Source organism: Paraburkholderia sp. GAS33, from assembly GCF_050436645.1.
Lineage (GTDB): Bacteria > Pseudomonadota > Gammaproteobacteria > Burkholderiales > Burkholderiaceae > Paraburkholderia > Paraburkholderia phenazinium_B.
Window position 1 is genome coordinate 287,474 of record NZ_JBNDMP010000003.1, and the last position, 56,981, is coordinate 344,454.

The following is a 56,981-nucleotide window of genomic DNA, read 5'->3' on the forward strand; positions in this document are numbered from 1 at the left end:
CCGGCCCGCGCGGCATCGTTTTCGTGCGCGATTCTGCCCCACAGGTCGGGCTCCCAGCTCGCATCGAGCGCAACGTCGTAGTCGCCGAATGTCCTGCCGGCCGTCTGCTGGTGGCCGATCACGTTGTCCGAATCGTGCAGGCTGCTCGCGCTTGTCCCCGCACCGATCGTCGGCAGGTAAGCAGCGTGAGCGGATTCGACCATCGCGCGTGCTTCCTGCAGTTGCGCGACGGCTTTCTGGATCGTCTGGTTCGACACGCTTACACGTGTTTCGAGTGTGTTCAATTGAGGATCGCTGAAGCGTGTCCACCATGCGCCGCGTGCCTCGTTATCGGCTGGCGTCGCTTGGGTCCAACCTGGAGTCGCTTGCGCCGGTGCTGTGGCGGTTTGGCTGGCACGAGTTGAGACCGCACCGCTGCTGGGGTCTGGCGTGCCGGCGTTTTCCTTATACGCTGCAGGAACGACCACCGAGGGACGCACGTAGTCCGGACCGATCGAGCAGCCTGCCATGCCCAGCACACTCGCCGCGCAGATAGCACCGAGCAGCCGCGAGCGAAGCCCACGCAGTCGCGTAAGGTCGAGCGATACCGGCATCATGACTGGCCCCCTGTGCCATGCGAGGGCGCCGCCGATGAGCCGGTACCGCTGCTGGAATTGGCGCTAGAAGAAACCCGCACGGCCTGGCCATTGGTAATCGAGTCGGACGGATTAAGGATCACCCGGTCGGTCGCTGCGAGCCCTGAGGCCACTTCTATACGCGTGCCAAAATCGCGACCGGGTTTGATGGTCTTCAGTAGTACGTGATGTTGCTCGTCGACGGTGGCCACCTGCAAACCCTCCGGCCGATACAGCAGCGTGTTCACCGGCAGCGACAAGCCCGGCTGGGCGGCCTTCAGCGACAGATGCACTTGCCCATACGAACCCGGCAGCACCGCGCCATTCGCGTTGGGCACGTCAACTTCGATACGCAGCGTGCGCGTGACGGCATTGATCGCCCCCGCATTGCGCGCCACCGTTCCGGGCAGGCAACGCCCAGGGATCTGCGAGACTTCGAGGCAGGCCGACGTGCCGTCGAGCGATGTGCCGGCGTCGTTCTGCGGCACATCGGCGTACACACGCAGCACGCCAGTTTGCGCCAGATCGAACATCTCTTTGGCGGGGCCGCCAGCGCTGCCCGCGTCGATCAACGCGCCGACATCGATATTGCGCGCCGTAATCACGCCGTCAAACGGCGCATAAACCTTCTCATAAGATTGCAACTGCGCGAGGCGGGCCACGTTCGATTGCGCCGCAAGCAGCGCCGCATGCTTCGCCTGTGCGTCGCTGTCTTTCATGTCCGTATCCTGTTGCGAGACCGCGTGTGTCTGCACCAGTTGCTGCCAGCGCGTCGCGCTCAACTGCGCAAACTGATCGTTCGCCTGCGCCTGTTGTTCATCGGCGCGTGCCTGGCGCAGCGCGGCGTCCACCTCGGGCGCATCGATCGTGGCCAGCAGTTGCCCGGCTTTCACATGGGTGCCGATATCTGCGTACCAGGCCTTCAGATAACCGTCGGTGCGCGCGAAAATCGGCGTCTGCTGATACGCCTCGATATCGCCCGGCAACACCAGCGTCTGGTCGGGCGGCGCGACGGTGGGCAGCGTAACCTGCACCGTGGGTACCGCGAGCGCGGCGGTCTGCGCTTGCAACGCGGCGCGCGCATTGAGCCGCGGCACGATGCCCACGGCAAGCGCAACGGCAAAGCCGGCTACGAGCAAAACGACACGCACGGCGCCGCGCCGGTGCTGAGGCGCACGCCGGCTGTCCGGTGCGGACTGGGGGGTTTGAGTGGACATGCGGCGTACTCCGGTCAATTCAAGTCAGATCAGGTTCTGGACATTCGGCAGCGGACCCAGGCAAGGTGCGGAGCCGTTCATTTGAGAAGATCTAGTTCGGCTTGCGTCATGCCGCGTGGCTCGCGTTTCGCGAGCCAGCCGTGCACCAGCGAAAAGACGACCGGCAGGAACATCAGCGTCGCGATCGTGCCGATCATCAGGCCGCCGATCACGGCGCGGCCGAGCGGCGCGTTCTGTTCACCACCGTCGCCCATGCCGAGCGCCATCGGCACCATGCCGATCATCATCGCGAGCGCCGTCATCAGCACTGGACGAAAGCGCCCCGCGCCCGCCGCCAGTGCCGCCTGCAACGGCGCCATGCCCTGCGCCAGCCGCTCGCGTGCAAAGCTCACCACCAGAATGCTGTTGGCCGTCGCCACGCCGATACACATCATGGCGCCCGTCAACGCGGGCACGCTCAGCGTGGTGTGCGTGAGGAACAGCATCCAGACGATGCCCGCCATCGCACCCGGCAAACCGCAGACGATCACGAGCGGATCGATCCACGACTGGAAATTGATCACCATCAGCAGATACACGAGCAGCACTGCGAAGGCGATGCCCGTTGCGAGGCCGCTGAACGAGCTCTCCATGGTCTGAACCTGACCGCGAATCACCACGCGCGCACCGCGCGGCAAGTTCGCTTTGGCGGCATCCACAATGCGCGTAACGTCCGATGCCACGCCACCCAGGTCGCGTCCCTGCACCGAGCCGTAGATATCGATCACCGGTTGCACGTTGTAGTGCGTCACCACGGCTTGCTGCGTCGCGCGCGAGAACGTGCCGAGTGTGCCCAGAATCCCGTTGACCTCGCCTGCGTTGCTGCCTGAGCCGCCGGTGCCCGGCGTGAACATCGAACTAAGCGGAATATTGGCCAACGCCTGCAGCGAATTGATGTCGTACTGCGGCACCTCCGTCGTTACCGGATAGCTCACACCGTTTTGCGGGTTGAGCCAGAAGTTCGGCGACGTTTGCGAACTGCCAGACAACGCAATCAACAGGCTGCGCGCGACGTCCTGCTGCTGCAGTCCCGCCTGCAGCGCCTTGGTGCGGTCCACATCCACGTTGATCGCGGGCTCGTCGTCCGGTTGCTGGATGCGCAAATCGACGAGTCCTTTAACGTTGCGAAGTTTGTTCAGCAACGTGTCGGCAAACGCGCGGTTGTCGTCGAGGTTGTTGCCCACCACCTGAATGTCGATCGGCGCCGGCAGTCCAAAGTTGAGGATCTGACTCACCATATCTGCCGGCAGAAACGAAAACGTCACTGAGGGAAACTGCTCACCAAGCGACTGCCGCAGCTTCGCCACATACTGCGCGGTCGGCTTGTGTTTCGCGTTCAGCGTGATCAGGATGTCGGCATCGGCGCTGCCGATCGGCGCGGAACTGCTATACGAGAGGTTGATGCCGCTGGTTGGCAGGCCAATGTTGTCGACGATGGTCATCAGCTCGTTTGCGGGAATCACCGTGCGGATGCTGTTCTCGATTTCGTCGGCAAGACGCGCGGTCTGTTCGATACGTGTGCCGGTCTTCGCGCGCATATGCAAGCGAATTTGCCCCGAGTCGATTTGCGGAAAGAAGTCGCGGCCAAGGAACGGCAGCAGCGCAAGCGAGCCGATACACACCATCAGAAAACCCGCGATAAAGCGGCGTGGGGCAGCAAGTGCTGCCTCCAGCAGCCGCTCGTAGCGGCCGCGCAGCGCTTCGAAGCGCCGTTCGAAGCTTTGCTGGAAGCGCACCAGGCGGTTCGCGGGTCGTCCGTGCTGCGTGTCCTCGTCACCCGGCTGATGCGCGCCGCGCAGCAGATACATCGCCAACGTCGGCACCAGCGTGCGCGACAGAAAGTACGATGCGAGCATCGCGAACACTACGGCTTCGGCGAGGGGCGTGAACAGATACCGGGCCACGCCGGATAAAAGCAGCATCGGCACGAAGACGATGCAGATCGACAACGTCGAGATCAAGGTCGGCACGGCGATCTCGCCTGATCCTTCCAGAATCGCCTGCAATAACGGCTGCCCCTGCTCAATGTGATGCGTCATGTTCTCGATTGCAACCGTCGCATCGTCGACCAGAATGCCCACCGCCAACGCCAGGCCGCCGAGCGTCATGATGTTGATGGTCTGGCCGAGCACCGACAACATGATCAGCGACGAGATCATCGCCAGCGGAATCGAGATCGCGATGATCAACGTGGCCCGCCAACTGCCGAGAAACAACAGGATCATCAGCGCCGTCAGGCCGGCAGCAATCAGACCTTCGCGTATCACACCCTGTACCGCCGACTTGACGAACACCGACTCGTCCGTGACGGTCTGGATATCGAGCGCCTTTGGCATCTGCGAGCGGATCCGCGGCAGCAGGCTCTTGATGTTGGCAATGATATCGAGCGTCGAGACACTGCCGCTCTTTTCCACCTCGAGCAACGCGGCGCGCTTGCCGTCATGACGCACGATATTGGTCTGCGGCGCATAACCATCGCGCACGGTTGCGACGTCGTGCACATACGTTACCGTACCATCGGGTTGCGTGCGGATGGGAATGTTGTTCAGTTGCGCTACCGAAAGCGCCGCACCGTTCATGTTCACGTTGTATTCGAACGTGCCGATCTTCGCCGTGCCACCCGGCAACGCCAGGTTCTGTGCGTTGACTGCATTGACCACGTCGGTGGGCGTCACGTGGTGGGACTGCATCGCCTGTGGATCGATATCCACCATGATCTGGCGCACCTTGCCGCCGTACGGAATCGGTACGGCGGCGCCCTGCACCGTCGCCAGTTGCGTGCGAATAAAATTGTTGCCGAGGTCATAAAGCGTCTGTTCCGGCAGGGTCTTGCTCGACAGTGCGAGTTCCATGATCGGCACAGTCGACGCGTTGAACGTCAGCACCATGGGCGGCAACGTGCCGGGCGGCATGACCTTCAGCAACGACTGCGCGCTCACCGACGCTTCCGTCTCTGCTCGCGTGATGTCGGCACCGGGATGGAAGAAGACCTTGACGACGGCCACGCCGTTGAGCGACTGCGATTCGATGTGCTCGATATCGCCGACGTCCGAGGTCAGCGCGCGTTCGTACGGCGCGACGATGCGGTGCGCCATATCCTCAGACGTCAACCCGCTGTAGCTCCACACGACGCTGATTACGGGGATGTCAATGTTCGGAAAAATATCGACGGGCGTACGCAGGATCATCAGTGGTCCGATGATCACGAGCAGCAGCGCCAGCACAATAAACGTGTACGGGCGGCGGAGAGCGATTTTGACGATCCACATGAGAAGACGACGCCTGAAGGGGAGCAATAGACGCAGTCTAGGGAGCAGGGTTTTGCGTCGGGATTGCGCCTGGATGACAAACTCGTAATGAACTTCGGGCCGCCGCGCGGGTATCATCGAAACCATCCGCTGGGCGCAACCTGGCGGCAAACCGCGAGCAACCCGATGGAAGGCGACTGCGATGAGAGTCCTCGTAATCGAAGACGAACCGAAGGCCGGCGACTACCTCAAGAAGGGCCTGGAGGAGTCGGGCTTTGTGGTGGACGTGGCACGTAACGGTGTCGACGGCCTGCATCTCGCGCTGGAAGAGTCTCATGACGTGATCGTGCTCGATGTGATGTTGCCGGGCATGGACGGCTGGCAAGTGCTGCAACAATTGCGCGGCCGCAAGGACACGCCGGTTCTGTTTCTGACGGCGCGCGACGAGATCGAAGACCGCGTGCGTGGCCTTGAGCTAGGCGCCGACGACTATCTGATCAAACCGTTCGCCTTCGTCGAGCTGCTCGCACGGGTACGCACGCTGGCACGGCGTGGCCAGGCTCGCGAGAGCGACACGCTGACGATCGGCGACCTCGAGATCAACGCGAGCCAGCGCAAGGTACGACGTGCGGGCCAGCGCATCGACCTGACGCCGCGCGAGTTTGCGTTGCTGCATCTGCTTGCGCGGCGCAGCGGCGAAGTATTAAGCCGCACGCAAATCGCTTCATATGTGTGGGACATGAACTTCGATAGCGACACGAATGTTGTCGATGTGGCGATCCGCCGCCTGCGTTCGAAGATCGACGATGACTATCCGGTCAAGCTGGTGCATACCGTGCGCGGCGTCGGTTACGTGCTCGAAGTGAAGGACGCATGATGCAACGGCTCTCGTTGACTGCGAGGCTGGCTGCCTGGTTTGCGCTGATCACCGTGCTGGTCTTCGGCGTCGGCGGTGGTGTGCTGTATCAGGCGCTAGCAAAGCAGATTCGCGCCCAGGACGACTTCGACCTGGTGCTGACGGCCCGGCATCTGCGGCGCCTTGCAGCCGAGCTGGATTCACCGCAGGGCATCAAACTGCATGAGTCCAGGCTCGATAGCCTAGTGCTCGGCAATCAGGCTTTCTTCCTCAGAATGCAGGACTCGAGTGGTCGCGTCCTGCTCGAACGTAATCCCTCGCACTTTGCGATCGACGATCTGAAGGAAGTGAAACCGTTGAACCGGATTCTCGAGCATGACGTGCAGGAATGGCATACCCCCGATGGCCTGACAATGCGCGGCGTTGCCACGGATATCGCGCTGGCCGACGGTTCGGTGGTCGATGCGGTAGTCGGACGCGAAATGAGCGATCGCGAAGCGTTACTTGCCCGCTACCGCAACACGGTCTACCTGACGACGCTGTGCGCACTCCTTGCCGCGGTTGTGCTCGGTTACGTCGCGGTACGCAACGCGTTGCGCCCGCTGCGTGACATTGCCGGCAGCGCTACCCACGTGACGGTGGGCAAACTCCATACGCGCCTGCCCTCCGGCAATGTGCCGCGCGAACTCGCGGCGCTGATCGATGCGCTGAATTCGATGCTCGCACGCCTCGAACTCGGCTTCCAGCGACTCTCGCAGTTCACGGCCGACCTCGCGCACGATCTGCGCACGCCGCTCGGCAACATGCGCGGTGCGAGCGAAGTAGCGCTTGCGCGCCCGCGCTCGACCGACGAATATCAGGCGTTGCTCGTATCGAATATCGAGGAATGCGAACGACTATCGCGAATGGTCGAAAACGTGCTGTTTCTCGCTCGCGCCGACAATCCGCAGTACGTGACGACGGCCGTGGATTTTCCGGTGCGCGACGAGCTGCTACGAGTGGCCGACTATTTCGAAGGCATAGCGGAGGATGCCGGCATTTCGATTGAGGTGACGGCGAGCGGCCAGTTGCATGCCGATGTCGATCTGTTTCGCCGCGCCGTCAGCAATCTGCTGGCGAACGCACTGCGTTATACGCCGCGTGGCGATACGTTAACGCTTTCGACAAGGGAGACCCCGGAGGGGATGATGGTCACGGTCGCCAATCCCGGCACGCCGATTCCTTCGGAACATCTTGGACGGCTGTTCGACCGCTTCTACCGCGTCGACGGATCGCGCAGCAATTCATCCGGCTCGACCGGACTAGGACTTGCAATCGTGCGGACCATCATGGAACTGCACGGCGGCAGTGCCACTGTCGAAAGCGACGCGGCGGCCACGCAGTTCCATTTGCACTTCCCGCGGCAGTGAGTGAGCGTTGCGCGCATTCTGGGTCAGTTAACCGCCATGTTGACGCGATTATCCAGATGACGGGCCTGATATTCGGCGCGATTTTGCGCGATCTCATGCGGCGTCGGCGGATAGTTGGTCTTCGACACGGGCATCGTTCCTTGCTGCTCGGCCTGGATCAGCTCCGCGCGGACCTCGGCGCGCGTCTTGCCAGTGTTGACTGAGGCCGCCGGTGGGGTCGTGGCGCCGGTGGCATACGTACTCTGCGCGAACGCTGATTGACCGAAAGGGATCAGCGACACAACGACTGCGGCAAGTGCGGCATATCGGGTAAGTTTCATGGAAGGCTCCTGAGGTGGGTTGTGCCGGATCGCGCCTGTATCGCTCCCGGCCCGTTTCACGTAGCAGCGAGGCTACGAACCCATTCTCGGGCGCCGCGGTTTGCGCCGAGGTGACGCGTTCATGACGGATTTGTAATTTCGCGCTCAGCCACGCGCATAAATCCGCTCACCGAAACTGTCAGGCCTCCGACCCCAACGTTGTTACGCAATGAGAGGGTCAGCTGTTGCCGTTGCGCAATGCGGGCGGCAATGGCGAGTCCCAGTCCGCTGCCCGTGCCCTTGGCATGCTCGCCGCGATAGAAGCGGTCAAGCACCCGCCCCAGGTCCTGCTCCGGAATGCCGGGGCCGTTGTCCACCACTTCAAGGCCGAGGCGCTCTGACGTGCGCGTGAGCACAACGTCGACCTTGCCCCCTTGAGGCGTGTAGCGGATGGCATTGTCGATCAGGTTATTCAGCAGTACACCCAACGCGTGCGGATCAGTTAGCACGTTGCACGCATCCTCGCGCGTGACCGGTTGCCGGAACTCGAGGCCCAGGTCAATCTGCTTTTCGTCGGCGAGCAGCGAGAAATCGCTGACCGCCTGTTCTCCAAGTCTGCGCAAACTGACGGATGCGCCAACGCTGGTAGACTGCGCGTCCTCGCGTGCGAGCGTCAGCAATTGCTGCACGAGCCGGATCATACGATTGAGTCGCCTATCGATTCGCTCGAGCGTTTGGCCATCGTCCTTCAACGTGCCGTTGTTCGAAGCGGCCTGCAACTGCAGTTTCAGCGCAGCAAGCGGGGAGCGAAGCTCGTGGGCAGCATCGGCGATAAACGCGCGCCGCGCCTCCGCCGCAACGTTCAGGCGGAGTAGCAAGTCGTTCAATGCCTCGACTAGCGGCCGGACTTCCACGGGTACCCTGCCGTCGAGACGCAGCGGTTCGAGTGAATCCAGCGAACGCGTTGCGAGAAGACGCGACAGTCCGCCGATTGGCGCAAGGCCCCACGCGACGACGAACAGCACCAACAGGATCGTCACGGGCACGAACACGCCCAGCGGCCACAACGTGTGCAGCGCAAGTTGCAATGCCAGCGCCTCCCGAACTGAGACCGGTTGCGCGACCTGGATGAAGCGATCGGCCTGTTGCAACCCGAATACGCGCCATTGACCTTCGCTGCGGTCGATGGTGCGAATACCGGCCGGCAGTCGCGTCAGGACAGCCGACTCTCGCGAGTGATAGACAAGCCTACCGTCCTTGTCCCATATCTCGATGAGAATACGGTCGTCCGAAATGCCTGCGGCCTCTTCGCCTTCCCTCTCGACCGTCTCCGCCGCTTCAACATTCGCGGGCAGCGACAACGCGACGGTACGCAGTTCATAGTCGAACAGTTCGCCGGCCTCGTCGCGGGCCGTATGAAAGATCGCCAATGCGGCAATCCCGGAAGCAGTGGCGAGACCGCAGATGAGCCAGCCGAGCAGCCAACGGCGGATCGACTTCATCCGAGCCTCTTCAGCCGATAGCCGACGCCGCGCACCGTCACGATCTGCTCTGTGCCAATCTTGCGCCGCAGGCTGTGCACGTGGACTTCGATCGTGTTGCTGCCCACTTCGTCGCCCCATCCATAGAGCTTGTCCTCGAGTTCCGCTCTGGTGAAGACGCGTGCAGGCTCTTCGATCAGCGCCTGCAGCAAGCCGAATTCGCGCGGCACCAGCGTCACTGGAGCGCCGCTTTTCCTCACTTCATGAGCGGCGGGGTCGAGAGTTAGATCACCGTGCGCATAGATCGGTTGCTTCTGTCCAGTGCGCCGGCGCAGCAACGCGCGTGCTCGCGCTGCCAGTTCGTCAAGATCGAAAGGCTTGATCAGGTAGTCGTCTGCGCCTGCGTCCAGACCGCGAATCCGGTCGGTCACCGCGTCGCGCGCGGTCAGGATGATGACGGGCGCCTCACCGCCTTGTCTGCGATAGCTGCTGAGTAAATCGATGCCGTTTTTCCCGGGCAAACCGAGGTCCAGCAGGACGAGGTCATATACGTCGTTACCTAGCGATAGCTCGGCGGCCCGTCCGTCCTGTGCCCAGTCGATTGCATAGCCCTCGCGCCGCATCGATTCGAGCACGGTCTCCGCAATCATTTCGTCGTCTTCCACCAGAAGCAGACGCATCGCGCCCCCTGCGTTGTCATCCTGGTGTCATTGTCGCGCATCTGGCCTTAGGTCTGCCTTAAGCCTTCGTTAAGCGTTCGTTCAATATCATCCACGTTCAACGGAGGAATGCGCGATGAAACCGGACGCTGTGAGTTTTGCGAGGCACGCTGTCAGCAAGGTTCCCGAAGTGACTTTGGGCTTCTGGGTGATCAAGGTCGCGGCCACCACGCTGGGAGAAACCGGCGGCGACTGGGTGTCGATGTCCCTGAATCTTGGCTACCTGATCGGCTCGGCAATCTTCCTCGTCCTGTTCATTGGCCTCGTTTGTGCGCAGGTAAAGGCGCAGGAATTTCGTCGCTTTCTGTACTGGGCGACCATCGTCGCTACGACGACGCTCGGCACGACCATGGCGGACTTCGCCGATCGCTCGCTCGGGGTCGGCTATCCAGGGGGCACCACAATCGTCGTGGTATTGCTGATTGCCAGTCTGGCGATATGGTATCGATCAGAGGGAACAGTCTCGGTCGAGAGCATCGTTACGGGCAAGGCAGAGTGGTTTTACTGGATCACGATCCTGTTCTCGCAGACCCTCGGAACGGCGCTTGGGGACTGGGTAGCGGGTGAAGACCGCGGTGGTCTCGGTATCGGATACGAATACGGAGCCATGCTCTTCGGCGCGGGACTGATCATCGTGATGGGCTTGTATTGCTGGACGCGTGTGTCCCGGACCGCGCTCTTCTGGGCCGCGTTTATCTTGACACGACCGCTAGGCGCAACGTTGGGGGACTTCCTCGATAAGCCTGTAGCGGAGGGTGGCCTTCACATTAGCCGGCTCTATGCGTCCGGGATTCTGCTGGCTTTTATCGTGGTGTGTATTGCGTTGATACCGCAGCGCTCGGCGAAGCGGAGTACGGCGGTGTAGGCATTCGTTCTCCTCAACCACACACTTGCTCGCAATCTCCTTTGCTGTGGACCGGACGCTCACAGCGAGATTTCAAGGTGAGGACTTACAGGATGGTGAGGAGTTCCAGGAGATAGCAGGGAGTGGTGAGGTTATACGGGATGGTATACCTATCGTCGCTTTGTCCAACACGGCGAGGTCGAAACTCGATCGTTCCGCAAACCCACCTCAAAACTTGTACTTCACCTGAAACCCAATGGTGAACGGCAGTTGATCGGATGGAATCGGTGGGATAAAAATCAGGTTCGCCCCTACCCGCTTGTAGTCGAACATTACGATCGGCGCCGCCACCGGTCCAACCGTGTGATTGCGGCCCAAGCCCCAGTTTCCATAGTTGTAGCCCGAGATAATGCCGCCGATCACCGCGAGTCTGACGAAGCCCCAATGCGCAAACTCCGGCGCCCACAGGCCGCCGCCATAGTACGAAGGGCGCCGCAGCGAGTTGCGAAAGCCACCTGCCGTTACCCCCCATTCGCCGTTGAACCAGCACTCGACGCCAAGGCCGGGATTGAACTCGTTGAAGTGGGTGCCGGGATCAGGATCGATGTGATACGAACCGAGCATCGCGTCAAACCATACTCCACCACCGCACCAGTCCGCCGCATGAGCGGTGGATGCCACCGCAAAACTGGCGACGAGCGCCACGAGCGAGCGCCGGATGTTGTTGCTGGTCTGCCGCAAATGCATATCTTCTCCGCCACCGGTCGAGCGCCGGCGTATTGAATGTGCTGGTAATTATCGGGTTGGCCGTCCGTCGCGCACTGTACCTCAACCCGTACGGTCAGTGTTGAGGCGACGCTCGGAAAGATAGGCACGCAGCCTGCGCAGCCGCGCCCAGTCAGCACAATAGCGGAAAGCAGTGGCAGATCGGTGAACGCCCTCAGGCGTTCACCTTTGGGTAGCGGGCCGCGCGCTCATGCGGCCTTTGTCTGAAATGTCGCTCGCGCTCACAGCCCCAGGTCCGAGAGTCCCGGATGATCGTCTGGACGGCGTCCCAGCGGCCAATGGTAGAGACGGTCCGCTTCGCGAATCGGCAGATCGTTGATGCTCGCGTGGCGACGCGCCATCAGGCCGTGCTCATCGAACTCCCAGTTTTCGTTGCCGTATGAGCGAAACCAGTTGCCGGCGTCGTCGTGCCACTCGTACGCAAAACGCACGGCGATGCGATTGTCCGTGAAAGCCCACAACTCTTTGATCAGGCGATAGTCGAGCTCCCGCGTCCATTTGCGGCGTAGCAGTCCGACAATCTCCGCGCGGCCCGTCACGAATTCGGCGCGATTGCGCCACACGCTCTGCGGCGTGTAAGCCAGCGATACGCGTTCAGGGTCGCGGGTATTCCAGCCATCTTCGGCACCACGCACTTTCTGGATCGCGGTTTCGCGCGTGAAAGGCGGCACAGGGGGGCGGGTTTCGATTGGGTCAGCCATGGTGATTGCTCCAAAGGTCAGGTGGGCGCACGTCGGGAAGGCGGTCGTGCGTGGGTGGATTCCGGGTTCTGCACGCTCGGCGCGTTTACCGCGTTGAGCAAGTGTTCTGCGGCCGCACGCGCATCCAATGCCGCGTCGGGTTCGCCGCTCACCAGCGCCACGCCAATGGCGCCGTCTATCAGGATCAGCCACTGACGCGCGAGGCGTGCCGCTTGATTACTGTCTGCGACGTTGCGCTCGGCCATGTATTCGTCGCACTGCGTTCGCACGAAAGCCAGCAGGCGTTCTTTGTGCTCGCGCGCGACGACGCGGATTGGATCCTCCGCACCGGCGATTTCGCCCGCCGCATTCAGAAACGCGCAACCGTGGAAATCCGCCGAGGCGAACCACTCGCGCAATACGTCGAACATGCCGAGCAGACGCGTGCGCGTGCTCTCTCCATGGCGCAACGTGCCCTGGATAAACCAGTTCATCCAGCGTTCGTCGCGTCGCTCGAGCGCTGCGGCGACCAGCGCATCCTTCGATCCAAAGTGCGTGTAGAAGCTTTTGCGAGCCGTGCCGGACTGCCGGACGATCGCGTCCACTCCGGTTGCGTGGATACCGCCGGCGTAGATCAGCGCCTCAGTAGCGTCGAGCAGGCGTTCACGTGCGCTGCCGGAGATGAGCGGTTCAGTTGAAGTAGCCATGGACGAAGGGTAGAACGATCATTCTCCTTCGTCAAGAAAAATTCGCCCCTGGGAATTTTTCTGCCGTCGGCAGCGTTAACCTGAAAGTGCACCGTAAGCGCCCGGTCGATGAACGAATGAACGCTTGGGCGTGGGCGTACGGTTTGCGTTATCCTGGCGTGGGCCGAATCAGGGAGCAAAACGATGAAGAAGGACGCTGTTCGCGCAGCTTTGGTGCGCGCGTTGTCGATTGCGGCGGTCGCTACGGCCGCCGCGTGTACGCCGTTGCAGGTCGTCACGCACTCGGTCACGCAGACCGAAGCGAGTGTGCCGACCGGCCAGTACACGCTCGACCCGCATCACTGGAGCGTCACGTTCGATGTCGAGCATCTGAAGTATTCGCGCTTCACGATGCGGTTCGACCGCGCCACCGCCCAGCTTGACTGGAACGCGGGCGGCCTCGACAAGAGTTCGGTGGACGTGAACATCGACGCTGCCAGCCTCGACACCAACGTGCCGCTACTCGACAAGCAGGTCAAAAGCGACAGCGTGCTCGACGTGACACAGTATCCGCAGATCCACTTCGTCAGCACCGGTTTTGAGCGGACCGGCGACGCGCGCGGCAAGCTCACCGGCAATCTGACGATCCACGGCGCGACGCAACCGGTGACGCTCGATGTGGTGTTCAACGGCTTCGGCCCGGATCCGCTCACCAAGCAGGACACGCTCGGCTTTTCCGCCGAGGGCACGTTCAACCGGTCGAAGTTCGGGCTAGCGACTTGGTATCCGGCCGTGGGCGACGACGTACACGTGCGGATTCAGGCGGAATTCGTCCGGCCGGCCGCGGGCGCCTGAGCGGCGCCGCGCGGAGCGGTGTGGTTTGGTGCAGTAGAAGTCAGGCGGTCCAGTCGAGAATCACCTTGCCGCTCTCTCCCGAGAGCATCGTGGCAAAGGCGCGCTGATAATCGCTGACAGGGAAGTGGTGCGTGAGGATCGGCGACAGGTCCAGCCCGCTTTGCAGCATCGCGACCATCTTGTACCAGGTCTCGAACATCTCGCGGCCGTAGATGCCCTTGATTTCCAGACCCTTGAAGATCACCTGGTTCCAGTCGATCGCCGTCTGCGCAGGAGGAATGCCGAGCAACGCAACCTTGCCGCCGTGATTCATGGCTTCGAGCATGCTGGTGAATGCACTTGGCACCCCTGACATTTCGAGGCCGACGTCGAAGCCTTCGGTCATGTGCAGATCGGCCATCACGTCGCGCAGCGATTCGCGCGAGACGTTCACCGCCCGCGTCGCGCCCATCTTGCGAGCGAGGTCGAGCCGGTAATCGTTGACGTCGGTAATCACGACGTTGCGCGCACCGACGTGTTTCGCAATCGCCACCGCCATGATGCCGATCGGCCCAGCACCCGTGATCAGCACGTCTTCACCAACCAGGTTGAACGATAGCGCTGTATGTGTGGCGTTGCCGAACGGATCGAAGATCGCGGCGAGGTCATCGGAGATTTCCGGCGGAATCTTGAAGGCATTGAACGCCGGAATCACCAGATACTCCGCGAATGCGCCTTCGCGATTCACGCCCACGCCAACGGTATTGCGGCACAGATGCCGGCGTCCCGCGCGGCAGTTACGGCAGAAACCGCAGGTGATATGGCCTTCGCCCGAAACGCGATCGCCGATCGCAAAGCCGCGGACTTCCTGGCCCATTTCGACGATCTCGCCGACATACTCGTGACCGACGTGCATCGGCACAGGGATCGTCTTTTGCGCCCAGTCGTCCCACTTCCAGATGTGAATATCCGTACCGCAGATGGCCGTGCGCTTGATGCGGATCATCACGTCGTTATGGCCGACTTCGGGCTTGGGCACATCCGTCATCGTCAGGCCGGGAGCGCGTTCGAGTTTTGCGAGTGCTTTCATATGCGGCTCCTGGTCAGATGATGCCGAGCGAACGGCCGACGCGTGCAAATGCATCCACGGCGCGGTCAATCTGTTCGGACGTGTGCGCGGCGCTCATCTGCGTGCGAATGCGCGCGCGGCCCTTCGGCACCACCGGGAATGAAAAGCCGATCACGTATACGCCTTCTTTAAGCAGTTCATCTGCCATGCGTGAGGCAAGTTGCGCGTCGCCGAGCATCACCGGGATGATCGGATGTTCGCCCGGAACCAGCGTGAAGCCGAGCGCGCTCATCTTGCTGCGGAAATGCGCGCCGTTCGCCCGCACGCGATCACGCAGTTCGGCGCCTTCCGCGCTCGCGAGCAGTTCAAGCACCTTGAGCGAAGCGGCAGCGATACTTGGCGTGAGCGTGTTGGAAAACAGATAGGGGCGCGAGCGTTGCCGCAACAGTTCGACGATCTCCTTGCGTGCCGCCACATAGCCACCCGATGCGCCGCCCAATGCCTTGCCGAGTGTGCCCGTGATGATGTCGACGCGCGACAGCACGCCGCAATGCTCCGGTGTGCCGCGGCCGTGTTCGCCGATGAATCCGACCGCATGCGAATCGTCCACCATCACCAGCGCGCCGTAACGGTCGGCCAGATCGCAGATGCCGGCGAGGTTGGCGATGATGCCGTCCATCGAGAACACGCCGTCTGTGGCGATCAGCTTGAAGCGCGCGCCGGCGGCATCGGCTTCTTTCAGCTTTGCTTCGAGATCGGCGAGATCGTTGTTCTTGTAGCGAAAGCGCTTGGCCTTCGACAGCCGCACACCGTCGATGATACTGGCGTGATTCAACTCGTCGCTAATGATCGCATCCGATTCGTCGAGCAACGTTTCGAACAGGCCACCGTTCGCATCGAAACAGCTCGAGTAGAGAATGCAGTCGTCAGTTTGCAGAAACGCGGCGAGCGCCTGCTCCAGTTCCTTGTGAACGGTCTGCGTGCCACAGATAAAACGCACCGACGCCATGCCGAAACCATCGCGATCGAGTCCGTCTTTGGCGGCTTCGATCAGGCGCGCATCGTCGGCAAGACCTAGATAGTTATTTGCGCAGAAGTTCAGGACGTCGGTGCCGTTTGCGAGCCGCACGTCAGCCGATTGCGGGCTGGCGATTACGCGCTCAGTCTTGTAAAAACCGTCGGAACGGATCTGCTCGAGCGTGCTGCGCAAATGGGCGAGGTAGGGTTCACGCATACATCGGGCTCCTGTAGGGGCGGTGGACCGCGTGGCCGTGATGTTCGGCACTGTGGCGGCCTGCTATAGTCGGATAATGGTTTTATCGAACAATTTCGATTTTCCGAACTTAAGTTCGGTATGTCGAACAACTTTAAACGATAGGTCAAAAAATGGCAAGTTCGGGAACCCGGCGCGCAGCAACCGGCGCTGCACCCACTTTAGCCCAAACTGTCGCGGCACCGCCGCGGGTAGGCGAACAGATCCAGCGGCTGCGAAGCGAACGCCGCATGACGCTCGATGACCTGTCGCGCGCGGCCGGCGTGTCGAAGTCGATGTTGTCGGAAATCGAGCGTGACAAGGCCAATCCCACCATCGCGGTGGCATGGCGGCTAACCAACGCTTTGGGCGTCAGTCTCGATTCGCTGTTCGCGCCGCAGAAGGCGCCCGAGGCGATCGCCGTTTCGGGTCCGCACGAAATTCCGACGTTGAGCGGGCACGACGCTAAATATCAGTTGCGCGTGTGGGGGCCGATCGAGCTGGCGGGCAAGTTCGAGTGGTACGAGTTGACGCTGCAGGCTGGCGGAGCGCTGGTCTCGAATGCGCATGAACCGGGCACGCGCGAACATTTGACTGTGCTGCATGGGTCGATCGAGATCGAGGCTGCCGGTACCACCAGGCGGTTAAAGGCGGCAGATACGGCACGCTACGTCGCAGACGAACCGCACGCTATCCGCAATGCCGGGAAAAGCGAGGCGAAGGCTTTACTCGTGGTGATTCATGGATAGTCGGCGGGCACGGCCGCGCTGTACCTCCTCCAGTCCTGATATGCGGGCGGAATGAACACACGCGCTTGAGTACTTGGCCGTTCGGCCGAGGTTGCTTTGGGTACTGTATGTTTGTACAGTATACGCAGACTGACCGGAGCCGAAATGAACGAACTCACATCTCATCATGCCGACCAAGGCCTGGCTGCGCTGCGTTTCCAGGCCGCGGCGCGCGATCTTGAACACATCGTCCGCAGCGTCGCTGCTCGCTATATCGTCCAGCAAGTACCGTTAACCTGGCGGCTACTGCACGCCATCGAGGCGGAAGCGCTCGCTGACCTTGGTTTCGCCGGCCGGCACGACGCGCTGATGCTTGGGTTGTTCCAGCGTCCTTCTGCGCTTCCTTATCCGGAAACTGACGAGCCTGTGGATTTCGGCGCGTCGAACGCTTTGCCGGCCGTGTTCGCGTTTGCGGTATGTGTATATGAAGAGGCCTATCGCAGGGCCGCGCAAGCGGCGCCCGTGCGCGGCGCGCCTCGCCGCGCGCGGGCGTGGGGTGGGTGAGTCCCAAGGATCGGGTGGGTCTGCCCTGGTTTGATCTGTTAGATAGGTTTGTTCTCGATCTGGAGTAGACTGACCTACAATGATACGCAACTAACAGTAGATCATTTCATGGCCTCTCCCCACTCGCCCGGCTCCGCCGACCGAGACATCCCAGCTACCGATCTCTTCGACCAGGAACGCGAAGACTGGCGTCGCGATCCTCGCATCGCCTTCGACGCATGGCTCGCCAAACAGCACTTTCGTCGATCTTCGGCCGAGGTGTACCAGGCACAGTGGGGACTCTTTCTTGACTGGCTAAAAGTTAGGCATGCCAATCTGATCACCGTCGACGGAAAAACCATTGCCGACTTTGTTGCCGGACTGGCAATCCGAAAACCGCAGCGTGTACGGTATTTACGTTTGATCGAACGGGTGCTCGACCACGTTCGTGAGATCGAATCCGCTTCAACGAACCCCGCGCGATTTATCGCGCAGGACGGCGAGGCCGCCTGGCGCAATGCACGCGACAACGAGCCCACGGGTTTTCTCACTACCCACGAGCGAGCACTACTGATCGCCCATCTGTTCTCGCCGGTGACCGACCTCACTGCGGCTCAGCGTTGGAGGGAACGTCGCGATCGGGCGTTGATTGCTGTGTTTCTTGGTGGAGGATTGAAAACCGGTGAAGCCCGAACGCTTACGGTTAGTTGCGTTGTAGTGGGGTCGCCTTGGGTCATAGTCGAGTCACCCAATCCAATGATGACCCGGCGCACACGGTTATCGCCATTTGCCATCGCTGCGCTCGACGCATGGCTCGCGGAGCGGCGCCTGTGTGAACTCGCCGGCAATCTCGTATTTCCGGCGTCTCCTTCTGGACGGCCAATGCACAAGGCAACGATGCTGCGTTCTATCGATGCATTGATCGACGCTGCTGGCTTCGCCGAGTCGCGCGAATCGCGGGCAAGTCCGCAAACCTTACGCAATACCTTCGCCGCCGATCTGTTTGAGACGGGCGTCGCGCCGGATCTGGTAGGTGAATGGCTAGGATTTATGCAGCCGGTTTCCGCGGCTCGACTCCATCGGGCATGGAAGGCATGGTCGGATCAGCAGAAAATTCCGACCTGCGACGAGGCAGATTCCACCGGGCCCTCTGGAAGGACAAGTCCGCGTGGCGGGCCTTCGACTGGTTAACAGTGTGAGAATCAGCCCGGAAAGGCTCACCTTTCCGGTCCCGAATTACCTCACCTTTCGCCGGATGCCGAGATGACCAGGAGGTGAAGTGAGTGCGGTTACGCTACGGAACTCACCGGCCTAACGGCCAAAAAACGCGTGACGGCCTCGAGCCGTGAATGTCCGAGCCCCGACGAGTGCTCACACTCGGGACACTGAAGTTCGAACCGGTGATCGACTTCAGAGAGCTCGGGTTCACCTTCCTCGCATTTTGGACAACGCAACGGCAGCGTGACGTGACCGTCGGCAACCGTGCCGATCGTCGCGAGGTCATCGGCACTCAAGCGGCCGGTATTGGCAAGCGTGCACAACAGGGCGGCGACTTCCGGATCTACGCCTTGCTGCGCGCGTAGCAGCGCAATTTCACCTGTTAGTGCATCGAGCTCGTCGGACTGTTCGCGCAGTTGAGCGTCCAGCCGGTCGCCTCGCGCTTTTGCCGCAGCGATTTGCTGAATGAACTCGAATTCTTTCCGGCTGGCATCGCGAACGCCGGACTGATAGGTCGCCGCCATGCTTCGTAACGAATCGAGCTCAACAAGCATGGGCTTGACGCGGCGCTCGGCCTCGGCCACGGCGTCCTTGATCTGTTGCGCGTAATGCTCGGTGCTTTGACGCAGTTCGATATGCAATGTATCGATGCGGTCGCGCAGCGCGGCGTTGGTGGACTGCTCCGCTTCGAGACGTTTGCGGAGAGCCTCGTTTTCGGCCTCGAGACGCCGGACGCTTGCCTGCAAACTGTCCTGATGAACACTGCCGTGGGTATTGGCTGTGGCCAGCTCCGCTTCGAGCATCCGAACCCGTTCCCAGGCGGCATCAGCACGTGCGTCACTTCGACGAATCGCATCTTCAGACGCCTGCCGGCGTATCTCAGCTTCTCTCGTTTCGCGTTCCGCGGCGGCGATCTGTGCCTGGATGTCCTCGCGTTCGCCGTCGAGGGTCGAGCGCGCGTGTTCGATGGCTTCCTCGAACAACGCCCCGAGTAATTCACCCGCGCGATCTTCAAGTGCTTTCGGGATAGTTCCAGCACCGATTCGAACACGGGATGCACCGCGAATCCGTTCCCAGAAGCTATCAATGTCTTTGGGGATATCGGTGGCACTTCCGGTTTGGGTCAGATCCCGGACCGCTGCCATGGACGGCCGAATGCCCAGATCAAAAAACAGACGCTTGCAGGCATGAAGCGATAATTCTTGCCGGCGTGCGCCGCTCTCACGCATCGATTCCAGCTCCCGGCGGATCGCCTGACGCTCTTCGTCCAGATTCATTTACACCTCGAGGTTGCCCGATTTCGATAAATCATAACAATTTACGTAGCATTTGCTACAAGTTTATCGGGGTGCGATGCATTCTTGCTGATCGGTGACTGATTTGGTGGAAGTGAACGCTGCGGTAGTTGCCTTTGGTGGAATTTCCGTGAAACAAAACTAAGAATAGCCAATAACCCATTGGATAGAAAAGAGTTTTTTACCTTTTCAGTCGTGCAGAGACTGTTTCACGAAGCGGAATGCGGGGCGGGTGTGCGATTCCGGTTTGTCCGAAGGACGCGCGGGGTGGAAATTCTTGAGAGTAATAAAAGTAAACACCCTTGAACCCTTATTAAAAACGTTAACGCCACGGCAGAGCCTTACTAGGCAAGGGTTTGCGGGCAGTCAGGTGAAGCTTTACGGGAGACTGGGTGAGGAGTTGCGGGATGGTCGGGTGATGGGGTTCAGGGACCGGGGTGAGGACCTGCGGGACAGTGAGTGAGCGGCTTCAGGAGACGCTTACAAGACGGCATCTAATGATAGGTGAGGTTTTGCGGGACCTGGCGGGCCGTGCAGGCCCACTGGACGTAAAAATGATCTCACAGACTCGAGATCGGTGCGGTGAGCGCTTTCGGGAGGGCTTTTTGTCCCTCTTTTTGGCGCAGATTTGGGGCGTCGGAAGCCCTCGGTGAGACAACGCAGGAGAAAACGCGTACCCAAGGTGAGGCTTTTCGGGGAATCGTCCGCTTTTATGCCCGAATTTTGTGCACTGATTACCCTAAGGTGAGGGTTTGCGGGAGCTACTCCATATTTTTAAGCCCTTGAGGTGCCGAAAGAACCAGGCGAGAGACTTCGAGGTGCCAAGGTGAGCCTATACGGGAGGCTGCCAAGGGGAGCTGGATGATGATCGGAAAACTCACCGCCTAGCCATAAGGTGAGTGTTTTCGGGATTCATCCGGATGCGAAAAATCCCTCCAGGTGAGGTTTTTCGGGAGGAAGTTTGTGGTTACTTCTGTGGAAAAGCCTACACAGCTTGATTGGTGAAGAAGGATCGCACGGCCTTGATTCGTCGATGGTGAGGTTTTCCGGGAGAGTGCTGCGATGCTGGAATCTGATGACGGTTGTTCGGACAGAACCGTTAAGGTGAGGTTTTGCGGGACCTGATTATTTCAAGCGTTACTCGACGTAGTTTCTCTAACTGTATGAAAGTATTATGTTTTTTACCGATATCGGGGATGGGTGAGACTTTTCGGGAGCCTGAAACGGTGCTGGTGCACGCTAGCCATCGAGCTGAAGGCAAAGGGTGATTGAGCTCAAAGGTGAGGACTTTCGGGAGTGTTTCGATGCCCTGCTCCTATGCGATTTGCTGTAAGCCGCGTGTTTTCGCGGGTTCACGAGAGGGCTAAGGTGAGGGTTTTCGGGGGCGGTTGGAAAAGGATTGCGTCCGCAGAGGCATCGCCGTTCTGTTCATAAGAGCGGCGACCCCGTCTGCATCTGGCGGGATGGCGTTGGATGCTGCTTCGATCCGGCTAGCAGCGGGCTTCGGTGCGATCGGGCGTCCTTCCTGTCCTGCTTACAGTGCCGGGGAGCGCGCCGTCTATGCACGGCCGGATGGCGGCCTTGGCGCCGCTCTCAGGTCTTTCCGTGGACGGGCGCGTGCGGGAGTGCCTAATATGGCCGCCCGGTTATGGTGCGCTTGCCACGATGTGTGCACTTCACCCTCGGACCACTCTTCCGGCGGGATGAAAACCTGGGACCAGGCGACCCCCCAGGAGTGCGAATCAAGTCGTGAATTTACGACTTTTTTTATGGTGAGCCGATACGGGAGCGAAACCCTCCCTTTCGCAACGCACCATGGAACAGGTGGCTTTTGCCTGGCCCGCGACGAGCAACGAACCCCGCGACCTGGCCTTAAACAGTAGAGGTGAGGGTTTTCAGGAGTGAATCGAGGTGAGTCGCGATCCGTAAACTCACTTCACCGGGAATGGTGAGATGGCCCCTATAGACGTGCTTCACCACAGCCGGTATGCTTCCGCCAAATCCCTCCTCGACCCGACGCATGGCCACGACGAAGCGCGCGAAGAAGACTGATGTGGTGAGCCCGAGCTCAGCCGAATTGCGCAAAGCCGTCGAGGCGATCGCGATTCAGCCCAAGAGCGGGAAGATCACCCTCCTCACCCGAAAGCTGTTCAATGTTCTGCTTGCTGTCGCCCAGCAGGCAGACGAGTCCGGCGACACCTACCGCGCTTTGCTTTCGGACATTGTCGCCAACTCGGCATTCGACTCGAACGATACCGCGCTGGTCAAAGAACACCTGCGGCGGATGGTGTCGGTGCAGGTGGAATGGAGCACCGGCACCTCCAGTCAGAAGCCCGGCCGCAAATGGGGCATCTCGACGCTAATCGCAGACGCGGAAATTCTCGAAGATCCGACTACCCGGCGCGTATGGGTGGAATTCTCGTTCGCACCCAAGATCAAGAAAAAGCTGCTCGACCCTGTCCAGTACGCGCGGTTGAGTCTGCAGTTCCAAAGCCAGTTGCGAAGTAGCGCGGGCTTGGCGCTATATGAGATCTGCGTGCGCTATCTGACCAATCCGAGTCACCTCACGATGCGCGAGTCGTGGGAATGGTGGCGCCCAATTCTCTCCGGCACGCCCGACACCGAAGCGGGAGACGAGGCAAAGCGCGAGTACAAGTACTTCAAGCGCGACTACCTGCGGCCGGCTATTGCCGAAGTCAACGCGGTCACCAACATCTTTGTCGAGCTGATCGAACATCGGGAAGGCCGTCGCGTCGCCGAGATCCAGTTCCGCGTGACGGAGCGTAAGCAGCCGATGCTGGCGCTCGACGAACATCCGAACGTCTTCGACAGTACGCTCGTCGACCGCATGGTCAAGATCGGAATTCCGCTCAAGGAAGCCCAGACGCTTTACGCGGATAGCGAGGAAAACCGGATTCGCGCCGCGTTGCAGATGACGGAACAGCGCATGCGCAGTACCTCGCTGCCACCGGTACGGAGCGCGCCGGCGCTTTTCAAGGATGCATTGAAGAAAGGCTATGCGCCGCCAGTCGAATCGCTGGTGTCGGGCAGCGCCGGCAAGGCGGCGGTGGCAGCGCCGGCGGACGATCTCAAGGCGCGCCTGCTTGGCGAATACTCGGGTTATCGTCGCAAGGAAGCGCGGGCGCTCTACGATGAACAGGGTGAAAACGAGCGGGAAATTGCGCGCCGGTCGTTCGAGGACGACGAGTTGCCGGGTCTTGGTTCGCACATGCGCGACGACTGGCGCCGTCGCGGACTCGACTCGAAGATTGTTGAAACCGCGTTCTTCGACTGGCTGGCCCGCAAGACCTGGGGTGAGCCAACCGATGGCGACCTGCTCGCGTTCACCTTGAGCCAGTCCCGCGCCGCGTGAAGCCTCCTAGCTGCTAATTGCCAGTGCGGCGTCGTTGCGACGCCGCACCAACAGGTTACTTCGGCAGCAACATCTGCTCGATCTGCCTGAGGATGCCGTCGCGTTTTTCCTTTGACAGACCCTTCAGTCGGAGTTCGATACGGTCGTCTCCATACGACTTCAGATCTCCCACCGACACGCCATCCAGCTTGATCTCAAGACGCTGCGCGTAGCGTTGTCGTCCCGCCGGTTTGGTGTTTTCCTGCGCGCTGGCCCGCCCTTTCACGATGTCGGCAACCTGGCGCGTGCTCAGATCATCAGAGAGGATCTTGTTGATCAGACGCAACGTGGCGTCCGAGCCGCGAGCACCGTGGTATCGGCCAACCTGATAGGCCATGTTCGATCCGAAGCGATCCGTTCTTGCGACCATCTCCTGCATCACTACCTCTGGCAACTTGGCAATGGACAAGGCCACTGCGACAGTCGACTCATCCAGTCCCAGATGCTCGGCCAGTTCTTTCTGACTCTGGAAGTACTTTTCGTCCAGAAAACGCTTCCAGACGACCGCGTTGTCGAACACTGTCTGCGAGGCGCGCTGAACGTTGAGATCGTAGCCGAGCTTGTAGCTCTCGAGACCGATCGGCAGATCGATGACGATTGCCTTCACCGACTCCTTGTTGGCTTCCTTGAGCGCACGCACCCGTCGTCCGCCATCGCTCACGAAATACGTGCCCGGGTTGTCGTAGTCGGGGATCACATGGATCGCCTGCTGCTGGCCCTGCTTTGCCAGATTGACCGCCAACTCGGCGATCGATGTCTTCAGATAAAAGTGGCGCGGATTGAACGGACTGGGCTTGATCGCCTTCAACGCGATCTCAATCACCTGCCCGGGACGATATCCATTCTCGACGCGCCACGCACGGTACGCGGCAGATTCATTCAGCGTTTCCGCCAATTCGGCTTCGGTAGCGGGCGGTGCGGAGACGGGCTGACTCGATCGGCCCGCGATGTTGCTCACCTTCGGAGCATTTTGCACCAGGCCATCAATGGCGTTGAGGCGGTCGAGGGCAGTCCGCTTCTCGCTGGTCGTCGTGTCCGGACGTGCTTGAAAGCCTTTGGCGAATTGGGAGGGTTTCATTCAGTGTCCTTTATGCGCATAAATTCAGGGGAGCAGGGCGGCGATCTCGTCGGCGAACGCACGTACTTCGGCGGCCGCGAGCTTGGCGCCGCGGTCATTCATCTGCAGCACAGTCTGCCCGAGCGCCATGGCCTGCTTATAGGCTTCGCGGGTAGGAATCTGGGTCTTGAGCAGCGGAAAACCTAGTTCTTCCAGCGCACGCTTGAGTTCGCGGGTCAGCATCCGCTTCTCTTCGGTCTTGTTGAGCAGAAAGACAGCGCGCAGGTCTTCGTTCATTGACTGGGCTTGCTGAATCAGCTTGACCAGTCCCACGCTCGACCAATAATCGGCCGGGGACGAAGAGGTCGGGATGATGGCTACGGTAGCGGCGAGCAGGACGACGCCGGAGACTTTCTCGGTGATGGATGGCGGGCAGTCCACGACGATGATGTCATAGTCGCCGACGAACTTCTTGATCTCGCGGTGGATCTGGCCACCGAACTCGGAGAGGTTGACGACCGGAAAAGGGATGCCCGATTCACTGTCTGATGATGCGCTCGTCCAGTGGACCAGAGTGTTTTGCCCGTCAGCGTCGACGACGAGGACCCGCTTACCTTTCTCATGGAAGGCAGCGCCGAGGTGCATCGCGATTGTGCTTTTCCCGACTCCACCCTTCTGTTGAGTTACCGCGATGATTTCTGCTGCCAATCTTCACCTCTCTTTTTAGACGCTGATGGATTTTACCTTGATGAATTTGTATTTCAATCTGTTTTGTCGTTAACGTGCGACGCGTTGGCCATTCGGCCAAGGTTTATGCGCATAAAGAGGCCGGTTGGTTGGCGAGTGGGTGGTGGAAGCGAGTCGCAACAGGAATAGGATGGATAGTTGCGAGGTCCGTTTGCGTGAATATGACGTTGTGCTGTGGCGGTTACGTGGCGGCGATCGGGGAAGTCGAGTGGGGCCGTGTCCTGGCCCAGCTCGGTCAATATGGAGAACGGTTGGAGGCGCCAGCGAATGACTGCCTCCGCGCTCGGTGATATCTAGGAGCAGATTGCTATGGCTTAGCGGCTGGCTTGGGCCTACTGCTCCTTGCCGGTGGGGAGGGGGTGATCGCGCAGGGCACGGACTTTATGCGCATAAACGGGTCGTTCCGGTCGGCCGCATGATGTCACGGCGACGGCCTCAGGCGTGAGTCAGGCCGCAGGCACACCACGGTTCGCAAAGAATGCGGTCCGATAGCCATGCCGAGCGACGCATCCTCACCGGGGTGAAAGCGCAGGACAATCGCTATGCCCTAACTGCTCACCCGAGCGTGTGGTCGTTCGCCAGCGGGGCCGAGGCCATTGAGCGACGGGCACCGACTTTATGCGCATAAACGCGATCCACCGCAGCCGGCTACGAGAATCTGGGGGCTGCCGTCGCAGACGTAAATCGCCCAGCGGACGGGAGGAGCACCCAGCCTCGTTGGACCATTGCTGGGGCAGTACGCCTCTCACTGTCAATGTCACCTCCCCGCTACGTAACAGCGAGGCTCTACCCACCCACGAGCCCTTCCACGGGGCGCATTCCCGACACCTCACCCATAAGCGGCCCAGAGCCAAACCAACATCGCACGACGGCCACTAAGCTAGCCACCAACATTTCACAAAAAACCGTATAAACAAAACTTCGCGATTGAATCTACACCTACCCCGCTAGCCAACCCCACCCATCCACAGCCTTAATTTCACCCCACAATCAACGCTAAAATCGCCACTGCTCTCCAGCCAGCCCGCATCCAACCAAAGCACCGCCATGATCACCATCTATCACAACCCCCGCTGCTCCAAGTCACGAGCTGCAGTCGACCTGATCACCAACAGCCTCAACGTCGCAAGCGAGCCCGTAGAGATCGTGGAATATCTGAAGCACCCGCTATCCTCCGCGCAACTGAAAACGCTGAACGCAATGCTCGGTTGCCCCGTCCGCGAAATGCTGCGGAACACCGAGAGCGTCTACGAAGAACTCGACCTTGACCGCACCGACCTCTCCGACGATCAGTTATACGAAGCGATTGAAAAACACCCCATCCTGATGCAGCGTCCCGTCGTCGTTCGCAATGGTCGAGCGATTATCGGACGGCCACCCGAGAACGTCGAATCGTTGTTCGTGTGAATCCCCCACTTACGCCCGGCTCCGCTACGCCGAACCGCTGACGCCCGCTACAATCGCCGTCATCCGCGCGTGGCCGCGGAGGCGTCAATCAACACAAAGGGACATCGTGCATTTACCGACAACACTCGCGCCGTGGTCGCCCCACGACACCCAACTGATCCTGTCGTGCGTACTAGGACTTGCGCTGATCATCGTTTTTATCAGCGCGCTCAAACTGGCACCGTTCCTGTCGATACTGGTCGGCACGTTCGCTGCCGGGTTTGCCGCCGGCCTGCCGCTCGAAGCGGTGGCAGGCGCTTTCAGCAAGGGAGCGGGCGCGCTGCTTGGAGATGTGGGGATCATCATCGCGCTGGGGGCGATGCTCGGCGCGTTGATGGCCGAGTCCGGCGCAGCGGACCGGCTCGTCTCGACCATCCTCAAGCACTCCACGCCGCGCTCACTGCCGTGGATGATGGCCCTGGTGGCGATCATCATCGGGATGCCGCTGTTTTTTGAAGTGGGCCTGGTGATGATGGTGCCGATCATCTTCGTGATGGCGCGGCGCTCCCAGCAGCCGATCCTGCGCATCGCAATTCCCGCCCTCGCCGGCATGACCACGTTGCACGCGTTGCTGCCGCCGCACCCGGGTCCGTTGATCGCCGTCAGCGCCCTGCACGCGGATCTCGGCCTGACACTTGGGTTGGGTCTGATCGTCGCCATTCCGGCGGTGATTTTGGCCGGACCGCTCTACGGCATCTGGTTGTCCGGGCGAATGGACGTGGCCGAGCCGGAGGAAATGGGCAAACTGTTCTCCGCGCAGACCGATACGGCCGAACCGCCCAGCTTCGCCATTTCGCTGATCACGATCCTGTTGCCCGTCATTTTGATGTTAGGGCGCACCGTCGCGAAACTCGCGCTGCAACCGGAAACGTTCCTCTTTAACGCGCTTAATTTCCTTGGCGAGCCGCTAATTGCCCTCGGGCTCACGGTGCTGTTCGCCATCGTGGCGCTCGGCTGGTCGCGAGGCATGCCGCGCGACCGCGTGAGCGGCATCCTGCGCAAAAGCTTGCCGCCGATCGCGGCACTGCTTCTGACCATCGGCGCAGGTGGAGGACTCAAGCAGGCGCTCGTGGTCGCGGGCATCAGCACGACTATCGGCAAGATCGCGGTCGGCGCGCACCTGCCTTTAATCCTGCTCGCCTGGCTGATCGCCGTCGCGTTGCGCCAGGCCACCGGTTCGGCCACCGTCGCCACGACGACGACGGCTGGTATCGTCGCGCCGGTCGTCATCGGCCTCAGCCCGACGCACAATTCGCTGCTGGCGCTCGCTATCGGCGCGGGTTCGGTGTTCTTCTGCCACGTGAACGACGCAGGTTTCTGGATGGTGCGTGAATACTTCGGATTGAAACTCAAGCAGACCGTTTTCGTCTGGTCGATCCTGCAGACTATTGTGTCGGTGGTTGGACTCGCGCTGACGCTCTTGATGTGGAGTGTCCTGACCTAAGCCGGATCGCTACCGAGCCCACACGCCATGGCAGTACCTGCTACCCGCCTGCCGCAGGATGGGCACCTCGCCTGCCCTGCAGCAGCACCTACACTGTCTCGTATCGAAGGGCGCAGCGAACGCGCCTTTTTCTTTCTCTCAACATGGGAGCATGCGATGCTGGAACTGAGACCGTCCTGTGAAGGATGTGGCAAGTTATTGCCGCCCAATGCGCCCGACGCGATGATCTGCAGTTACGAGTGCACCTTCTGCGAAAATTGCGCGCTAGGTACGCTCGGCAACGTGTGTCCGAATTGCGGCGGCAATTTCCAGCCCCGGCCCATCCGTCCGCGCGCGATGCTCGCCAAAAATCCCGCAGGCGCGCAGCGGCATCCTGTACACATCAACGAAGCCGGCCACGCGGCCTTTCTCGAACGGTATCGCGCGATCCCGCCCGGCGAGCGCTAATTCGCTGCGGTCGCTTGCCGGCGCGTTAATCGTCAGAATGGACCTCGCCGGCTCCATCGAGCCCGCTTAACTCGCGCGACGCCGTCCGCAGCAAACTTATTTGTTTGCGGTAGTTGCGGCAGCCGCTGCAGATCGGAAGATGCAGGCCGACCGCGATCCACTCGCCGGCCTTCAATGGCCGATCGAGCGCGTCGGATAGCAGCCGCGTGATGAGCTTACATTTCCCCATTCGCATCTTCTCCGGAAAGGCCCTTTTCGGTCAGGCAGGTGCGCAGCCGTAGCCGTGCGCGATACATCAGGACGCTGCAGTGATTGGCGGTTATCTGCAATTCAGTACATATCTCTTCAGTGTCCAGATCGAGGAATTCGCGCATCATGAACACACGGCCGATATGTTCCGGCAGATGATCGAGGCACATCTCGAAGAGCTGCCAGAATTGCTGCTGGCGTAGCGCGGTCTCGGGCGTCGGCCATAGACGCGGTTTGGCCTCTTTCGACCAGTGGCCGTTGTCCTTGAAAAGCTCGCGGTCGAGCAACGCTTCGTCGTCGAGTTCGGAGTCGAGCGCTGAAAGGCTCACCGTGCGTTTGCGGGCGCGCAGGGTGTCGACCAGTTTGTGCCGCAAGATCCCGAACACCCACGTCTTGTGCTCCGATTGCGCGGCGAATCGATCCGCTTGCGACCACGCCGCGGCGAGCGCTTCCTGGACTGCGTCTTCGGCGGCGGCTGCATCGCGCAGCTGCAGTCGGGCGAAGCGCAACAGATCGCGCCGCAGTTGCGTCAGATAAACCGGGTCGTCGAAACCCCGCTCCGCCGTTTGCCTCATGCCCGGTCCCACCGCCGTACGGCGCCCGGGCAAGCGTCAACTGGATCCCCAATCGGGCCCGGCGCCGCTTTAACGCGTCTGTTCCGACGCGCTACAAGATCGATGGTGTTCATGTGTGGATATTTGGGGTATCGAAGATGGGGCGTGGCGCTCATCTTCGCGCTCGCTCCTGCTGTAGCAGATGGAAGTTCAGCATGGATTTGCCTGCAGCGGCGACGTAAACACAGATAAGTCGGTAAAAGCGCGCGTTTATGACAGCGGCATCGGCAATATTGAATGTTTTCTCTTTGAACCGGGAGCTCGACCGTTTTCGCCGCGAGGCAACGATCCTCGCGCCGTCCGCTGCCATTCAAATGTCCCGCGTCATTTGGGTGCATACGTGCTACAGTGGCTCAACTGCTTGTTAGTCTCTCGCGCGCTTGCGCCGACCCCCTCACGTCTTCGCTTTATCGCGCTTCCCGGATCGATCAGGATCCCTCTTTAAGTCACTACGCGTGGCCGCTGCTCCAACGTAACGGAGGCGACCTTCGTTTGCGCGTATCGACATCCCTGCGCCAGTCGCAGAACCGTTTGCCGCAGAAACCGCAGTCGTGTGTTGTGAGTCGCGCAAAAGGCGGCGTCCATACCGCGATCGCCACCCGGCAAACCACTTACGGGAGACAACTACCATGAACAACATCATCAGAAGCTACCGCGGACTCGAGATTTATCCGTTGGTTTATCCGCATCAGCCTCGGGGAGCAAACGGCACGCGTCACTACGATGCGGGTTTCGATGCCGCGGTGAAGATCTGCCGGCGCGGCAAGGACGACACGATGACGACGAGCCGCGTATTTCGCGTGCCAAGCCGCTCGCCCTTCGGCACGACGGGCGATGCGCGGATGGCCTCGGCAAGTCACGCGGAACAGGTCATTGACGGCATGATTGCCGGCCAGTCGATCGTCGGGTTGTGAGCGGCGTCCCGATGGCCTATTCCACTACCACCGCCCGGCGCCAGCCGCTGCAGGACCAGCCGGATCGCCCTGGCCGGGAGAATTATCACGTTGCGGTATCGTCGCGGCGTACATCGAGCGGGACTGTGCCGACGCTTAAGGTCACACGTTTGAGCGATGGGCGGGCGATCTACCCGTTCCAGGGGCATGCGGACATGCCGTTTTTCGAAGACGCACAAGCTGCGGAACTGTACGCGCAAACGTACGGCTTGCAGCTTGTGGATGGGGATATCGCCGTACCGGAGTAACCGCGGGCGAAAACAGACGCTATTCCGGCGTCTTGCTGGTTGTCGGCGTGACCGGACGATAGCGCCATTTTTCCGCTCCGTCGCACTACCGCGCCACGCTCCGACAGCGGCCATTTGCCTTAATTCGTCTCAGACCGGAGACGTGCTTGACTGCAAAGGCAAAACCTCCACTTATCCACAAGGTTATTCAGCGAAATTGTGGATAACTTTGGAGGCCGCAGGGTTATCCACCGCAACCTCCCGCGAAGCGCCTTCACGCGTCACACGTGATGGTGTCCCGTCACGCGATCCCAGCCATGCCGCACCGCTGCCTTGAACCGTTCCCACGTATCGGTCGCGGCCGGTGACGTGGTCTCCCAGTGGCGCCGGGCTTCCGGCTCGACGTCGTCCCAGGGGCGGTCGCGAAAGCGCGCGTCATGGGCAATCGTCGCGCCGTAGCGATACGCGGGCACGTAGTCTTCGTAGCGGGCTTCCTCGCTCGCGTACTGCTCGTCGTAGTGATTGCGGAAGTCTTCTTCATACTCGAGAAACTCGTCCGGAATCGTCTCGCCTTCAATGGGTTCCGGGCGTCGCGCGGCGGGCGCCACATCGACCGGCGTGAACACGGCGCCAAACCCCGGCGCGCTGCCAGCGGCAATGGTGTTGAGCGTGGCCGCTTCGCTGAGCGGCCGCGCCGTCAACGGTTCGTCGACTAGCGGGTCGGCAGGCACGGGCGGCACGCCTCGCCGTGGATCTCCCGGGGCGACGCTCGCAGAGGGCGGCGTATTGACGCCGCCTATGCCGAGTTCGTCGAGTACCGAGTTTTCCCGGCGGGCGGCCGGTTCGTCCCGTTCTGTGTCCCAGCCCGGTTGGCGCTCACCGATGTCGGTGGCGCCCAGCCGTGCCAGGGTGCTGCTGGCGAGCTCCGCGTGCGACTCGCTGGCAGCGTTGACGCAAACCAGCACCGCACCGCGGCGCACGGCGTCGGTATAGCGCTCTGCCTCCGGCGCGTGCGGCTCCTTGGCAAACAGGCTGGAGATGAAGCGCTCGATATTGGCCAGCACGCCGGCGTTTTCGACTGCGTCGGTCGCGGAGGGCACCGGGTTGGCCTGCAACTCGATGGCGTCATAGGCGAAACCCGTTTGCACGAGCGTGTCGCGCGCGCTCTCCGCCTGGGCGTAAGTGCCGAATAAACCAATCACAGTATGTCGCATGGCTGTCTCCCGACGTTTTACTGACGGCCGCCGCGATAGCGCGGAGCCTTCTACTGGTCGAGACGCGCAACGATCGTGCCGGACCCTCACTCAGCGTCAGGCGGCGCGTCTGCACAGCCATGTGCCACGTGGGTTAGAGAGTTAGAGGCGGAGGCCGGCAGCCTGGCAAGGCGCTTCTTTTACAACAACTGGTAATTCGGGCCGTGCGTGCTGCGCTGCCGAAAATTCAAAGTCCGGCGTACCCAGCGTCGGAACCCGCCGTATCACGGTCAATTCGCGGAATGCGCACTGTTCTGTGCCAGATCGTGCTGGATATCCTGCAGCAGCTTGTCGAGGAGGGCGATATCGAACGGTTTGGACAGTACCCGAACGTCGACATGTCGTGCGCGGTCGAGTTCTTCCGCATAACCGGTCACGAGAATGACTGGCAGGCGAGTTTCGAAGGCCTGAACCGCTTCGGCCAGGTCGATACCGTTGGTCGTACCGGGCATATGGATGTCGGAGATCACCAGGTCGAACGGCAGCGGATCGCCGGTGCGTTTCTGCCTGGCGTGCACTTCGTCGAACAGGCGCAGCGCGGTATCCGCGTTGAACACGCAGGTGACCTGGTGGCCCATCATCTGCAGTAAGGCTTCGGTGCCGGCGGCGACCTCGTCGTTGTCTTCGACCAGCAGGATGCGCAAGCCTTGCGGCGTGCCCGTGTCTTCGACGTTCGGCTCGACGGGGCGTTCGACCTCCGGCAGCGCCGCGGCGCGCGGCAGGTACAGCCGCACCGAGGTGCCCGCGCCGATCGCGCTGTCGATCGCGGCGAGGCCGCCCGAGCGCTCGCAAAATGCGAACACCTGCGGCAAGCCCAAGCCGGTGCCCATGCCTTTCGGCTTGGTCGTGAAGAGCGGCTCAAAGGCCCGGGCGAGTACGTCCGGCGGCATGCCGACACCGGTATCTTCGAGCGAGAGTTGCACGAAATCGCCCGTCAGCGGAAAGCCGTCTTCATGACGGAAGGTAATGTTGGCTGCCCGGACGGTGAAGCGGCCGCCGTTGGGCATGGCGTCGCGCGCGTTGACGGCGAGATTGATCAGCGCCAGTTCGAGTTCTGCGACGTCCACGCGCATCGGCCAGACGTCGGTGCCGATGTCCATCACGAGCGAAACTTTTGCACCCAGCGACGCGCGCAGCAATTCGCGACAGGCCGGCAGCCAGCGCTCGACGGCGAGCGTCTCGTTGCGCAACGGCTGCTTGCGCGCCACGCCGAGCAGCTGGCGCGTGAGCGACTGACCGCTCTTGAGCGCCCGCTCGATGGCGGAGAGCTCGCGATCGAGCCCGGGCGCGCCGCGCCGCCGCGCGATCTGCACATTCGCCGAGACGATCATCAGCAGGTTGTTGAAGTCGTGCGCGACGCTGCCCACCAGATTGCCGAGCGCTTCCATCTTGCGCGACTGCCGGTAGGCAGATTCGATCGAGCGCCGCATCGAAGCCTCGGCCTGCCAGCGCTCCCACGCTTCCTCTTCCGCACCGAGACGCCGCAGCGACAACCAGATCACGCACCACAGCACGATGGATGGCGTGAACATCGACAGGATCAGGACACTCAGATGGCGGTACCAGGCCGCCCAGATCGCCGACGTGCGGTAGCCGCACGACACGTAGACCGGATAAGCGCCGACGCGCCGGTACGCCACGATCAGGTTGTCGTTGGCGAACACCGAGTGCAGCCGGACCACCCCGGCGTGGCTGCCTTGAGCTAAGGCCTGGCTGAGCTGCGTGTGGGGCGTGATCATGGTCGGCTGGCCAGGCGCCGGCGGGTAATGGGCGAGAACCGAGCCGTCGGCGCGGGTCAGGCTCATGGTCATCGGCGTATTGGTGCCGCCGAGCAGTTCCTGATAGAAGGCGATGAAGTAGCCCGGCCGCAAGGCGACCGAGACCACCCCGGCGAAGCCGCCGTCAGCGTTGCGCCGCGCGACGCCCGTGTTGAACACACTTTCGCCGGCAACCTGGCCGACCATATCCTTCGAGACGTGTTCGAGTACCTTGCCGTCGCGAATGCCGGTGAAGTCGTCGCGGTTAGCGATCGACACGGCTGGGGGCGGATTGAACCGGCTGCTCGCGAGGAGCGAGCCGTCCTCGCCGAAAATCGACACCGCTGCGACCTGGGGGTAACCGCCGCCCATGGTGCGTAGCTTGTCATGGATCTGCGCTTCGTCCGCGCGAATACCGTTGTCGTCGAGGCCCTGCACCAGATCGACGACGCGCGCGTCGAGCGCTTCGTTCATGTCGAACACTTTCAGCGCGTGTTCTTCTCCGACGCGCACCGTGTGCACCGTCAGATCGGTCGCGTCGGCTTCACGGGCGTGCAGATCGCTGACGGCCATGGCCGCTACGTAGACGCACGGTAGCACGATCGCCGCGATCAGCAGGGCGATCAGCGTCATGCGCCGGACGTGGAAATTCTGCTCCGGGACGACCGGGAACAGCGCCTCGTCTTCGCGTTCAGCGGAGAGGCGACTCGCGTCGCGCGGGTCGGACCGGTCGGATGTCATCTTTAATACCGCTACTGTCGTCTGGGACGGAAAACCTTACGCCTACCATCATACGAGAACCCGGAATTTGCCGGGAAGGATTGTCGAAACCGGTAACAATAGACCTCGGGAATGATGCGAAAGTTTTTTCTCCAAACAGCGAAGAATCCGGAAGCGCAAACGTACACAAAAGCATAAACGGGTCATAGCTTGCGTTTGAGGATACATAAAACCCACAAACTGTCATATGGTGAGTGATTTCTGTTCGTTAAATCCATATTGGCGAGTTGCCTTTTCGCTGGAATAATTTAAGAATCCTGCCACGATAAAAAGTGCGTCCGCCATGCTCGGACGTCTTTGCCGCGAGGGCCAGCCCGAGAACGCATTGCTAGCGTGACGGAGGGAGTTCGCGGAAACGCGCGCGACAGGCTGGGGTACGCCTTCATCCATTCGGCCGCGCAGAACCACCTTTGGGGTAGGCTCGAACATGCCGGTCATCGCTATCGTCCCGCGTGCGCACGCGCGCATCCGCATCGTTCCCATCGCACGCGCAACTGCGTGTGCCGTCCCTTGCTGTTCGTCATTCACGCAATTGGTAGTCCCGCTCGCGTCGAGGCATGCTTCGGCCGGTCTGTGTCCGGGCCGCTAAAGAAACTTTGATCCAGGCCGTTAATCCGACCGAGCCCATTCCGTTTTCACCCTCCCGCCATGTCATTGCCCATTGTGATCGCCGACGATTCGTTGCTTGCCCGCAAGGTGCTCACAAAGGCGCTGCCGCCGCAGTGGGATGTGGACGTCAGCTACGCATCCAATGGGCGCGAAGCGCTCTCGCTGTATCGCGAAGGCAAGGCGTCCGTGATGTTCCTCGACCTGACGATGCCGGACATGACCGGCTATCAGGTGTTGGAGGCGCTGCAGCATGAGGACCTGAACACGTTCGTGATCGTCGTGTCGGCCGATGTGCAGCCGATGGCCCAGGCGCGCGTGCGCAGCCTGGGCGCCATTGCCTTCATCGCCAAGCCCGTCACTCCCGAGGCAGTACTACCCATCCTCAAGGAGTACGGGTTGTATGAGTGAGCCAGTCCTCAACGAAGATCGGCGCGACGCGCTGCAGGAAGTTGCGAACCTTGCGATGGGCCAGGCCGCGACGCGGCTCGCACGCCTGCTCGATACGTTTATCGAGCTGTCCGTGCCGCGCGTGCAGGTGGTCGAGGTAAGCGACGCGGCTGCGGCGCTGCGCAAGATGACCGGCATTCAGGAGACCGTGAGCGCCGTGCGCCAGGGTTTCCGCTCCGACATCAAGGGCGAGGCCCTGGTCATTTGCCGCAGCGGCAGCATCGACCAGCTGTGCGCGCTGGTGAATGACCCGTATCCACGTTCGGCCTACGAGGCCGTCAGCCAGCAGGAAGTGATCTTCGACGTCGCCAATGTGCTGATCGGCGCTTGCGTTTCGTGCATCCTCGAGCAGCTTGGCCGCACGCCGGTATTTTCGGCGCCGGGTCTGCTCGGCGAGTCGATGTCGCTCGAGGACGTGTTTCAGCCCGGTTTGCTCGGCTGGGAAGTCGCGTTGCTGGTCGAAGTCAACTTCGCGCTCGAAGACCAGAGTTTCCGCGCCCACCTTGTCATGCTGATGGCCGAAGAGTCCATCGTGCACATGAATGACGCGCTCGACGCGTTGCTGTCCAGTCTATGAATGTCTCCGCTTCGCTAAGCGATCTCGTTGTCGAACGCGTCGGTTTCGGAATTTTCGTGCTTGATCGCGATATGAACGTGCTGATGTGGAACCGTTTCATGCAGGATCACAGCGGTTTATCGGCCGAGAAGGTGGTCGGCAAGTCGATTTTCGCCAATTTTCCCGAGTTGCCCCGCGTGTGGCTGACCCGCAAGCTGGAGAGCGTGTTCCAGCTCGGCAGCTTCGCGTTCAGTTCATGGGAGCAGCGGCCCTATCTGTTCAAGTTCGACCACGACCGGCCCATTACCGGCGGCGTCGATTTCATGCAGCAGGACTGCACCTTTATGCCGCTCACGCGCGACCGCGAGGTGGTGGCCGTGTGCGTGACCATCTCCGATGTAACGCATGTGAGCATCGTGCAGCGCGAGCGTGAAGAGGCGGTTGCCAAGCTGCAGGAGTACGCGGACCGCGACGGCCTGACCGGCATCGCGAACCGCCGCTATTTCGAAGCGCGCCTGCGCGACGAGTACACGCGCTGGCAGCGCTACGGCGGCGATATGTCGTTGCTGCTGTTCGATCTGGACCACTTCAAGAAGATCAACGACCAGTTCGGCCACGGCGTCGGCGACACGGTACTGCGCGAGATGGCGCAACGGGTCGCGCAGGTGGTGCGAGTGCAGGATACGTTCGGCCGCTTCGGCGGCGAGGAATTCGCGTTGCTCCTGCCATGCACGCCGCTCGAAGACGCGATGCAGGTGGCCGAGAAAATCCGTCATACGATTGGCGACGAGCCGGTCGAGGTGCAGGGCGCCCAGGTACCGGTGACGGCGAGCGTCGGCGGTGCATCGGCGCGGGTCGGCGTGCCGAACTATGACGTGCTGATCAACGAAGCCGACGCCGCGCTCTACAGCGCCAAGCGTCAGGGCCGCAACCGCTCGGTCGCCTTTATCTGACCGGTCTGGCGCGGCCTGCCTCCGCGCTGCCTTGTCATCCGCAAGATTGGCCGATTGCGCCCTCAAACTGCGCCGTCTCGCAAAGATTGTTATACTTTTCGCCGTTTCCGGTATCCCTTGCCGGTGTTATCGCGCGTGTCCGCGCGCGCGGCCTGCCCTCTGGGCGGGCACGCTTCCGATTTCTTGACCGCCTCCAGAGGGCCCCTCAGCGGAGATCGTCTTGGCTGTTTCCAATCTTGTCGTGGACGATACTGAAACCGACGCCGCTGCCGCCACGTCAGGCAGCTCGTTTTACCTCGCGATGCGCATCCTGCCAGCGGCGCAGCGCGACGCGATGTATCAGGTCTACGCTTTTTGCCGCGCTGTCGACGATATCGCCGATAGCGACCTGCCGCGCGCCGAGCGCTCGGCTGGACTCGAGCGCTGGCGCGCCGATATCGACGCGTGCTATGCCGGCGCGCCGCGCGCTTCGTTGCGCGCGTTGACGCGGCACATCCACACGTTTCACCTGCAACGCGAAGATTTCCACGCCATGATCGACGGTATGGCGATGGATGCCGCCGAAGACATCTGCGCGCCGGACGACGACACCCTCGACCTGTATTGCGACCGTGTCGCAAGCGCCGCGGGGCGTCTGTCGGTGAGGATCTTCGGGATGCAGGAAGAGCCCGGGCGCCAGCTGGCGCATCACCTGGGCCGGGCGCTGCAGCTGACCAACATCCTGCGCGATATCGACGAAGACGCGGACATCAACCGCTGCTATCTGCCGCGCGAACTGCTCGCGCTCGAAGGTATCGCCACGACGACGCCCGCGATTATTGCCGACGATCCTTCGCTGCCGCGCGTCTGCTGCAAGCTGGTGAAGCGCGCGCGCGAGCATTTCGCCCAGGCCGACGCGATCATGGACGCCTCGCCGCGCAATCACGTTCGCGCCCCGCGCATCATGTCCGGGGTCTATCGCTGTCTACTCGATCGCACCGCTGAACGCGGCTTCGATCTGCCGCGCACCAAGGTCAGCAAGCCTAAGGCGCGTCTGTTGTGGATCGTCGCCCGGTACGCGTTTTTCTGATGCCGAAACTCGTCCACGTGATCGGCGCGGGTCTCGCCGGTCTGGCCGCCGCCGTGCAATTGCAGCGGCGCGGCGCGCAGGTCGTGTTGTACGACGCGGCCGGGCAGGCGGGTGGACGCTGCCGCTCCTGGTACGATCGGACGCTCGGTGCGACCATCGACAGTGGCAATCATCTGGTGATGTCGGGCAACGACGCGACGCTGAATTACGTGCGTGCGATTGGCGCGTTCGACGAGCTGGTCGGGTCCACTCAGCCCGAATATCCGTTCATGGACCTGGCGACACGGGCGCGCTGGACCGTGCGTCCGTCGGCTGGACTCTTGCCGTTGTGGGTCTTCGATCAGGCCGCGCGGGTGCCCAATACCCATCCGGGCGACTATCTGATGCTCGCGCCGCTGCTGTTGGCGAAGCCCGGCCGGACGATGGCGCAGACCATGCGCTGCGACGGAGTGCTTTGGGACCGCTTGCTGCGGCCGCTGCTCCGCTTGATGCTCAACCACGAGCCGCGCGAGGCGAGCGCCGAACTGGCCGCCGCGATGGTTCGCGAGACGCTTGCGGCTGGTGGTCAAGCGTGCCGGCCGCTGCTGGCGCGCAATGGCTTGAGCAGCGCCTTCGTCGATCCGGCGCTGCGCCTGTTGCAGCATGGCGGGGCGGCGATACGGCTCGGCGCGCAACTGAAGGAAATTGTGTTTGCGGACACGGGCCGGGTGAGCGCGCTGGAGTTTGCCGAAGTCGACGGCAATCAGCGCGTCGAACTCGACGATCAGGCGGCGGTGGTGCTGGCGGTACCGCCGGATATCGCGCAGACGCTTGTGGCCGGTCTGCAGGCGCCGCGGCGCTTTAGCGCGACGCTCAACGTGCACTTTGCCGTGGAACCGCCGTTCGGGGTGCCGCCGCTGATGGGGCTGCTCAACGGCACGGCCGAGTGGCTGTTCGCATTCGACGGGCGTCTTTCGGTGACGATTAGCGGTGCCGACCGCTTGCTCGACACCCCGCACGAAACGCTTGCGAAGACGGTCTGGGCCGAAGTCGCCCAGGCCGCGAGCCTGCCGCTCGAACCCATGCCGGCCTGGCAGGTCGTGTCCGAACGCCACGCAACCTTTGCCGCGCTACCGGGCGAAGAAATGCGCCGCCCCGGCACGCGCACCCGCTGGAAAAACCTGACGCTCGCGGGAGACTGGACGGCCACTGGCTTGCCCGCGACGATCGAAGGAGCGATCCGCTCCGGCCAGAAGGCCGCGGATACGCTGCTGAACGAACCGATGGAACGCAGATGAACGATTTTTCCCTTGCCCAGACGACGGGCGCCAATCAAGACGATTCAGCCGATTCTCCTGACGCAGTCGTCTCACCTGACGCGTCCGGGATGGCCGCTGTTTCGCCCGCGAGCGAGCCCGACGCTGCTGCGGCTACCGCCACTGCAGGCGTTGGTGCCGCTACACAGTCCGCCACCACGCTGGACGCCGCCGTCACCCGCGCGACCGACGCGATTCTCGCGGCGCAGCGCCCCGATGGCCACTGGGTCTATGAACTCGAAGCCGACGCGACGATTCCTGCCGAATATGTGCTGCTGACTCACTACCTTGGCGAAGAGCCGAACGTGGAACTCGAGCAGAAGATCGCGCGCTATCTGCGCCGCATCCAGTTGTCGAACGGTGGATGGCCGCTCTTCACGGATGGCGCGCTCGACGTCAGCGCAAGCGTGAAGGCGTACTTCGCGCTGAAGATGATTGGCGATCCTGAGGATGCCGATCATATGCGCCGCGCCCGCGAAGCGATTCTCTCGCACGGCGGCGCAGAAGCGTCCAACGTCTTCACGCGCGTCCTGCTCGCGCTGTTCGGCGTGGTCTCCTGGTATGCAGTGCCAATGATGCCGGTCGAGATCATGCTGTTGCCGCAGTGGTTCCCGTTCCATCTGTCGAAGGTGTCGTACTGGGCGCGTACCGTGATCGTGCCGCTGCTCGTGCTCAACGCGAAGCGCCCGGTGGCGCGCAACCCGCGCGGCGTGCGTATCGACGAACTGTTCCGCGGCGCGCCCGTCACAACCGGACTGTTGCCGCGTGCCCCGCATCAGCATCAAGGCTGGTTCACCTTCTTCCGCGGCGTCGATAACGTGCTTCGCCTGGTCGACGGCCTGTTTCCAAAGTACACGCGCGAGCGTGCGGTCAAGGCGGCCGTTGCCTTCGTCGACGAGCGTCTGAATGGCGAGGACGGACTCGGCGCGATTTTCCCGGCGATGGCCAACTCCGTAATGATGTACGACGTGCTGGGCTACCCGGCCGATCATCCGAGCCGAGCGATTGCTCGTCAATCGCTCGACAAGCTTCTCGTCATCAAGGATGACGAAGCATATTGCCAGCCGTGTCTGTCGCCGGTGTGGGACACCTCGCTCGTGGCGCACGCGCTGCTCGAAACCGGCGAGCCGCGTGCCGAGCAGGCCGCCGAGCGCGGTCTGCAATGGCTGCGTCCGCTGCAGATTCTCGATGTGCGCGGCGACTGGATCTCGCGCCGCCCTGATGTGCGTCCCGGCGGCTGGGCGTTCCAGTATGCAAACGCGTACTACCCGGACGTCGACGATACGGCCGTGGTGGTGATGGCCATGCAGCGCTCGGCGGCGCTCACGGAGTCGAACGTCGATGATGCAGCGATTGCCCGCGCTCGCGAGTGGGTGGTCGGCATGCAGAGCAGCGACGGCGGCTGGGGCGCATTCGAGCCGGAAAACACGCAGTACTACCTGAACAACATTCCGTTCTCCGATCACGGCGCGCTGCTTGACCCGCCCACTGCGGACGTGTCGGGCCGTTGTCTGTCGATGCTCGCGCAACTGGGTGAACTGCCGGCCAACAGTGAGCCGGCTCGCCGCGCGTATGACTACATGCTCAAGGAACAGGAGTCGGACGGCAGCTGGTATGGCCGTTGGGGCATGAACTACATCTACGGTACGTGGACTGCGCTCTGTTCGCTGAACGCAGCCGGTATGGCGCATGACGACCCGCGCATGAAGCGCGCCGCGCAGTGGCTCGTGTCGATCCAGAACGACGACGGTGGCTGGGGCGAAGACGGCACTAGCTACAAGCTCGATTACCGCGGCTACGAGCGCGCGCCGAGCGTGCCGTCGCAGACCGCGTGGGGCGTGCTCGGGCTGATGGCGGCGGGGTGCGTCGAACATCCGGCGGTGGCGCGCGGCATCGAGTATCTGTTGCGCGAGCAGCGCGAACACGGTCTGTGGGATGAAGCCCGTTTTACCGCCACCGGTTTTCCGCGTGTGTTTTATCTGCGCTATCACGGCTATCGCAAATTCTTCCCGCTCTGGGCACTGGCGCGTTACCGGCAACTGAAACGTGACGGGCTGACGCGCGTTACGGTCGGGATGTAGTGTGTCTACGTCTTCTGGTTCTAGTCAGTTGTTCTCTTCATCCAAGGCAGGCGGAAGCAGGCTGCCCGTGATCGCGGTCACGGGCATGGCTTTCGAGGCGCGCATTGTGCGTGGCGAGGGCGTCGAGGTGGTGTACGCGGCGCGGGCCGATCTGCTCGAACGGGCGCTGCGCGCCGCGCTCGCGCGCGGTTGCTCGGGCATCATCAGCTTCGGTACGGCGGGCGGCCTCGCGCCGGATCTGGAGCCGGGCGCACTGATCGTGGCGGATGCCGTAGAAGGTCCGCACGGGCGTTTCCCCACCGATCCGCTCTGGTCCGGGCATCTGGCTGCCGCGCTGGCGGCTACGCCGCTTGGCGCGACCCTGCACCGTGGCCTGATGGCTGGCGTGATGGCGCCGCTCACGGGCGCCGACGACAAAGCTGCTTTGCATCGCTCCAGCGGCGCGCTCGCTGTAGATATGGAATCGCATATCGCGGGCGCCATCGCCGCGGCTCAGGGCCTGCCGTTCGCAGTCTGCAGGGCGATTGTCGATCCGGCGCGGCGCACGTTGCCTTCGGCCGCCACGGCCGGCTTACGCGACGACGGTAGCACGGCGATTGGGCCAATCCTGCGCGAACTGTTGAAGCAACCCTCCCAACTCGGCGCCCTTTTAAGGGTAGCGACCGACGCCCGTGCGGCCCGCACGGCGCTGGTTCAGGCGCGGCAGGCGCTAGGTGCGGCCGAAGCGTTGCAGCCAGGTGTGTGAAGCGGGGCCAGATGTCTGCGCCCCCTTGCCGTGTGGAATAAGGGAAAACCCTTAATTTTGGTATAATCTAGGTATTAACCCTAGGTTCCGGCTGCGATGCCGGCCCGCATCACCTCACGAAGGGGATACCAGATGAATTTCCACACCAGAAAATGGGTCAAGCCCGAAGATCTGAATCCGAACGGCACGCTGTTCGGTGGCAGCCTGCTGCGCTGGATCGACGAAGAAGCGGCCATTTACGTCATTTGCCAGCTGGACAACCAGCGCGTGGTGACCAAGCTCATGTCGGAGATCAACTTTGTCAGCTCGGCGCGCCAGGGCGACATCATCGAACTGGGCATTACCGCGACGCATTTTGGCCGGACTTCGATCACGCTGCGCGCTGAAGTCCGCAACAAGATCACCCGCAAGAGCATCCTGACGATCGAAAAGATCGTGTTTGTGAATCTCGGCGAAAACGGCGAGCCGGCTCCGCATGGCCGCACGCAGATTCGCTTCGCAGATGAGGCGTTTGAGCGCTATCGCTCGAGTTTGGCTCCGGCGGCCCAGCCGGCGGCGAGCGTCGAGGATGCGGCAGCCGGCGTCGAAGCCGATACGATGCATTGAAGTCAGGCTGGGGCGTCTTCTTACGCTCGTCACCAGAAGCGAAAAATGAAACAGCCCGACCGGCGTTGATAGCCGGTCGGGCTGTTTCGTTTAGCGCTGGCGAAAGGACGGCGACAAACCACTTGCCTTGCCCAGGCGAATGCGACTAGTTATTGCCTCAGCGGAACCGGCGCGGCGGCACCGGAAGCTGCTGCTGCGGCTGCCGCGCCAGATGCCGCCGGAGCCGTGGCAGCCTTCGCTGCGCTGGCGCCGACGGGAGCCGACGCGCCATTGGCGGGTGCGGCCGGTGCCGACGAATCACCTGGGTCAGTGTAATTCGGTGCCCCTGCGGGCGCTGCACCCGATGCGCCATTGGCAGGCGCGGCCGGCGCCGATGAATCACCTGGATCCGTGTAGTTCGGCAAGCCGGCGGGTTCCGTGCCCGAAGCACCATTAGCTGGAGCAGCCGGCGCCGACGAATCACCCGGGTCGGTGTAGTCCGGCAGACCAGCAGGCGCCGTCCCCGATGCTCCTGTTGCCGGCGCCGCGCCCGCACCGTCCGAGCCCGGATCACCATAGTTCGGCAGCGGAGCGGGCGTCGAACTCGAACCGCGCAATAGCGACTGGCGCTGCTGCGTATACGCGTCGCGAACGAACGAATATTTATCGAGCGCGGCAGCCTGCAGCAGGTCCGACGCACCGAGCAGATCGGCACGCGCGCTGATGAACTGCGCGATATACATCGGATTGCGCACGGCCGGCTTCAGATAGTGGATCACGTTAAAGCGGAAGTCGACGATATAGCCCGTACTGTCACGCACCGAGCTCGGTCCGAACAACGGCAGCACCAGATACGGACCCGCCGGCACGCCCCAGCGGCCAAGCGTCAGTCCAAAGTCCTCATGATGCTTCGGCAAGCCAGCCGGCGTGGCAAAGTCGAGCAGACCGCCGATCCCGAACGTCGAGTTCATCACGAAGCGCATGACGTCTTCGGTCGCATCCGTGATCTTCAACTGCAGAAGGTTGTTGGCGGCATTGCCCAGGTCGCCGAGATTGGAAAAGAAGTTGCTGATCGCCTGACGGACCGGTTGCGGCGTGACCTTCTGATAGCCCTTTGCAACGGGCTGCGCGATGGTCCGGTCGAGCGCATCGTTGAACTTGAAAATCTGCCGGTTCATCGGTTCCAGCGGGTCGCCCGGCTTGCGGTCGGGACCCGTCGCGCACCCTGCAAGCGCACCCGCAACGAGCAGGGTCAGGGCGGTGGTTCGCATCTTCATTTGGTGATTCCTTGCTTTTCTTTCGATGCGCGACGCGCGCGCGGCTTACCCATCAGGACGGGCTGAAACACCACTGCGCCGATCAGTGTGCACAACAGCGATAGTGCGAGCAACCGCCCCATGCTCGACGTGCCCGGATGATGCGACAACCAGAGGCTCCCGAACGCCGTTGCGGTAGTGGCCGCGCTGAACATCACGGCGTGCGTGAGACTCGACTGCAGCAGACCCGTTTGTCCGTTGCGCCACGCCATGACGAAGTAGATCTTGAACGCGACGCCTACGCCGAGCATAAGCGGCAACGCGATGATGTTGGCGAAATTGAGTGGCATGCCGAACACTACGCACAATTCAAGCGTGACCAGCGCCGACACCAGCAGCGGAATCAGCGTGCGCAACACGTCGCTGAGTCGCCGCAACGCGAGCCATAGCAGGATGGTGATGGTCACCAGTGCCCACGCGGCGGCTTCCAGGAACGCCTTGATGATTACGTCTGCGGAATGCAGGATCGAGATGGTCCCGCCGATCGCGTCCGGCTCCGTCGTCTTCACGGCATGGGCGAAGCGTCGCAGCATCGCATCGTCACCTGGGTCTGCGCCTGGCGCGACCTTGGGAGCGATGTCAACCAGCGCGCGGCCGTCGGCCGCGACCCAGTCGCGCGAGATTTCGGGCGGCAAGGTGGCACGCGTGATTTCGCTCGGCTGCAGCAGTTCGGCGAGTTGCTGCAACGCGATCTTCAGCGTGCTGGACATCGCAGTTTCTGCGCGGTCGCGCGTGGCGGCATCTGCGGCGGCAAGCTTTTGCAGCGTCGTCGACAGATGCTGGGCCTCGGCCGCACCGGGACCGGGATGGTCCTCCGCGGCAAGCGACAGCTGGTTGGCCGCTCGCTTCAAGGCGGCAACGCGCAACGCATCGCTCGACGGCGGCGCGGGCGTTTGCGTCAAGGCGGGCAACAGCTGCTGCGCTGCGCTATTGATGAGCAGAAGCTTCTGGGACTGGTCGGTCGGAATAAAGGTGCTCAGTGTCGTGACAAGGCCCACCTCCGGCAGTGTCCTGAGATGCGCCGCGATCTTGTCCGCGTCCGCGAGCGATGGCGTCAGTACGTGCACGTTGTTGACGGCGGCCTCGGGCGAATCCTTCAGCGAAAGAAGTGTCGCCATCGATTCCGTATGCGGGTCTTTCAGATGCAGCGGGTTGAAGTCGAAGCGCAGATGAGTCAGCAACGGCATCGCACCGACGACAACCACGAGGGTGCCGATCAGGACGGGCTTGCGGTGACGGTCGAGGAAATCGTCGACGGGTGCCAGTTGCTTGAAACCTGGCGAAGCGACTTCACCAGGTGGATTGAAAATCTTCAGGAGTGCCGGAAACAGCGTCATGTTGGTCCCATACGCGACGAACATGCCGACGCCGGCGATCTGCCCCAGCTCCGCCACGCCGCGGTAGGCGGTGGGCAGGAACGAGAAGAACGCTTCGGCCACGGCGACCGCGGCGAGCGTCAACGGTACGCCGATGGTATGCGCGGTGTTGACGAGGGCGGCGGCCAACCGGTCATCGCGATGGCGCTCCTCGCGGTACTTCACGCCGAACTGGACCCCGAAGTCGATCCCAAGCCCGACGAACAACACCATGAACGCAACGGAAATCATGTTGAGCGCGCCGACCATCATCAGGCCGAGCGCGGCGGTGATAGCAAGACCGACGAACAGCGTGATGAGCACGGCGACGATCATCCGGCCCGAGCGCAACGCGAGCCACAGGATCACGAGGACCACGACGAAAGTGATGATGCCGTTGAGCGCGGCGCCATCTTGCACTGAGGCCAATTCTTCGTCGGAGAGCGGTTGTTCGCCGGTCAGACGGATCGACGCGCCATAGCGGGCGTTGAGATCGAGCGACGCGGCCGTGGCGCGGATGGCGGCGGAGGCGCGGGCGCCGGGTTCGAGCGCACCGTAGTTGACCACCGGCTGCACGGTGATGAAGGCGCGCGCCGGGTTCGTGCTGATGTCCTTGTCGACCAGCGCGCGCCACGAGAAGGCAGCGGGCTGGCCGGCGAGCACACGGTCGAGCACGGTGGTGCTTTGCGAGAGCAGATGGCTCATATCGCTGAGCTTGACCTGGCCGAGCTGAAGCGGCAGCAGCAGGCTGGTGGTGAGGACCCCTGCAAGACCGGTCAGACTGGGATCTTTGGCGAGCGCATTGACGAGGGGACGCGACTGAACGAGTTGTCCTGTGGTGGACTGGACCTGGTCGAGCGACAGAAACAGCAAGCCGTCGTGCTCGAAGAACGAACCGCCGGCCGGTTGCGTGACGGCGACGAATTCCTTGGGCTGCTTTTTCAGCGCGTCGGTGAGAGCGTTTGCAGCGGCATCGGCGAATTCGGGGGCACGCGCTTCGACGACCACCAGCACGGTCTGGCCGCGTTGGGGGAAGGCGTTATCCATGGCGTCGTCGAGGGACGACCAGGCCTTGTTGGTTTCGACGAGACGGCTGATGTCGGTGTTGATCTTGAAGTGATGGACGACGTAATAGCTACTCAGGACCGCGAGGATGAGCGATATGAGGATGACGCGCAGCGGGCGGCTGACCGACCAGGCGACGAGGCGGACGATAGATGACTTCAGCATGTAGGCGAGTGGGGCCCTGTCACAGATGGCGTTTTTGGCATAAGGGCATAAGTATACCGACGTAGGGCCAATTGGCTCAGGTTGTGGGGCACGGACGAAGCAGCAAAATCGGTATACTGGCTTTCAGCGTGGCCCGGTGGGTCATCCAGTGGTCATATTTACTGTCCTGATGAGCTTATGAAACGTTATCTGTCTGCTTTTCTGGCAGCGGCGGTGGTTTCCACCGCGGCTTTTGCGCAAACCGCGCCTGATGCGGTGGTAAAGAATGCTGTTGAAGGCACGGTCAGCGCGATGAAGGCCGACCCGCAGGCGCGCGGCGGCGACATGGGCAAAATCACCCAGGTGGTGGTAACACATTTCGTGCCTGCAACGGACTTTCAGCGTACGACGCGGATTGCTGTGGGCAAGGCGTGGACGACGGCATCGCCGGAGCAGCAGAAGCAGTTATACGAGCAGTTTCAGACGTTGCTGGTGCGGACTTATGCTGCTTCGTTGGCGCAGTTAAGGGATCAGGATGTGACGTTCAAGTTCGCGCCTGCGAATGTTGGCGCTGGCGGTAAGGATGCTGTTGTGCAGTCGCACGTGTTGAGCAATGGCGGGGATGATTCGGTTGGGTATCGGATGGAGAAGACCGATTCCGGTTGGAAGGTTTACGACATCGATATGATGGGGGCTTGGTTGATTCAGGTTTATCAGACGCAGTTTGCAGATCAGCTCGCTAAGGGTGGAGTTGACGGGCTTATTAAATTTTTGACTGAGCATAATGCTCGGAGTGCGGGATAGGGCTTTGGTTTTTTTGCCTGCGGTGCCTTGGTTTTTTGGTTTTACCGGGTGTTGGCCTTTCCTTGCTTTGTTATCGGTCTATTAGCTTCGCCCCTGTGCGGGGCGGCACTTACTTTCTTTGCCGCCGCAAAGAAAGTAAGCAAAGAAAGCGGGCTTGCAACCGCCAGTCTGTAGGTGTCCACCACTGGCATGAAGCCGAAGTGGTCCGCGCACGCAATGTGCCCTCACGCCACCCCCGTTAGTGACAAGGCAGTCATCCGTTCCAGCGTCGCGCTACGCGCCCCGCCGTTGGGCATAACGCCCTTCTCATGCTCTGTAGGGATGCTGACTATGTTGGGTGGACCTGTTTGGTGGGCTGAGAAGTTCCTTCACCTCGCGTCCGGGAGCGGCGGAATGTGCGGCGTTCTTTGCGTTCCAGCGACCCCCGCGTTCCTTTGCAAACCCATCCGCGACGCACGTAGTGCGGAGTGGGGTGGATGAGTGCTTTGTCACTAAGTGTGGTGGTGCGAGGGCACGGTGCGTGCGCGGACCGCTCCGGGTTAGCTTGAGTGGTGGACACCTAAAGGCTAGCGGTTGGAAGCCCGCTTTCTTTGCTTACTTTCTTTGCGGCGGCAAAGAAAGTAAGTGCCGCCCCGCACAGGGGCATCGCTAATAGACCGATAAGACAGCAAGGAAAGGCCAACACCCCAGTAAAACCAAAAAACCAAGGCGCCGCAGGCAAAAAAAGCCCCGCAAAGAGCGACAAAAAAAAGCAAAAAGCGCACCGTCAAAAACCCGATGCGCTTCAAGCAACAACTAAGCGGAAAACAGTAAAACCAAGCCCCGCGAAGGGCCCCAAAGCGGGCAGCTTTAATGAGCCGTAGCAGTCTGGACCTTCTTCCCCTTACCAGCGCGCCCAATCTCCTCAAGCTTAATCTCGACATGCCGCGAGAAAACAAACTCAGCAGGCCTTTGCTTATCCAGCGGAAGATCCTTGGCAAACGCGCCTGAAGTCTTAGGCCCGCGCAGCGAAACCCCAAGAGCCTTCAGCGGATGAGTAACCGTATCCATGACGGCGGTAGCCTCAAACCCACAGTGCACCATGCAGTCAGCACACTTCTCGTAGTTACCCGTACCGTACTTCTCCCACTCCGTCGTCTCCATCAGTTCCTTGAAGGTCTTCACATACCCTTCGCCGACCAGATAGCACGGCTTCTGCCAGCCAAACACCGTACGCGCCGGATTACCCCACGGCGTGCACTGATACGTCTGATTCCCGGCCAGGAAATCGAGGAACATCGCCGACTGGCTAAACGACCAGTTCTTGCCGTTGTTGCCGCGCTTGAAAATCTCGCGGAACAGATGCTTCGTCTTGTCGCGGTTCAGGAAGTGCTGTTGGTCCGGCGCGCGTTCATACGCGTAGCCCGGCGAGACGGTGATGCCGTCCACGCCCATTTCCTTGACCGTATCGAAGAACTTGGCGACACGCTCCGGCACAGCGTCGTTGAACAACGTGCAGTTGATGTTCACACGGAAACCGCGGCGCTTCGCTTCCTTGATCGCAGCGACTGCCTTGACGTACACGCCCTCTTGCGACACCGAGTGATCGTGCGCCTGCTCGTCGCCGTCCAGATGCACCGACCACACGAAGTATGGGTTCGGCTCGTAGTCGTCCATCTTCTTTTCCATCAGCAGCGCATTCGTGCAGAGATACACGAATTTCTTGCGCGCGATGATGCCCTTCACGATCTGCGGCATTTCCTTATGCAGGAGCGGCTCACCGCCTGCGATGGAAACGACCGGTGCGCCACACTCGTCCACCGCGCCCAGACACTCTTCGAGCGACAGACGCTGGTTCAGAATAGGATCCGGATAGTCGATCTTGCCGCAGCCATTGCAGGCAAGGTTGCAGCGGAACAGCGGCTCGAGCATCAGCGCCAGCGGATAGCGCTTATTGCGCGACAAATGCTGACGCATGATGTATGCGCCAACCCGGACTTTCTGGAGCAACGGAATAGACAAGGTGTCCTCCTTAAACTTCGCGTGCGGCGAGTGGTTGCGTCAGCTTCGACGGCAACTTGAATTCAACTTTCTCTTCTCGGCCAGCCATCGTCGTAACGTCGACAGGCCCCAATGCGCGCAGCGCATCGATTACGTTTTCAACCATTTCCTCAGGCGCCGAAGCGCCCGCTGTGATGCCGACCGTCTGCACATTCGCAAACCACTCCGGCTTCACTTCCGAACCGTCCGCCACCAGATAGCTCGGTACGCCCGTCTCGCTGCCAATCTCGCGCAGCCGGTTCGAGTTCGAACTGTTCGTTGCGCCCACCACCAGCAGCACATCAACCTGGGTGCTCAACTCGCGCACCGCCGCCTGGCGGTTTTGTGTCGCGTAGCAGATGTCCCGTGTGTCCGGACCCACAATATTCGTGAAGCGCCGCTGCAACGCGTCGATGATGCCGCGCGTGTCGTCCACCGACAACGTCGTCTGCGTCACATACGCAAGCGGCGCGTCCTGCGGCAGATCCAGGTGCGCGACCTCGGCCTCGCTCTGCACCAGCAATACCTTGCCGGGGATCTGGCCAATCGTACCTTCGACTTCCGGATGGCCCGCGTGGCCGATCAGGATCAGCGTGCGGCCGGCGCCCACGTATTGACGCCCCTGCACGTGCACCTTGGTGACGAGCGGACAAGTGGCGTCGAGCACGTCGAGGCCGCGTTGCTCCGCGGCGCGCTCGACGGTCTGAGCCACGCCGTGCGCGCTGAAAATCGCCACGGCGCCTTCCGGCACCTCATCGAGCTCTTCGACGAACCGCGCCCCTTTCTGACGCAGGTTGTCGACCACGTGCCGATTATGGACGATTTCGTGACGCACATAGACCGGTGCGCCGTGTTGCTGCAACGCGCGATCGACGATTTCGATCGCCCGGACCACCCCCGCACAAAAGCCACGGGGTTGAGCAAGGATGACTCGCATAGGCTGCCGAACTCCGACTGACGCTGGTTTCGATGAAGTCGGTAAAAACGACTTTGTCGCCGCGACCATGATATTAATTGATGTCTTAAACCAGCGTTAAGCCGGTAGACGAAAACCAAACGCGCATTCTAACGCTATCGGGCTTGCTTTGCTCTGGCCAGGGCCGGGTCGAGTGGGCTGTAAGCGCCGTGCCGCAAGATTTGCGCGCTGCAGTCCCAGTGCGGAACCCTTAAACTATGTGGCCCTGCGGTGCATGCTTACAACCGCATTACCGAATGGATTCGAGGCTCGTTGCGTGGAAGCCGACCACTACGAAAACTTACCGATCGCCGGCGCATTGCTGCCGAAGAGGTTGCGGACCCCGGTCGGCGTGATCTATCAGGTGGCCCGTACGGCCGCTGACATCGCCGAGGAAGGCGACTGGAGCGCCGCCGAGCGTCACACGCGCCTCGCCGACTTCCGGGCCGGTCTCGACGCCGTGGCAAGCGGCCGGATGGCGCCGGTTCATCCGCTGCTGTTCGGCAAGCTCGCTGGCGTGGTTGCACAGTATAAACTGCCGCTCGCACCGTTCTACGATCTCGTGGCCGCGCTCGACCAGGAGATTGACACCACCCGCTTCGCTGACCGGTCGGCTCTGCTCGACTATTGCCGCCGCTCCGCGCACCCGGTGGGGCATCTGATGCTGCATCTGTTCGGCGCTGCGAGCCCGGCGAATCTGGCCGACTCCGATACGATCTGCACGGCGCTCCATTTGATCAATTTCTGGCAGAACGTCGCGATCGACTTCAAGAATAGCCGCGTCTACCTGCCGCAAAGCGACCTCGCGCGGTTCAATGTCAGCGAGTCGCAAATCGGCGGCGGCGTGGTCGACGATAGGTGGCGCGCGTTGATGGCTTATGAAGTGGCCTACGCCCGCGCAATGCTGGTCCGAGGCGCGCCGCTCGCGCTGCGCATTCCAGGGCGCGCGGGAATCGTTCTTTGCGGCATCGTCCATGGTGGCTTGCGCATTCTGGAGCGCATCGAGCGGGCGGGCTACGATGTGTTCCGCCATCGGCCAGCGCTCGATGGCTTCGACTGGTCTGTTGTCACGGCGCGCGCGCTCGCGATGTGGCTGTCCCGGCGCGTCAGCGTGCGCGCCACTTCGATTGAGGGCAACGCGTAATGCAGGTGGTTCTGTTCGTTCTGTCGTGTCTTTCGCTGCTGATCTGGTGTGTGCTGCTGTTTTTCCGCGGCGGCTTCTGGCGCGCGCGTCCCGCGGCTCCGCTCGCGACCGCACCGCGCGACGCATGGCCGGCGGTCGCTGCCGTGGTACCGGCGCGCAATGAAGCAGATGTGATCGCGCAGGCGGTCGGCACGCTGCTCGCCCAGGAATACCCCGGTCCTTTCCATGTGATCGTGGTCGATGACCACAGCACCGACGGCACCGCCGACGCCGCCCGCGCGGCCGCACTCCAGTTGCAATGCTCCGACCGTCTCACGGTGCTGACCGCAAAACCGCTGCCGCCGGGTTGGTCCGGCAAGGTATGGGCACAGTCGCAGGGTATCGAGGCGGTGCGCACGCTGGGTCTGCCGGCCGACTTCCTCCTTCTGACCGACGCCGATATCGGCCACCCCACCGACGCCGTCACGCAACTCGTTGCGCGAGCCGATGCGGAGAAGCGCGACCTGGTCTCGCTGATGGTGCGGCTGCGTTGCGATTCGCTGTGGGAGAAGGCGCTAATCCCGGCCTTCGTGTTTTTCTTCGCCAAGCTGTATCCGTTCTCGTGGGTCAACAACCCGCGCAACAAGACCGCGGCGGCGGCCGGCGGCTGCATGCTGGTGCGGCGTACGGCGCTGGAAGAAGCGGGCGGTATCGAGTCGATCCGCGGCGAACTGATCGACGATTGCAGCCTTGCCGCGCGTATCAAGCATCGCGGTGAGGGGCGTCATCCGATCCGGCTGGATGTGGCGGCGCGCAGCGTCTCGCTGCGTCCCTACGACAACTCGGGCGAGATCTGGAACATGATTGCGCGCACGGCGTTCACGCAGTTGCGCTACTCGGGATGGTTGCTGGCAGGCACGCTGGCGGGCATGACGATCATCTACCTGATCCCGCCCATAGCGGCACTCTTGCTCGGGCCGTTGGACTGGCCCGCCTGGCTCGCCTGGGCGGCGATGTGCTGCGCGTATGCGCCGATGCTGCGCTACTACGGCCGCTCGCCGCTGTGGGCTCCGTTCCTGCCGCTGGTGGCGCTGTTCTATGTCGGCGCGACGTTTGCGTCGGCCGTGCGCTATTGGCGCGGAAAGGGCGGTCAGTGGAAGGCGCGTGTGCAGGCGCCGGTGCAACAGGACCGGTGAGCGCAGCAGCGGACTGGATGCTGCGCGGCGGTACCTGTTGGCTCACCGCCACGCCGCATCAAGGCAGGCGTCTCACGCCGCTGTCACCTTACCGTTGCGTAAGCAGCGCGTACATCTGAATGACGTTAGCCGGCGAGAACGTGAACGGCACCCAGCCGTGGCCGGTATGCCGCACGATCAGCAGGCGGTCACCGTTCGACTGTTTCTGCACCGCCATGACCGGGTTGCGGGTCGATGCGAAGCGCCAGCCGGCTGGCACGCCCATCGGCGGCTCGGGCGTCATCGAAGCGCGTGCATTCGCCAGCTCCTCGATCAGCTGACCCACCTGCTCGGGATGCAGCGAGACGGTCTTGCCGGCGATCGTCATCGTGATGACGTTCTGAGCGGGACGGCCAATTGAAAGAGTGGGCTTCTCTTCAGCAACTGCCTCTTGAGCTGACGCGTCTTCGCTTGCTGAAGCCGCTGTTGGTGCGACTTGCTCAGCCTGAGGCGCGGGCGCCTGGGACGCTGCGTTTGCTGCGGGTGTCTCGGGGATGTTCTGGGCCTGCGGGGCCACGACAGCCTGAATGAGCTGAGCGACGCCCACTTCAAGCGCGCCGAGCTGTTCGTGAAGGTTCATGCGAGGATTCTCTGGTAAGACCCGCGATTTTACCTGTTGCGCGCGGGCTTTAACCCGCCGCGGGTCGCGCGACGTTGTAACAAAGTGCGTGCGGGTCCGGCCTCACGCCTTCAGATACCCCGCCTGCCTGAACCACTCGAGCGCATCGGCCAGACCCTCGCGGTAAGGTCGTGCGCGATAACCGAGTTCGCGTTCCGCCTTCGCGGACGTGAAGTACATCTTGTTCTTCGACATCTTCAGACCGTCGACGGTCACAAACGGTTCTCGCTTCGTGATTTTCGCCACCGCTTCGGCGCCCATGGCCAGCGGATAGAGCGGCCAGCGCGGCAGGCTGATGGTCGGGGCTTTGCGTCCAGTGAGCGCGGCGATATCGGCGAGCATCGCCTGCAGCGGCAGGTTCTCGCCGCCGAGGATATAGCGCTCGCCAATCTTGCCGCGTTCGAGCGCGAGAAAGTGGCCGGCGGCGACGTCGTCGACGTGCACGAGGTTCAAGCCGGTGTCCACGAAAGCCGGAATCTTGCCGAGCGCCGCCTCGACGATGATGCGCCCGGTCGGCGTGGGTTTCACGTCGCGCGGGCCGATGGGCGTCGAAGGATTGACGATCACTGCGGGCAGGCCGTCTTCGGCAATCATCCGCTCGACCGCGCGCTCTGCCAGCACCTTGCTGCGCTTGTACACACCGATCGCCTGCTCGGCCTTGAGCGGCGAAGTCTCGTCGGCCGACTGGCCGGAGCTCGTGACCTTCAGCGTCGCCACGCTGCTGGTGTAGACGACGCGCTCGACGCCTTCCTTCAGCGCCGCACGCATGGTCGCCTCGGTGCCTTCCAGATTCGAGCGTTCGATCTCGCCCGGGTCCGGCGCCCACAAACGGTAGTCAGCCGCGACATGTAGCAGATAGCGCACGCCGCGCAGCGCGGCGCGCATCGACGCTTCGTCGCGCATGTCGCCCACGACGATTTCGGCATCGAGCGCTTCGACATTGCGGCGCGGACTGGTGGCGCGCACCAGCACGCGCACCCTGAAACCTTTCTGTTGCGCAATGCGCGCCACCGCCGAGCCGACAAAGCCGGAAGCGCCGGTGACGAGTACGAGATCGCGATTCTGATCCATCATTCTTTTTCAATTCCCTGCATGGCGGTCGTCGGATTGTACGTGGCGCGTGCAGAGCGTGTCGCATTGCGCTGACTTCTTACGGGTGATGCCGTGCAAGCAATCTCGCCACGAGACGACTAGAATGCCCGCTTGAAAGTTTGCTTTGAGAGGACGGCATGACAGGCCCGGATCTGGATTCGCGGATCGAAACGTATTACGTGCGGGTGCGCGGCGTCGTGCAGGGCGTGGGTTTTCGCCACGCGACGGTACGCCAGGCGCACGCGCTCGGTATCAAAGGATGGGTGGCGAATCTCGACGATGGCTCGGTCGAAGCCATCTTGCAGGGAACGGCCAATCAGGTCGACCGGATGCTCTCGTGGCTGCGCCATGGGCCGCCGGCCGCCCGCGTGAGCGAAGTGGCCGGCGAAGAGCGGTCAACGGAAAAGCGCTACGAGCGATTCGAACAGCACTAGGCTGAGCGGTCGCGATTAAGGGTGGTTACCAGGCCACCCGTCTCTTACCGTGCGACCAGCAGGCTCTCGGCAAATCCCCACTCCCGCTCGACCCACTGATGACTGCACGCGAAACCGGCATCGTCGGCGATCGCGTGGACTTCCTCAGCGCGGTACTTGTGGCTGCTTTCGGTCCAGATGGTCTCGCCTTCTTCCAGCGTCACCGTCAGTTGCGCGGCCCGCACATGCGCAGTGACGGCGCGCCGTGCGCGCAGATGCATTTCGATGCTGCGCGCGTCGGGATTGAAACGCGCCACGTGCTCGAACGCATCGAGCGGGAAGTCGCCGCCCAGTTCGCGGTTGATCCGCGCGAGCAGGTTCAGGTTAAACGACGCAGTGACGCCAATCGGATCGTCGTAGGCCGCGACCAGCACGGGGATCGGCTTCTCGAGATCGGTGCCGAGCAGCAACGCGTCGCCGGGAGCCAGCATGCTGCGGATCGAACGCAGGAAGCGTGTTGCCGCGAGGCGGCTGAAATTGCCGATCGTGCTGCCGAGAAACAGCACAAGCAGCCGTTCGCCCGAAGCGCGCTTCTTGCTCACTTCTGCGAGGCCCGCCAGATAATCGCGCTCGTAACCGACGATCGAAATGCGTTCGATGTCGCCCAGTTCGCGCCGACATAATTGCAACGCGGCGCGCGAAATTTCAATCGGGAAGTACGAAGTGGGGCGCTTTTTACACAGCGCTTCCAGAATTCGGCGCGTTTTGCGGCCGCTGCCGCTGCCCAGTTCGGCAACGGTGACGTCGTGCGGAAGCTGCTCGACGATCTCCGCTGCGTGCTTTGCGAGTAGTCGTTCTTCGGCGCGGGTCACGCCATATTCGGGCAGCACGGTGATCACTTCGAACAGCGCGGAGCCGACTTCGTCGTACAGGTACTTGGACGGCAACTCCTTTTGCGGCGCGTGTGTGAGGCCGGCGCGGACTTCATTGGCGAACTCGGGCGAGACTTCATGCGATAGGGCTGGCTGAGTCATGCTTGCTCCAGTTTTCACGTTCTTCTGACGATTATCTGTCTGGGTAGAGTGTTCACGGGCGCGACACGGGAGGCGTCGCACGCGTCAGGAAGGAGCGGACCGTGGGTCCGCATGGACGGCGATTTAGCCGGGCTGGCCGGGGTGATCAAGCAAGAAGCGCGCTTGCACGCTGTTACGCGGCGGCGCGCCGTGTCATTGGCGCAATGGTGGATCGGCCTACGCGTGAAGTTATGTTCTAGTCCATCGCAGGCCATCGCGCACGAACTAATTATGCGCGGAGGCGCCTGGTTTTGCTGGCAACGCGTCTGGCGTCCAGAAGGCCGGCTCGTGGCAGGGGAATCATCAAATTGAAATGAAGCTTGCGTATCGGCGTGACGCGCGGAATTGCGGTGCGTGCCAGCGCAGTTCGCACGACGCCACCGGGCATTCCGTCCGATGAATGCCGGCGAACCGGGAAGATTGGCATCGCGACGAAACTGGCATCGCGGGTAGGTGTCAGCGTCAATGATGCGCGGCGGCGCGGTCCGGGTTGATGCGCGTCGGACCCACTTCGGCTTCGATTGCTTCGCGTAGCGCAGGACGCCAGCCGAATTCAAACAGCGCTTCAGCTAGCACGAACAGCGGACCGATCAGCAGGCCGATGACATCGTCGACGAAGGCCGGCTTACGATGCTCATACGCCATGTGACCGACGAACTGAAACACCCAGCCGACGACGAATAGTCCTATACCGCTGGCCAACCAGGTGAGCGTGGATTGCGCGGCGAGCCATTGACCACAGATGAGGCAGAGTGCCGAGAAGATCGCCATCATCACGCCCAGCGGCACATCGAGCACGAGGTAGTAGAGCGTGCCCCCTACCAGCATCACCCACGCGGGCGAGAGCTGCACTGGCAGCGCGGCAAAGACCCACGCGGGGCGGCTCGACAACACTGCGAGCGCCAGCACGATCATCGGAATGCCGATGAAATGCGTGGCGATGTTGCGCCGGTCGCGGTGGTAGGCGGCGTACTGGGTCAGTTGTTGGGTCAGCGTTCTCATGGGTGCCGTTCCTGGATCAAAGCCATCATAATCGCGCTCAAGCGGTTCTGAAACCTTCGGGTAGCCGACAATCTCCGCACTCCAGTCCAGCACGGTGCCAGCCTATGAGTTCGCCTTCGCCCCTGAATGATCCGCTTGCGACGCTCGAACGTAGCGCGTGGTTCCGTGCCGCGCCCGAAGCGTTGCGCACACAACTGGTTCAGCTAGGTCGCGTTGAGCGTCT

The 56,981-nt window shown here is 61.9% G+C and carries 52 protein-coding genes (2 of these 52 running past the window's edge); 26 read left to right on the plus strand and 26 right to left on the minus strand.

Going from position 1 to position 56,981, the window contains the following annotated elements; genetic code table 11:
• The 3 genes from P3T24_RS11505 to P3T24_RS11515 all read right to left on the minus strand — a co-directional run.
• A protein-coding gene (locus P3T24_RS11505) for an efflux transporter outer membrane subunit (protein ID WP_429434642.1) crosses the window boundary here: on the minus strand, positions 1–596 show its start. It extends 925 nt beyond the left edge of the window; only the first 596 of its 1,521 coding nucleotides appear in the window; it begins with the start codon at positions 594–596; the stop codon falls past the left edge of the window.
• A complete protein-coding gene (locus P3T24_RS11510) occupies positions 593–1,831 on the minus strand; it encodes an efflux RND transporter periplasmic adaptor subunit (RefSeq protein WP_429434645.1) in 1,239 nt (412 codons plus the stop codon). The genes P3T24_RS11505 and P3T24_RS11510 overlap by 4 nt, the downstream gene beginning before the upstream one ends.
• Before the next feature lie 77 nt (positions 1,832–1,908).
• On the minus strand, positions 1,909–5,139 hold the full coding sequence (locus P3T24_RS11515; protein WP_429435294.1) for an efflux RND transporter permease subunit: 3,231 nt from the start codon (positions 5,137–5,139) through the stop codon (positions 1,909–1,911).
• 181 nt (positions 5,140–5,320) lie between these two features.
• Between P3T24_RS11515 and P3T24_RS11520 the strand changes: the two genes are divergently transcribed.
• A complete protein-coding gene (locus P3T24_RS11520; protein WP_074266746.1) occupies positions 5,321–5,995 on the plus strand; it encodes a heavy metal response regulator transcription factor in 675 nt (224 codons plus the stop codon).
• Positions 5,992–7,383, plus strand: coding sequence for a heavy metal sensor histidine kinase (locus P3T24_RS11525; protein WP_429434647.1), 1,392 nt, complete (start codon positions 5,992–5,994; stop codon positions 7,381–7,383). The genes P3T24_RS11520 and P3T24_RS11525 overlap by 4 nt, the downstream gene beginning before the upstream one ends.
• 23 nt (positions 7,384–7,406) lie before the next feature.
• Here P3T24_RS11525 and P3T24_RS11530 read toward each other — a convergent pair whose 3' ends face one another.
• The 3 genes from P3T24_RS11530 to P3T24_RS11540 form a co-directional block, all read right to left on the minus strand.
• On the minus strand, positions 7,407–7,703 hold the full coding sequence (locus P3T24_RS11530; RefSeq protein WP_429434650.1) for a DUF4148 domain-containing protein: 297 nt from the start codon (positions 7,701–7,703) through the stop codon (positions 7,407–7,409).
• A gap of 119 nt (positions 7,704–7,822) precedes the next feature.
• A complete protein-coding gene (locus tag P3T24_RS11535; RefSeq protein ID WP_429434653.1) occupies positions 7,823–9,184 on the minus strand; it encodes an ATP-binding protein in 1,362 nt (453 codons plus the stop codon).
• Positions 9,181–9,843, minus strand: a complete 663-nt coding sequence (locus tag P3T24_RS11540) for a response regulator (RefSeq protein WP_429289188.1) — start codon at positions 9,841–9,843, stop codon at positions 9,181–9,183. The genes P3T24_RS11535 and P3T24_RS11540 overlap by 4 nt, the downstream gene beginning before the upstream one ends.
• Positions 9,844–9,958: 115 nt before the next feature.
• On the opposite strand from P3T24_RS11540, the gene P3T24_RS11545 reads away from it, so the two are divergent.
• Positions 9,959–10,747 (plus strand): COG4705 family protein, encoded by a 789-nt coding sequence (locus tag P3T24_RS11545; RefSeq protein WP_429434656.1) that lies wholly within the window; start codon positions 9,959–9,961, stop codon positions 10,745–10,747.
• 207 nt (positions 10,748–10,954) lie between these two features.
• Here P3T24_RS11545 and P3T24_RS11550 read toward each other — a convergent pair whose 3' ends face one another.
• From P3T24_RS11550 to P3T24_RS11560, 3 genes are all read right to left on the minus strand, one after another.
• Positions 10,955–11,473: a hypothetical protein gene (locus P3T24_RS11550; RefSeq protein ID WP_074266893.1), complete on the minus strand. Its 519-nt coding sequence runs from the start codon at positions 11,471–11,473 to the stop codon at positions 10,955–10,957.
• A gap of 260 nt (positions 11,474–11,733) precedes the next feature.
• On the minus strand, positions 11,734–12,213 hold the full coding sequence (locus P3T24_RS11555) for a DUF1348 family protein (protein WP_074266894.1): 480 nt from the start codon (positions 12,211–12,213) through the stop codon (positions 11,734–11,736).
• Positions 12,214–12,230: 17 nt separating this feature from the next.
• Entirely contained in the window at positions 12,231–12,899 is a 669-nt protein-coding gene (locus P3T24_RS11560; RefSeq protein WP_429434659.1) for a TetR/AcrR family transcriptional regulator, read from the minus strand.
• Between the two features lie 183 nt (positions 12,900–13,082).
• Here P3T24_RS11560 and P3T24_RS11565 point away from each other — a divergent pair, with 183 nt between their 5' ends.
• Positions 13,083–13,733 carry a YceI family protein gene (locus P3T24_RS11565; protein ID WP_074266896.1) on the plus strand — a complete coding sequence of 217 codons (651 nt, stop codon included), beginning with the start codon at positions 13,083–13,085 and terminating at the stop codon, positions 13,731–13,733.
• 40 nt (positions 13,734–13,773) lie between these two features.
• Here P3T24_RS11565 and tdh read toward each other — a convergent pair whose 3' ends face one another.
• Both tdh and P3T24_RS11575 read right to left on the minus strand, forming a co-directional pair.
• Complete coding sequence (gene tdh, locus P3T24_RS11570) at positions 13,774–14,802, minus strand: L-threonine 3-dehydrogenase (protein ID WP_429434662.1); 1,029 nt, start codon at positions 14,800–14,802, stop codon at positions 13,774–13,776.
• Positions 14,803–14,815: 13 nt separating this feature from the next.
• Complete coding sequence (locus tag P3T24_RS11575; RefSeq protein WP_074266898.1) at positions 14,816–16,015, minus strand: glycine C-acetyltransferase; 1,200 nt, start codon at positions 16,013–16,015, stop codon at positions 14,816–14,818.
• Positions 16,016–16,167: 152 nt separating this feature from the next.
• Here P3T24_RS11575 and P3T24_RS11580 point away from each other — a divergent pair, with 152 nt between their 5' ends.
• From P3T24_RS11580 to P3T24_RS11590, 3 genes are all read left to right on the plus strand, one after another.
• Positions 16,168–16,782, plus strand: coding sequence for a helix-turn-helix domain-containing protein (locus P3T24_RS11580; RefSeq protein ID WP_074266899.1), 615 nt, complete (start codon positions 16,168–16,170; stop codon positions 16,780–16,782).
• 144 nt (positions 16,783–16,926) lie between these two features.
• Positions 16,927–17,325 (plus strand): DUF2471 family protein, encoded by a 399-nt coding sequence (locus P3T24_RS11585; RefSeq protein ID WP_429434665.1) that lies wholly within the window; start codon positions 16,927–16,929, stop codon positions 17,323–17,325.
• A 108-nt stretch (positions 17,326–17,433) separates the two neighbouring features.
• On the plus strand, positions 17,434–18,495 hold the full coding sequence (locus tag P3T24_RS11590) for a tyrosine-type recombinase/integrase (protein WP_429435297.1): 1,062 nt from the start codon (positions 17,434–17,436) through the stop codon (positions 18,493–18,495).
• A 98-nt stretch (positions 18,496–18,593) separates the two neighbouring features.
• Here P3T24_RS11590 and P3T24_RS11595 read toward each other — a convergent pair whose 3' ends face one another.
• Positions 18,594–19,799: a DNA-binding protein gene (locus tag P3T24_RS11595; protein WP_429434668.1), complete on the minus strand. Its 1,206-nt coding sequence runs from the start codon at positions 19,797–19,799 to the stop codon at positions 18,594–18,596.
• Positions 19,800–21,804: 2,005 nt separating this feature from the next.
• On the opposite strand from P3T24_RS11595, the gene P3T24_RS11600 reads away from it, so the two are divergent.
• Positions 21,805–23,190, plus strand: coding sequence for a replication initiation protein (locus P3T24_RS11600; RefSeq protein ID WP_367946968.1), 1,386 nt, complete (start codon positions 21,805–21,807; stop codon positions 23,188–23,190).
• Between the two features lie 55 nt (positions 23,191–23,245).
• On the opposite strand, the gene P3T24_RS11605 is transcribed toward P3T24_RS11600, so the two are convergent.
• Positions 23,246–24,307 carry a ParB/RepB/Spo0J family partition protein gene (locus P3T24_RS11605; protein ID WP_429434671.1) on the minus strand — a complete coding sequence of 354 codons (1,062 nt, stop codon included), beginning with the start codon at positions 24,305–24,307 and terminating at the stop codon, positions 23,246–23,248.
• Between the two features lie 24 nt (positions 24,308–24,331).
• A complete protein-coding gene (gene parA, locus P3T24_RS11610) occupies positions 24,332–24,994 on the minus strand; it encodes a ParA family partition ATPase (RefSeq protein WP_074266906.1) in 663 nt (220 codons plus the stop codon).
• A gap of 1,086 nt (positions 24,995–26,080) precedes the next feature.
• Here parA and arsC point away from each other — a divergent pair.
• The 3 genes from arsC to P3T24_RS11625 all read left to right on the plus strand — a co-directional run bounded on the left by arsC (position 26,081) and on the right by P3T24_RS11625 (position 28,370).
• On the plus strand, positions 26,081–26,440 hold the full coding sequence (arsC, locus tag P3T24_RS11615) for an arsenate reductase (glutaredoxin) (protein ID WP_429434673.1): 360 nt from the start codon (positions 26,081–26,083) through the stop codon (positions 26,438–26,440).
• A 106-nt stretch (positions 26,441–26,546) separates the two neighbouring features.
• On the plus strand, positions 26,547–27,923 hold the full coding sequence (locus P3T24_RS11620; protein ID WP_074266908.1) for a gluconate:H+ symporter: 1,377 nt from the start codon (positions 26,547–26,549) through the stop codon (positions 27,921–27,923).
• Positions 27,924–28,079: 156 nt separating this feature from the next.
• Positions 28,080–28,370, plus strand: a complete 291-nt coding sequence (locus tag P3T24_RS11625) for a DUF1272 domain-containing protein (RefSeq protein ID WP_429435300.1) — start codon at positions 28,080–28,082, stop codon at positions 28,368–28,370.
• 25 nt (positions 28,371–28,395) lie between these two features.
• On the opposite strand, the gene P3T24_RS11630 is transcribed toward P3T24_RS11625, so the two are convergent.
• On the minus strand, positions 28,396–28,605 hold the full coding sequence (locus tag P3T24_RS11630) for a zf-HC2 domain-containing protein (RefSeq protein ID WP_429434675.1): 210 nt from the start codon (positions 28,603–28,605) through the stop codon (positions 28,396–28,398).
• The gene (locus tag P3T24_RS11635) at positions 28,586–29,194 is read right to left on the minus strand and encodes an RNA polymerase factor sigma-70 (protein WP_429434678.1); all 609 of its coding nucleotides are present in this window, start codon (positions 29,192–29,194) and stop codon (positions 28,586–28,588) included. The genes P3T24_RS11630 and P3T24_RS11635 overlap by 20 nt, the downstream gene beginning before the upstream one ends.
• A 668-nt stretch (positions 29,195–29,862) precedes the next feature.
• Here P3T24_RS11635 and P3T24_RS11640 point away from each other — a divergent pair.
• Both P3T24_RS11640 and P3T24_RS11645 read left to right on the plus strand, forming a co-directional pair.
• A complete protein-coding gene (locus tag P3T24_RS11640) occupies positions 29,863–30,147 on the plus strand; it encodes a hypothetical protein (RefSeq protein ID WP_074266912.1) in 285 nt (94 codons plus the stop codon).
• Positions 30,148–30,158: 11 nt separating this feature from the next.
• Positions 30,159–30,434, plus strand: a complete 276-nt coding sequence (locus tag P3T24_RS11645) for a DUF6723 family protein (RefSeq protein ID WP_074266913.1) — start codon at positions 30,159–30,161, stop codon at positions 30,432–30,434.
• A 260-nt stretch (positions 30,435–30,694) separates the two neighbouring features.
• On the opposite strand, the gene P3T24_RS11650 is transcribed toward P3T24_RS11645, so the two are convergent.
• Together P3T24_RS11650 and P3T24_RS11655 are read right to left on the minus strand one after the other, a co-directional pair.
• Complete coding sequence (locus tag P3T24_RS11650) at positions 30,695–31,627, minus strand: hypothetical protein (protein ID WP_429434681.1); 933 nt, start codon at positions 31,625–31,627, stop codon at positions 30,695–30,697.
• Between the two features lie 269 nt (positions 31,628–31,896).
• Positions 31,897–34,164 (minus strand): ATP-binding protein, encoded by a 2,268-nt coding sequence (locus P3T24_RS11655; RefSeq protein ID WP_429434682.1) that lies wholly within the window; start codon positions 34,162–34,164, stop codon positions 31,897–31,899.
• A 687-nt stretch (positions 34,165–34,851) separates the two neighbouring features.
• Here P3T24_RS11655 and P3T24_RS11660 point away from each other — a divergent pair.
• The 8 genes from P3T24_RS11660 (at position 34,852) to P3T24_RS11695 (ending at position 42,564) form a co-directional block, all read left to right on the plus strand.
• The gene (locus P3T24_RS11660) at positions 34,852–35,220 is read left to right on the plus strand and encodes a response regulator (RefSeq protein WP_074266916.1); all 369 of its coding nucleotides are present in this window, start codon (positions 34,852–34,854) and stop codon (positions 35,218–35,220) included.
• Positions 35,213–35,836: a chemotaxis protein CheC gene (locus P3T24_RS11665; RefSeq protein WP_074266917.1), complete on the plus strand. Its 624-nt coding sequence runs from the start codon at positions 35,213–35,215 to the stop codon at positions 35,834–35,836. Before P3T24_RS11660 ends, P3T24_RS11665 begins: the two co-directional genes overlap by 8 nt.
• Positions 35,833–36,768 carry a sensor domain-containing diguanylate cyclase gene (locus P3T24_RS11670; protein ID WP_074266918.1) on the plus strand — a complete coding sequence of 312 codons (936 nt, stop codon included), beginning with the start codon at positions 35,833–35,835 and terminating at the stop codon, positions 36,766–36,768. The genes P3T24_RS11665 and P3T24_RS11670 overlap by 4 nt, the downstream gene beginning before the upstream one ends.
• A 220-nt stretch (positions 36,769–36,988) precedes the next feature.
• Entirely contained in the window at positions 36,989–37,837 is an 849-nt protein-coding gene (hpnD, locus tag P3T24_RS11675) for a presqualene diphosphate synthase HpnD (RefSeq protein WP_429434684.1), read from the plus strand.
• Entirely contained in the window at positions 37,837–39,114 is a 1,278-nt protein-coding gene (gene hpnE, locus P3T24_RS11680) for a hydroxysqualene dehydroxylase HpnE (RefSeq protein ID WP_429434686.1), read from the plus strand. Before hpnD ends, hpnE begins: the two co-directional genes overlap by 1 nt.
• Positions 39,111–41,213 (plus strand): squalene--hopene cyclase, encoded by a 2,103-nt coding sequence (gene shc / locus P3T24_RS11685; protein ID WP_429434688.1) that lies wholly within the window; start codon positions 39,111–39,113, stop codon positions 41,211–41,213. The genes hpnE and shc overlap by 4 nt, the downstream gene beginning before the upstream one ends.
• Before the next feature lie 85 nt (positions 41,214–41,298).
• The gene (locus P3T24_RS11690; protein WP_429435303.1) at positions 41,299–41,958 is read left to right on the plus strand and encodes a phosphorylase; all 660 of its coding nucleotides are present in this window, start codon (positions 41,299–41,301) and stop codon (positions 41,956–41,958) included.
• A 132-nt stretch (positions 41,959–42,090) separates the two neighbouring features.
• Positions 42,091–42,564, plus strand: coding sequence for an acyl-CoA thioesterase (locus P3T24_RS11695; RefSeq protein WP_429287412.1), 474 nt, complete (start codon positions 42,091–42,093; stop codon positions 42,562–42,564).
• Positions 42,565–42,713: 149 nt separating this feature from the next.
• On the opposite strand, the gene P3T24_RS11700 is transcribed toward P3T24_RS11695, so the two are convergent.
• Together P3T24_RS11700 and P3T24_RS11705 are read right to left on the minus strand one after the other, a co-directional pair.
• Complete coding sequence (locus tag P3T24_RS11700) at positions 42,714–43,820, minus strand: MlaA family lipoprotein (protein WP_429434690.1); 1,107 nt, start codon at positions 43,818–43,820, stop codon at positions 42,714–42,716.
• Positions 43,817–46,444, minus strand: a complete 2,628-nt coding sequence (locus P3T24_RS11705) for an MMPL family transporter (RefSeq protein WP_429434692.1) — start codon at positions 46,442–46,444, stop codon at positions 43,817–43,819. The genes P3T24_RS11700 and P3T24_RS11705 overlap by 4 nt, the downstream gene beginning before the upstream one ends.
• A 177-nt stretch (positions 46,445–46,621) precedes the next feature.
• On the opposite strand from P3T24_RS11705, the gene P3T24_RS11710 reads away from it, so the two are divergent.
• Positions 46,622–47,227 (plus strand): MlaC/ttg2D family ABC transporter substrate-binding protein, encoded by a 606-nt coding sequence (locus tag P3T24_RS11710; protein WP_074266926.1) that lies wholly within the window; start codon positions 46,622–46,624, stop codon positions 47,225–47,227.
• A gap of 849 nt (positions 47,228–48,076) precedes the next feature.
• Here the strand turns inward: P3T24_RS11710 and hpnH are convergent.
• Positions 48,077–49,228, minus strand: coding sequence for an adenosyl-hopene transferase HpnH (hpnH, locus tag P3T24_RS11715; protein WP_074266928.1), 1,152 nt, complete (start codon positions 49,226–49,228; stop codon positions 48,077–48,079).
• Positions 49,229–49,238: 10 nt separating this feature from the next.
• Positions 49,239–50,183 (minus strand): 4-hydroxy-3-methylbut-2-enyl diphosphate reductase, encoded by a 945-nt coding sequence (gene ispH / locus P3T24_RS11720; protein WP_074266929.1) that lies wholly within the window; start codon positions 50,181–50,183, stop codon positions 49,239–49,241.
• A gap of 295 nt (positions 50,184–50,478) precedes the next feature.
• Between ispH and hpnC the strand changes: the two genes are divergently transcribed.
• Positions 50,479–51,345: a squalene synthase HpnC gene (gene hpnC, locus P3T24_RS11725; RefSeq protein WP_074266930.1), complete on the plus strand. Its 867-nt coding sequence runs from the start codon at positions 50,479–50,481 to the stop codon at positions 51,343–51,345.
• Positions 51,345–52,520 (plus strand): glycosyltransferase, encoded by a 1,176-nt coding sequence (locus P3T24_RS11730; protein ID WP_429287407.1) that lies wholly within the window; start codon positions 51,345–51,347, stop codon positions 52,518–52,520. Before hpnC ends, P3T24_RS11730 begins: the two co-directional genes overlap by 1 nt.
• A gap of 88 nt (positions 52,521–52,608) precedes the next feature.
• Here P3T24_RS11730 and P3T24_RS11735 read toward each other — a convergent pair whose 3' ends face one another.
• Both P3T24_RS11735 and hpnA read right to left on the minus strand, forming a co-directional pair.
• Entirely contained in the window at positions 52,609–53,139 is a 531-nt protein-coding gene (locus P3T24_RS11735) for a hypothetical protein (protein WP_429434694.1), read from the minus strand.
• Positions 53,140–53,241: 102 nt separating this feature from the next.
• A complete protein-coding gene (gene hpnA / locus P3T24_RS11740) occupies positions 53,242–54,252 on the minus strand; it encodes a hopanoid-associated sugar epimerase (RefSeq protein ID WP_074266933.1) in 1,011 nt (336 codons plus the stop codon).
• A gap of 155 nt (positions 54,253–54,407) precedes the next feature.
• On the opposite strand from hpnA, the gene P3T24_RS11745 reads away from it, so the two are divergent.
• Positions 54,408–54,704, plus strand: coding sequence for an acylphosphatase (locus P3T24_RS11745; protein ID WP_429287405.1), 297 nt, complete (start codon positions 54,408–54,410; stop codon positions 54,702–54,704).
• A gap of 44 nt (positions 54,705–54,748) precedes the next feature.
• On the opposite strand, the gene egtD is transcribed toward P3T24_RS11745, so the two are convergent.
• Positions 54,749–55,717, minus strand: a complete 969-nt coding sequence (egtD, locus tag P3T24_RS11750; RefSeq protein WP_074266935.1) for an L-histidine N(alpha)-methyltransferase — start codon at positions 55,715–55,717, stop codon at positions 54,749–54,751.
• A gap of 501 nt (positions 55,718–56,218) precedes the next feature.
• Complete coding sequence (locus P3T24_RS11755) at positions 56,219–56,758, minus strand: DUF962 domain-containing protein (RefSeq protein WP_429434697.1); 540 nt, start codon at positions 56,756–56,758, stop codon at positions 56,219–56,221.
• A 104-nt stretch (positions 56,759–56,862) separates the two neighbouring features.
• On the opposite strand from P3T24_RS11755, the gene P3T24_RS11760 reads away from it, so the two are divergent.
• Positions 56,863–56,981, plus strand: the 5' portion of a protein-coding gene (locus tag P3T24_RS11760) for a Crp/Fnr family transcriptional regulator (RefSeq protein WP_429434698.1). The gene runs 598 nt beyond the window's last position; the window shows 119 of its 717 coding nt (coding positions 1–119); its start codon is at positions 56,863–56,865; its stop codon lies beyond the right edge, outside the window.

Coding starts and splice junctions, on each gene's coding strand:
- P3T24_RS11510 (WP_429434645.1), bottom strand. CDS start 1,831: ATGTCCACTCAAACCCCCCAGTCCGCACCGGACAGCCGGCGTGCGCCT.
- P3T24_RS11515 (WP_429435294.1), bottom strand. CDS start 5,139: ATGTGGATCGTCAAAATCGCTCTCCGCCGCCCGTACACGTTTATTGTG.
- P3T24_RS11520 (WP_074266746.1), top strand. CDS start 5,321: ATGAGAGTCCTCGTAATCGAAGACGAACCGAAGGCCGGCGACTACCTC.
- P3T24_RS11525 (WP_429434647.1), top strand. CDS start 5,992: ATGATGCAACGGCTCTCGTTGACTGCGAGGCTGGCTGCCTGGTTTGCG.
- P3T24_RS11530 (WP_429434650.1), bottom strand. CDS start 7,703: ATGAAACTTACCCGATATGCCGCACTTGCCGCAGTCGTTGTGTCGCTG.
- P3T24_RS11535 (WP_429434653.1), bottom strand. CDS start 9,184: ATGAAGTCGATCCGCCGTTGGCTGCTCGGCTGGCTCATCTGCGGTCTC.
- P3T24_RS11540 (WP_429289188.1), bottom strand. CDS start 9,843: ATGCGTCTGCTTCTGGTGGAAGACGACGAAATGATTGCGGAGACCGTG.
- P3T24_RS11545 (WP_429434656.1), top strand. CDS start 9,959: ATGAAACCGGACGCTGTGAGTTTTGCGAGGCACGCTGTCAGCAAGGTT.
- P3T24_RS11550 (WP_074266893.1), bottom strand. CDS start 11,473: ATGCATTTGCGGCAGACCAGCAACAACATCCGGCGCTCGCTCGTGGCG.
- P3T24_RS11555 (WP_074266894.1), bottom strand. CDS start 12,213: ATGGCTGACCCAATCGAAACCCGCCCCCCTGTGCCGCCTTTCACGCGC.
- P3T24_RS11560 (WP_429434659.1), bottom strand. CDS start 12,899: ATGGCTACTTCAACTGAACCGCTCATCTCCGGCAGCGCACGTGAACGC.
- P3T24_RS11565 (WP_074266896.1), top strand. CDS start 13,083: ATGAAGAAGGACGCTGTTCGCGCAGCTTTGGTGCGCGCGTTGTCGATT.
- tdh (WP_429434662.1), bottom strand. CDS start 14,802: ATGAAAGCACTCGCAAAACTCGAACGCGCTCCCGGCCTGACGATGACG.
- P3T24_RS11575 (WP_074266898.1), bottom strand. CDS start 16,015: ATGCGTGAACCCTACCTCGCCCATTTGCGCAGCACGCTCGAGCAGATC.
- P3T24_RS11580 (WP_074266899.1), top strand. CDS start 16,168: ATGGCAAGTTCGGGAACCCGGCGCGCAGCAACCGGCGCTGCACCCACT.
- P3T24_RS11585 (WP_429434665.1), top strand. CDS start 16,927: ATGAACGAACTCACATCTCATCATGCCGACCAAGGCCTGGCTGCGCTG.
- P3T24_RS11590 (WP_429435297.1), top strand. CDS start 17,434: ATGGCCTCTCCCCACTCGCCCGGCTCCGCCGACCGAGACATCCCAGCT.
- P3T24_RS11595 (WP_429434668.1), bottom strand. CDS start 19,799: ATGAATCTGGACGAAGAGCGTCAGGCGATCCGCCGGGAGCTGGAATCG.
- P3T24_RS11600 (WP_367946968.1), top strand. CDS start 21,805: ATGCTTCCGCCAAATCCCTCCTCGACCCGACGCATGGCCACGACGAAG.
- P3T24_RS11605 (WP_429434671.1), bottom strand. CDS start 24,307: ATGAAACCCTCCCAATTCGCCAAAGGCTTTCAAGCACGTCCGGACACG.
- arsC (WP_429434673.1), top strand. CDS start 26,081: ATGATCACCATCTATCACAACCCCCGCTGCTCCAAGTCACGAGCTGCA.
- P3T24_RS11625 (WP_429435300.1), top strand. CDS start 28,080: ATGCTGGAACTGAGACCGTCCTGTGAAGGATGTGGCAAGTTATTGCCG.
- P3T24_RS11630 (WP_429434675.1), bottom strand. CDS start 28,605: ATGCGAATGGGGAAATGTAAGCTCATCACGCGGCTGCTATCCGACGCG.
- P3T24_RS11635 (WP_429434678.1), bottom strand. CDS start 29,194: ATGAGGCAAACGGCGGAGCGGGGTTTCGACGACCCGGTTTATCTGACG.
- P3T24_RS11640 (WP_074266912.1), top strand. CDS start 29,863: ATGAACAACATCATCAGAAGCTACCGCGGACTCGAGATTTATCCGTTG.
- P3T24_RS11645 (WP_074266913.1), top strand. CDS start 30,159: ATGGCCTATTCCACTACCACCGCCCGGCGCCAGCCGCTGCAGGACCAG.
- P3T24_RS11650 (WP_429434681.1), bottom strand. CDS start 31,627: ATGCGACATACTGTGATTGGTTTATTCGGCACTTACGCCCAGGCGGAG.
- P3T24_RS11655 (WP_429434682.1), bottom strand. CDS start 34,164: ATGACATCCGACCGGTCCGACCCGCGCGACGCGAGTCGCCTCTCCGCT.
- P3T24_RS11660 (WP_074266916.1), top strand. CDS start 34,852: ATGTCATTGCCCATTGTGATCGCCGACGATTCGTTGCTTGCCCGCAAG.
- P3T24_RS11665 (WP_074266917.1), top strand. CDS start 35,213: ATGAGTGAGCCAGTCCTCAACGAAGATCGGCGCGACGCGCTGCAGGAA.
- P3T24_RS11670 (WP_074266918.1), top strand. CDS start 35,833: ATGAATGTCTCCGCTTCGCTAAGCGATCTCGTTGTCGAACGCGTCGGT.
- hpnE (WP_429434686.1), top strand. CDS start 37,837: ATGCCGAAACTCGTCCACGTGATCGGCGCGGGTCTCGCCGGTCTGGCC.
- shc (WP_429434688.1), top strand. CDS start 39,111: ATGAACGATTTTTCCCTTGCCCAGACGACGGGCGCCAATCAAGACGAT.
- P3T24_RS11690 (WP_429435303.1), top strand. CDS start 41,299: ATGGCTTTCGAGGCGCGCATTGTGCGTGGCGAGGGCGTCGAGGTGGTG.
- P3T24_RS11695 (WP_429287412.1), top strand. CDS start 42,091: ATGAATTTCCACACCAGAAAATGGGTCAAGCCCGAAGATCTGAATCCG.
- P3T24_RS11700 (WP_429434690.1), bottom strand. CDS start 43,820: ATGAAGATGCGAACCACCGCCCTGACCCTGCTCGTTGCGGGTGCGCTT.
- P3T24_RS11705 (WP_429434692.1), bottom strand. CDS start 46,444: ATGCTGAAGTCATCTATCGTCCGCCTCGTCGCCTGGTCGGTCAGCCGC.
- P3T24_RS11710 (WP_074266926.1), top strand. CDS start 46,622: ATGAAACGTTATCTGTCTGCTTTTCTGGCAGCGGCGGTGGTTTCCACC.
- ispH (WP_074266929.1), bottom strand. CDS start 50,183: ATGCGAGTCATCCTTGCTCAACCCCGTGGCTTTTGTGCGGGGGTGGTC.
- P3T24_RS11730 (WP_429287407.1), top strand. CDS start 51,345: ATGCAGGTGGTTCTGTTCGTTCTGTCGTGTCTTTCGCTGCTGATCTGG.
- P3T24_RS11735 (WP_429434694.1), bottom strand. CDS start 53,139: ATGAACCTTCACGAACAGCTCGGCGCGCTTGAAGTGGGCGTCGCTCAG.
- hpnA (WP_074266933.1), bottom strand. CDS start 54,252: ATGATGGATCAGAATCGCGATCTCGTACTCGTCACCGGCGCTTCCGGC.
- P3T24_RS11745 (WP_429287405.1), top strand. CDS start 54,408: ATGACAGGCCCGGATCTGGATTCGCGGATCGAAACGTATTACGTGCGG.
- egtD (WP_074266935.1), bottom strand. CDS start 55,717: ATGACTCAGCCAGCCCTATCGCATGAAGTCTCGCCCGAGTTCGCCAAT.
- P3T24_RS11755 (WP_429434697.1), bottom strand. CDS start 56,758: ATGAGAACGCTGACCCAACAACTGACCCAGTACGCCGCCTACCACCGC.